Here is a 42,652-nt window from a genome sequence, read left to right as displayed (position 1 = left end):
AGCACCGGATAGCCTGGACGACCGGGGCTCCCTTCATCCCGCAAATGACCGATCAGCTTCTCGAACCGGTACCACTTGACCAGGCCAGCCAACCGATCCAGCGCCGCATTGGCGCCGGCGCCCTTCGGCATCAGCGCTTCCACAAAGCTCGGCTGTCCTGTCCGCTTCACCGCCATCGATACCTCCAAGGCTTTGCCCTAGGGAATCACAACTGGCGAATTACGCAACAGGCCCCTTGTGGGAGAGGGTGGATCAATCGCGCTCCGCGCGATTGAGACGGGTGAGGGGTCTGCCTCCGCGAGCTGATCTCTCACGGCTGAATTTGCAGAGGCAGACCCCTCATCCGGCGCTTCGCGCCACCTTCTCCCACAAAGGGAGAAGGAAGAAGCTACTTCCGCATCCTCGCTTTGGCGCCGCCGACGATCTGCATGGCGACGCCGGCGATCCAGCCGAGCAGAGCGAGCCAGGTCCAGACCAGATGCGGATCGAGGCGGAGCACGATGACGGCGACGGAGGCGAGCGCGGTGAGCGTGGCGCAGAGCGTGCCGGCGGCGCTGAGGAATTCGGCGGCGTCGATCTCGCTATGCGCCTCGTCGAACGGCAATTGCGGCGTGTCGATGCCGAGATAGAAGCCGACGAAGCCCAGCACCATCATCACCAGCAGAAAGCCCTGCGTGGTGAGCGCTGATATCGCCGATCCCACATAGGCGCCGACGAACAGCCCGCACGCCGCGCCGGCCATCGCAAGCCCGACACGCTCGAACACATGAGCCGTATTGCGAACACGAAACCGCATGGCAGGCCTCCGCGAGGAGTTGGGTCGCGCAAGGTTAGGCCAGTTTTGCGGGAGGTGGAAGCTGGGGGGATTTACGGATGCGGGAGGTGAGGGGCGTGCGGGGGATGCCGTTGCGTGAGAGACGCGAAAGGCACGCCACATTCTCCGCTGTCGTCCCTGCCTAGTGCGCAATTGCGCACGGGAGCAGGGACCCATAACCACAGGACGTGGTTTGACGAAGACTCTTAGTTAAGTTGTCAACGTGCACCGCGGGTCATCGCGAGATCACGCGGTATGGGTCCCTGCGTGCGCAGGGACGACGGCTGATTATTGCGGCACCGCCATCGTGCCACACACGCACTGGGGCGCCACACCAGCAGCGCGCCTTCACCGCGCCCCGAACGTGGTCTTGCCGAACAGCGCCTTCTGCGTCGAGGGTTGCGAGCGCCAGTATTGCGGCGGGGCTTCGACCTCGCCGCCGACATCGGCGGCGGCGTGCCAGGCCCAGCGCGGGTCGTAGAGCATGCCGCGGGCGAGCGCGATCATGTCGGCCTTGCCGGATGCGACGATCTCTTCGGCCTGCTTGCCCTCGGTGATCAGGCCGACGGCGATGGTCGGCAATCCGGTCTCGCGCTTGATGGCCTCCGCAAACTGCACCTGGTAGCCGGGGCCGAGCGGGATCTTCTGCAGCGGCGAGACGCCGCCGGAGGAGGCGTCAATCCAGTCGACGCCGCGCGCCTTCAGCGCGTTAGCGAACTCGATCGTCTGCGCCAGATCCCAGCCGCCCTCGACCCAGTCGGTCGACGACACCCGCATGCCCACGGGCTTGTCGTGCGGAAACACCGCGCGCACGGCATCGTAAATTTCGAGCGGGAAGCGCATGCGGTTCTGCAAAGACCCGCCATATTCGTCGGTGCGCTTGTTGGAGATCGGCGACAGGAACTGATGCAGGAGATAGCCGTGCGCGCCGTGCAGCTCGATGGCGTCGATGCCGATGCGCTCGGCGCGCTTGGCGCTGTCGACGAAGGCCTCGCGGATGCGCTTGAGGCCCGCTGCATCCAGCGCCAGCGGCGCCGCCTCGCCCTCCTTGTGCGGCAGCGCCGATGGGGCCACCGTCTGCCAGCCGCCCTGCTCCACCGGAATCAGCTGGCCGCCGTCCCAGGGCCGCGCGCTCGACGCTTTCCGGCCCGCATGGGCGAGCTGCATCGCGATCGCGGTCGTGGAATGCTTGCGCACCGAGGTCAGCACCTGTTTCAGCGCGGCTTCGGCGGCATCGCTGTAGAGTCCGAGACAGCCCGGCGTGATGCGGCCGATCGCCTCGACATGGGTGGCCTCGATGCAGAACATCGCCGCGCCCGACAGGCTGAGATTGTTGATGTGGGTGAAGTGCCAGTCATTGGCGACGCCGTCGTCGGCCGAATATTGGCACATCGGCGACACCACGATGCGGTTCTTCAACGTCAGGCCGCGCAGCTTGATCGGGGAAAACAGGACGCTCATGCGGGGGAGTTCCGGGGATGAGAGGGGCAGTTGAGAGAGTGTAGTGGGCGGGCGGCGGATTGCCAGTTGCGCGCCGGGAATGGCGGGTAGTGGCGGCACGCATTGCGACCGCGGCTTGACGCGAGACCGCGCCACACATTCTGCCGTCGTCCGGACAAGCGTCAGCGCAGATCCGGGACGACAGTGGAGATTGGGGGCGCCCCGGGACGACGGCGGAGAACTACTCCGCCAGCGTGAATTGCAGCAGCAAGGTCCGCTGCAGCATCGAGAAATTATCGTCGGAGATCAGCGTCAGCACGGTCTCGCCGTCAGCCGTGACGTGGGCGTCGATGCCTTCCATGTTGTCGATCTCGTGGCCGAGATCGGCGGCGAACAGCGCGGGGCCGTCGACCAGCGCGCCGGGCGCGATGGATTTCAGGGGGATCGACCGGATGCGGATGTTGACGCCGGTGAACCAGGAGAATTTGCGTTCGAGGATCAGAAGCTCGCCGCTCGCCAGCAGCACGGCGTCGCTGATGTCGTATTTCTCGGTACGGCGCACGCTGAACTGGCCGGGCGAGGGCCCGCCGATCAGGAAGGCTGTGAGGTTGCCGTCATGGTCCAGCCCGCGCTCCGAGAAGGCGATCAGGGTGCCCGCCAGCGGCATGTTCTGGTCTTTGCCTTTGGGCACGACGACCAGCGCCTCCAGCCCCTTGTTGGAGGGCAGCTTGCGGATTCCCGCCGGCACCGGCACCACCTCGCCGCGCGCGCGCGTGCCGCCCTTGGAGAAATCGTAGCGCAGGATCTGGTTGACGCGCTCGAGCCCGACATAGACGAAATTGCCGTCGCGCGAGATCGATTCCGAATCCCACCACAGCCGCTTTTCCGTGATCGGCCGCCCTTCGGCGCCGAGCAGCGGCGCGGCCTCGACGTCGTCGAGGCCGGTCATCTTGCCGCCGGAATAGCGGATGCGACCCGTGAACCAGCCGCCCTGGTCGGACACCGCGAGGAAGCCTTCGCCCTTGGCGTCGAGCCGGATGCCGGACAGGCCGCCAAAGCCGCGATAGCGCGAGGTCAGCACCAGGCCGCTGCGATATTCCAGCGAGCCGAAGCGCGTCCGCGTGCGGTCACGCGGCTCGAAATTGGGAATGACGCGCGCGTTGACCTCGACGCTGACGGGCTCGACGACGGCGTTCTCGACCTGAAGCGCGCGCGGCGGCGGCTCGGCCACCCCTTGCGCAAGCGCGGAGCGGGAGAGTGCGAGAGTGGAGAATCCCGCCGCAGCGTGCCTGAGGAAGCTGCGGCGGGATGGATGCGTGCTCACGAATGCAATTTGCGTCGCGGGCGACCGGCCGGCTGGGTGGGTGCGGTGTTGGTCTCGCTGAAGAGTTCGGCGAGCTTCTCGGTGATGGCGCCGCCGAGCTCTTCGGCATCCACGATCGTCACCGCGCGGCGGTAATAGCGCGTCACGTCGTGGCCGATGCCGATCGCGATCAGCTCGACCGGCGAGCGGGTCTCGATCTCCTCGATGATGTGGCGCAGGTGCCGCTCGAGATAGTTGCCGGGATTGACCGACAGCGTGGAATCGTCGACCGGCGCGCCGTCCGAGATCATCATCAGGATCTTGCGCTGCTCGGGCCGGCCGAGGAGGCGCTTGTGCGCCCAGTCCAGCGCCTCGCCGTCGATGTTCTCTTTCAGCAGGCCCTCGCGCATCATCAGGCCGAGGTTCTTTCGCGCACGACGCCAGGGGGCGTCGGCGGACTTGTAGATAATGTGGCGGAGATCGTTGAGGCGGCCGGGATTGGCCGGCTTGCCGGCGGCCAGCCACGCTTCGCGTGATTGCCCACCCTTCCAGGCGCGCGTGGTGAAGCCCAAAATCTCGACCTTGACGCCGCAGCGCTCCAGCGTGCGCGCGAGGATGTCGGCGCAGGTCGCGGCGACCGTAATGGGTCGTCCGCGCATTGAGCCGGAATTGTCGAGCAGCAGCGTCACCACGGTGTCGCGGAACGTCGCCTCCTTCTCGTGCATGAAGGACAGCGGATGATAGGGATCGGTGACGACGCGCGACAGGCGTGCGGGGTCCAGAATGCCCTCTTCGAGATCGAACTCCCAGGCGCGGTTCTGCTGCGCCATCAGGCGGCGCTGCAGGCGGTTGGCGAGGCGGGCGACGATGCCCTGCAGATGCGCGAGCTGCTTGTCGAGATAGGCGCGCAGGCGCTCCAGCTCGTCATGGTCGCAGAGATCCTCGGCCGCGATGATCTCGTCGAACTTGGGCGCGAAGGCGTGGTATTCCGGCCCGCGCGGCTCGTTCTTGCCGTGCTGGTTCGGACGCGTCGCCTCGCCCGGGGTCTCGTCGTCGCCGAGCTCGCCGTCGTCGAAGGTGTCGGAGGTCGAGGCCTGCGCGCTTTCCATCGCGCTCTCGCTCATCTCCTCGCTCGACGCCTGCGCCTGGTCGGCACTCATCTCCTGCGCAGCGTCGGAATCGGGCGAGCCCTCGGCGCCGGACTGGTCGTTGTCGCCGTCCTGGTTCTCGTCGTTCTCGTCATCGTCCTCGCTGTCGGCGTTGCGCTCGTCGCCGATATCGAGCGCCGTCAGGAGATCGTGCACGGCGTCGCCGAACCGGGTCTGGTCCTCGACCAGGGTGTCGAGCCGGTCGAGCCGCTTGCCGATCTTGTCTTCGAGGATGGGACGCCAGAGATCGACCATCTTCTTCGCCGCGGTCGGCGGCGCCATGCCGGTCAGGCGCTCGCGCACCAGCATCGCCAGCGCGTCGGCCAGCGGCGCGTCGGCACGGTCGGTGATCTCGTCGAACTTGCCGCGGTGAAAATGGTCGTCGAGCATCGCGGTGAGATTCTTCGCAACGCCCGCCATGCGACGCGCGCCGATCGCCTCCACCCGCGCCTGCTCCACCGCCTCGAACACGCCGCGCGCCTGCGGATTGCCGGGCATCAGCTTGCGATGCAGCTTGGCATCGTGACAGGCGATCTTCAGCGCGATGGAATCGGCGTGACCGCGCACGATCGCCGCATCACGCTTGGTCATTTTGCGCGCGGGCTCGGGCAGCCGCGCCTTGCCGGGCGCAAGGCCCGGCCGCTCGGCCGCGAAGGAGACGTCGAGCTCCGGCGTCTTGGCGATCGCCTTCAGGCAGGACGCCACCGAGCGCTTGAACGGCTCGGTCGGCGCTTCCTTGGTGTTACGGAATTTGGAGTTGGAGGTGGTCATCTGACCCTATCTGTCGTCCCGGCGAAGGCCGGGACCCATAACCACCGGCCGCTCTGTGTCAGGAAACTATCAGCGTCGTTCTATTGAGACATCACGCGGTATGGGTCCCGGCGTTCGCCGGGACGACACACCGAGAGAAATCAGCTCAGTGCCACGTTGACCGCCGATTCCGGCAGCTCCGCGTTGAAGCAGCGCTGGTAGAACTCGGCGACCAGGGAACGCTCGAGTTCGTCGCACTTGTTGAGGAAGGTGACGCGGAACGCAAAGCCGATATCGCCGAAGATGTCGGCGTTTTCGGCCCAGGTGATCACCGTACGCGGGCTCATCACCGTCGACAGATCGCCGTTGGCGAAAGCGTTGCGGGTGAGATCGGCCAGGCGCACCATCTTGTTGACGATGTCGCGGCCTTCCTGCGTGCGATAGTGCTTGGCCTTCGCCAGCACGATCTCCACTTCCTCGTCATGGCTGAGATAGTTCAGCGTGGTGACGATCGACCAGCGGTCCATCTGGCCCTGGTTGATCTGCTGGGTGCCGTGATAGAGGCCCGAGGTGTCGCCGAGGCCGACGGTGTTGGCGGTCGCGAACAGACGGAAGGCCGGATGCGGCTTGATCACCTTGTTCTGGTCGAGCAGCGTCAGGCGTCCGGAGACTTCGAGCACGCGCTGGATCACGAACATCACGTCGGGGCGGCCGGCGTCGTATTCGTCGAACACCAGCGCGACGTTGTTCTGCAGCGCCCAGGGCAGGATGCCGTCGCGGAATTCGGTGACCTGCTTGCCGTCGCGGACCACGATCGAGTCCTTGCCGACGAGGTCGATACGGCTGATGTGGCTGTCGAGGTTGACGCGGACGCAGGGCCAGTTCAGGCGGGCGGCGACCTGCTCGATATGGGTGGATTTGCCGGTGCCGTGATAGCCGGTCACCATCACGCGGCGGTTGCGCGCGAAGCCGGCGAGAATGGCGAGCGTGGTGGCGCGGTCGAAGCGGTAGTCGGAATCGACTTCGGGCACGTGAGGATCGACTTCGGAATAGGCGGGGACTTCGAGATCGCTGTCGATCCCGAACACCTGCCGCACCGACACCTTCATGTCGGGCTGACCGGAAACTTCCTCAACTTTGGACAGAGCGGCGGTCGTCATCAATCCTCCGAGGTCCCGGGCGGTCCCGAAACCGGTTATTCGCACGTTGGCTGCGGCTGGGTGCTGAAAATCAACCTATCAGAGACAACGTGCCGGCAGAAGCCCGGCCACCAATCAAAGTTCCGTTGTCTTTTCATTTAGATAGGCAAGGAACGCAGATTTTGGAGGGCTGCCTTGCGAATCACGCCCAAATTCGGGCGCGTCACGCCCGTTCCGTGCGAATGGCACTTTGGCCGTATGCGGCTACTTATGTAGGGTCCAAAGCTCCGAGCTCCAGCCCCTCAAGAGACGACGTGACGTCCTTCCTTGATCCCCTCATATCCTTCGTTTCCGCCCATCCGTGGCTGGCCTATCTGACCCTATTCCTGGCGGCCCTGCTCGAAGCGGTCCCGGTGGTGGGATCGGTCATCCCCGGCTCGACTATCATCCTGGCGCTGAGCGCCCTGGTTCCGGGCGGTGAGCTGAAGCTGCCATGGGTGCTGCTTGCCGCCGCCACGGGCGCCGTGCTGGGAGACGGCTCGGCCTACTGGATCGGGCACCGGCAGCAGCGCGAGATCCTCAACACCTGGCCGCTGACCAACTATCCGCGCGTGGTCGCCGAGAGCGAAAGCTTCTTCCACCGCTTCGGCACCTGGGCGGTATTCTTCGCCCGTTTCGTGCCGCCGATCCGCGCCTTCGTGCCTGTGACCGCCGGCGCGCTCGGCATGGCGCCGGCAAGGTTCTACGCCGTGAACATCCCGGCGATCCTGGTCTGGGCTCCCGCCCATGTGCTGCCGGGCGTGCTGGCGGTATCGGCCCTGCACGAATATGCCGGACTGCATCACCACGGCCATGTCGGCAAGCATATCTGGGTGTTGACGGTGGTTGGGGTTGCGATCGTGGGCGGCGTTGGCGTGTGGATCTATCGGCGGCGGAATGGCGTCGCGACGGCCAAGCCGCGGGCGTAGGCCGCACCACACCACAGGTGTCGTCCCTGCGAACGCAGGGACCCATACCGCGTGATCTATCGATTGGGACCGGCGGGAGTACCGAACGAACAGTCGTCGCCAAACTGCTCCCTGGGGTTATGGGTCCCTGCTTTCGCAGGGACGACAGCAGAGAGATATTCTAACTAACCCCCACCCTTCTCCCCGGCGCCGGTCCCACATACCTCGCCCTTGGCCTGATCAATTTCCCGAACTGCAACTGCTCGCTGGCGTGCGCGATCCAGCCGACGCTGCGGGCCATGGCGAACAGAGCGAGCTCGCTGCCGGCGGGGAGGCGCAGCGCGTGCACCAGCACCGCGAGGGCATAGTCGATGTTGACGAATTCGCCGGTCGCCTCTGCGATCCGCTCCGGCACCTCGCGCGTGAATTTTCGCGGCGCGCCGGCGCGGGAGAGCGCATTCAGCAGCGATTGCGCGCGGGGATCGCCGCGCTTGTAGACGCCATGCCCAAAGCCGGCAAAACGTTCGCCGAGCGCGACGCGCTCACGCACCATCGGGGCGACGTCGCGATCGATCAGGGTCTTGACGAGCTGCGAGGCTAGCACGCTCGCGCCGCCATGTTTGGGCCCCTTCAATGCGGTGAGACCGGCGATCACGGCATCGTAGAGATTGAGGCCGGTCGAGGCGGCGCAGCGCGCGGTGAAGGTCGAGGCGTTCAGCTCGTGATCGGCCAGCAGTACCAGCGCGCGGCGAATCAGATCGGGCGCGTGCTTGTTGTCCGCCGCCCAGGCTGTTGCGATCTGCTGATGCAGCGGCTCGGCCGAGGGTTCGGCATTGAGCATGGTCGCGACCAGCAGCCGGACGATGCGGCCACCGACCATGGCGCGGCCGTCGGGCGCGCGGGTGAAGGCACGGGGATCGACGCTCGCGGCCAGCGCGAGCACGGCGATGGCGCGGTCGATCGGCGCGGCCCGGCGTGCGGCTTGCCCGATCGTGCGCATTTCTTCGGAGAGCGCGGGCTGATTGTCCGGGGCGAATGGATCGACCTCGGAGACATCCCAGAGCAGCGTCGCCGTGTGCTCCAGCGTGTCGTTCTCGGCGAGATCGACGCAATTGACGCCGCGATAGATCGCCCCCTCTTCGGTGATGGTGGAGATCTCCGTGTCCATCACCGGCAGGTCGGCGTCGAAGCTGCGCAGGCCGCGCGGCTCTGGCGACGGCACCCGGCGCTCCTTCAGCGCGCGGACGTCCTCGGCACGGTAGCGATTTTTGCGCGAATCCGGCGTCGGCTCGGAGCGGATCAGGCCGCGGCTGACATAGGCGTAGAGCGTGGCCGGCGAGATCGCGAGCTCGGCGGCGGCTTCCCGGGCGGAGAGGTAAAGCCCCTCGGAATTTTTCATATTGATTTATGTAATCAAGATTGATCAATCTGTCGAGAGGACCGAATTTTCCCTGGTGCAACGCAAAGGGAGATTTGGGCCATGAACATCCACCTCACCAAAAGCCAGATCGGGCTGGACGGCGTTCCCGCGGCCGAGACCGTGCTGAGCCATGTCGACGGCGAGCGCGGCGAGCTGATCATCGCCGGCGAGCATGTCGGTCGCCTCGCCGCTCTCTCGAGCTTTGAGGGCGTCACCGCCCGGCTCTGGAACGGCGCCAGCAAGACCACCCTCAGCGAGGCCAATGTGCGGGCGAGCCTGGGCGCGGCGCGCGAACGCGCCTTCGCGCGGCTGCCGGACCTGCTGCCGGCAACGCGCGGCATGGGCGTCATCGACGGATTTCGCGCGGCGGTCGCGGGGCTGCGCGCGGAGAACGGGCTGGAGCACGAGGCGACGATCGTCGGCGCGTTTCCGGTGATCGCAGGCGCGCTGGTCCGGCGAGCCAAGGGGCTCGAGCCGGTCGCGCCGGATCCCAATGTCAGCCATGCTGCCGATACGCTTCGGATGTTGCATGGGCGCGCACCGGCCCCACGCGAAGTCACCGCGCTCGATGCCTATCTCGTCACAGCCAGCGACCACGGCATGAACGCCTCGACCTTCACCGCGCGCGTGGTGGCTTCGACGCAGGCCGATCTGTTTGCCGCGGTGACCGCGGGCTATTGCGCCCTCACCGGTCCGCTGCATGGCGGCGCGCCGGAGCCGGTGCTGGAAATGCTGGACGCGATCGGCTCGCGCGAGCGCATCCAGCCCTGGGTGGATGCGGCGCTGGCCCGCGGCGAGCGGATGATGGGCTTTGGCCATCGCGTCTACCGCGTGCGCGATCCGCGCGCCGATGTGCTCAAGACCGCAGTCGAGGCGCTGGCGTCCAACGGCACCGATTTGCCCTTCGCCGGCGAGGTCGAGGCCTACATCCGCACCGCCTTGCGCAAGAAGAATCCGGAGCGCCCGCTGGAGACCAATGTCGAATTCTTCACCGCGATCCTGCTCGATGCGCTGGCGATCCCGCGGCAGGCGTTCACGCCGATCTTCGCAGTCGCGCGCGCCGCAGGCTGGACCGCGCATGCGCGCGAGCAGCAGCGGACCGGGCGATTGATCAGGCCGAGCTCGTCGTATGTGGGGGCGATGCCGGAAGTTTGAGAGCGGATGTTTCCGCGAGCCCGGAAATCGTAGGGTGGGCTAAGGCGCACTTGCGCCGTGCCCACCATCAATCCGAAATCGCAACAGGCGCGTGGGCACGCTTCGCTTTGCCCACCCTACGATACTAGCGCAAGAGGAGACGGCGTAGCCAATCACTCCGCCGTCGTCCCTGCGAAAGCAGGGACCCATACCGCGTGATTTATCGATAAGAGGCAGGTGAGAGTACCGCCGCGAGACTCTTCAGCTACGAATCTTCGCCAAACGTCTCCCTGGGGTGGGTCCCGGATCTACGCTCCGCTTCCCTGCGTTCGCAGGGACGACACCGAGGGTGTGGCGCCGGGGTGCCTGGCACCTACACAGCGCGCGCAAAGGCCCTACGCCTCGCGCACCACCGTCTTCAGATAATTATAGGCCTTGATGATCTCGATCAGGCGATCTTCCGTCGAGCGGTCGCCGCCGTTGGCGTCGGGGTGGTGCTGCTTGACCAGCGCCTTGTACTTGGTCTTGACGTCGGCGAGCGTGGAATCGGGGCCGAGGCCCATGACCTGGAGCGCCTTGCGCTCGGCGTTCATCACCTTGCGCGTCTCGGCCTTGGGCTGAGCATCCGGGCCCTTCCGCCAGCCCGCGCGGCCGTTGATCTCGCTGAACATGCTGAACGGGTCGGCCGCCATGTCGATCTCGGCTTCCGCACCCTTCTTGCCGCCATTGGCGCCCATCTTCCAGGTCGGGCGGTGACCGGTCAGCGCATCCTTCTGATAGCGCGCGACGGCATCGGCGTTCATGCCGGAGAAGAAATTGTAGTTCTGGTTGTACTCGCGCACGTGGTTCAGGCAGAAGTGCCAGTACTCGCGCTGGTTCTCACGGCCCTTCGGCGCGCGATGCGCGCCCTTGTTCTGGCATCCGGCCCATTCGCAACCGACCGCGGTGTCGCGCGGCTTCACTTCCGGCTGCTTGCCCCGCGGCTTGACGCGGATGGAGTCGAAGAACTTTGATGAATCGATCGGCATGGCTGACTTTGACTACGCAATGCAAAAACCTTCAAGTCTTGACATTGCAATTCGCTGCAAACCCGGCAAATAACGGGTGTGATCTCTGCACCCGAATGGCACAACATGGCTATGCGCGACACTATCAGCAACAAGTTGCAGGAAGCTTTCACGCCGGAAAGCCTGCAAGTCGTCGACGAGTCACATTTGCACGAAGGCCATGCCGGCCATCGGCCCGGCGGTGAGACGCACTTCCGCGTTTATATTGTATCTGATGGCTTCAAAGGGAAGAGCCGGGTCGAGCGCCACCGCATGATAAATTTGGCGCTGGCCGCGGAACTCTCCGGCAGCGTGCACGCGCTGGCGATCCAGGCAAAGGCGCCGGGGGAAGGCTGACTTCGCTTACCCTCCCCTGGAGGGGGAGGGTAAGAGAAATCAAAACGACGTCCCTGCCCGTCTCGGCTTGGCTTCTTCCAGCTCCGCCTCGCGCGCTACCGGTGAAATACGGAGCGCGGTGATGCGGTTGCGCTCGCGGCGCAGGACGCGGAAGCGGAAGCCGTGGAACGTAAAACTCTGGCCGCGGTCGGGGATCGAGCGCGCCTCGTGAATGACGAGGCCCGCCACCGTCGTTGCCTCTTCGTCGGGCAGATGCCAGTCCAGCGCACGGTTGAGATCGCGGATCGGCACCGAGCCGTCGACCACGACGGAGCCGTCGGGCTGGCGCCTTACGCCGGCGACCACCACGTCGTGCTCGTCGGAGATGTCGCCGACGATCTCCTCCAGAATGTCTTCCAGCGTCACGAGGCCTTCAACCTCGCCATACTCGTCGACGACGAGCGCGAAATGGGTCTTGCGGCGACGGAACGCCTTGAGCTGCTGGGATATTGGCCGCATTTCCGGCACGAACCAGGGCGGCAGCATGATGGTGGTGACGTCGATGCGCGAGGTATCACCTTCCGAGACGCGGATGGCCCGCAACAGATCCTTGGCGTGCAGGATGCCGATGATGTTCTCCGACTTGTCGCGCCACAGCGGAATGCGGGTGTATTCGGTGGCCAGCACCTCCCGCACCAGCTCTTCCGGCGGCAGGTCGGCATTGATCATCACCATGGCGGTGCGGTGAACCATCACGTCGGACACGGTGAGCTCGCCGAGGCGGAAGACGTTGTGAATGTATTCGGCCTCGCCGCTCTCGATCTTGCCGTGCACCGCGGATTCCTCGACCAGGCCCTCGATCTCGGAATCCGTCAGGATCTCGTGCTGCGAAAACTCCTGGACGCCGATCAGACGCAGGATCGCGCCTGACGCCGTGTTGAGACACCAGCTCAGCGGATAGAACACGAGGTAGGAGGCATAAAGCGGATAGGCGATCCACTGCGACACCGGCATCGGCTCCCTGATTGCAAGCGTCTTCGGCACCTGCTCGCCGATGATGATGTGCAGGGAGGAGAAAACCAGGAACCCCGCCACGAACGAGGTGAAGTGCAGCGTGGCCTCCGATAGTCCGAGCGGCTGGAGGATCGGGCTCAGCAGCGCTGACACGGTCGGCTCGCCGATCCAGCCAAGACCGAGCGAGGCCATGGTGATGCCGAGCTGGCAGCAGGCCAGATAGGATTCGATGTTTCCCATCATGGTCTGCAACAGGCGCGCGCCGAAGCGGTTCTGCTCCACCATGGCCTTGACGCGGAAGCCGCGGCTCTTCACGAGCGCAAATTCGGCTGCCACGTAAAACGCGTTGGCGGCGAGCAGGAGAACCGCAAGCAGCAGATTGATCGAGATCGAACTCATGTTTGCCTCGCGACCGCCTTGATCATCCGCGCCTCATGGCGGGCGGCCGATCCAGACGACGCCGCCATCACTGCGATAATTTCGACTTCAGGAAGTCCCGCACCGGGGCCGGCTCGACATCCTTCGCGATCACCGCGCGCCCGACGGCCTCCAGCAGGATGAAGGTGAGCTTGCCGCGCGTGACCTTCTTGTCCTGCGCCATCAGCGCCATCAGCGCGTCGGCATCGGCAAGCCCCTCCTGCGCAAAGCCCGCGATGTCCTGCAGGCGCGTCGGCAGGCCGGCTTCGATCAGATGCCGCTCGACGCGCGCCGCGTCCTGCTCGCCGATCATGCCGAGCTTGGCCGAGAGCTGCGCCGCCAGCGTCATGCCGATGGCAACGCCTTCGCCGTGGAACAGGCGGTCGGAGAAGCCGGTCGCAGCTTCCAGCGCGTGGCCAAAGGTGTGGCCGAGATTGAGCAGAGCGCGCTCGCCGGTCTCGCGCTCGTCGCGCGAGACGACGCCCGCCTTGGCGCGGCAGGAGGTCGCGATCGCGTGCTCGCGCGCCGAGCCGCCCTTGAAGATGTCGGAATGGTTCTTCTCCAGCCAGGTGAAGAAGGCCTCGTCACCGAGCACGCCGTATTTGGCGACCTCGGCATAGCCGGCGCGGAACTGCCGCGGCGACAGCGTATCGAGCACGGCGGTGTCGGCGACCACCAGCACCGGCTGGTGGAACGCGCCGAGCAAATTCTTGCCCTGCGGCGAGTTGATGCCGGTCTTGCCGCCGACGCTGGAATCGACCTGCGCCAGCAGCGAGGTCGGCACCTGCACGAAATCGACACCGCGGCGCAGGATCGCCGCGGCAAAGCCGGCGAGATCGCCGACCACGCCGCCGCCGAGCGCGATGACGAGATCGTTGCGCTCGATCTTCGCGGCGATCAGGGCTTCGCTGACCTTTTCGAGGCCGGCATAGGTCTTGGAGATCTCGCCTTCCTCGACAACAACGCGCGAGGTCGGGATGCCGCTGGCGGCGAGCGAGGCCTCGGTGGGCTCGAGCCAGTGCTTGGCCACCGTGCGATCCGTCACGATCGCGGTACGCACGCCGGGACGCAAGGCGGCAACCCGTTCGCCGAGCGAGGACAGCACCCCGCGGCCGATGACGATGTCATAGGCGCGATTCCCCAGCGCGACCTCGACGTTAACAGGGTCGGAATGTTTCAACGGCGCAGTCATCGTATGGCACTCGCAACGTCGGCAGGTGGTTGGGTGGCTTGCTCACCACAGAGATGCGCGCGCAGCGCCTCGATGGTCTCCTCGACGATCTTGTCGTGCGGCACGTCGCGCGAGGCGATGGTGAGATCGGCATGGCTGTAGACCGGCTCGCGCTCGGTGAGGAGGCGCGTCACGGTTCCCTCGGGGTCGGCGGTCCGGAGCAGCGGGCGGTCGGCACGGCGCCGCACCCGGCGCATGATGACGTCGTGGTCCGCCTTGAGCCAGATCGAAACCGCCTTCGCCGCGATGCGCGCGCGGGTCTCCTCGCGCATGAAGGCGCCGCCGCCGGTCGCCAGCACCACCGGACCGCTGTCGAGCAGCCGCGCGATCACCCGCGCCTCGCCGTCACGGAAATACGGCTCGCCGTGGCGCTCGAAGATCTCCGGGATGCTCATCTGGGCCGAGGTCTCGATCTCGGTGTCGGCATCGACGAAGGGCAGCTTGAGCCTGCTCGCCATGCGGCGGCCGATGGTGGATTTGCCCACTCCCATCATACCGACGAGCACGATCGAGCGCGCCCCGAGCGCCGACAGGATGTCGGCTTCGGGCGAAGCTGGTATCGGCAACGCGGCGTCGGACATGTCTTGCTCGATTGGATCTCGCTCGATCTGCCGCCCAAGGCGGCATGCTTTGGCCACCTATACGACCCCATGGGGGCCCTCGCCAGAGGACTCTTGCCACGAAACGGCGAACATGTTGGATGATTTCATTGGTTAATTTGCCCGCCGAGACCCTAACCAAGTCCCCGACAGAGACCCCAGAACGATGCCCAGCCTGTTCCGCTTCCTGACGGTCGTCGCCGTGATCGCCGGCATCGTCTATGGCGTGGTCTTCGCACTGGCCAATTTCGTCAGTCCCAAGTCGCGGGAAATGACGGTGACGATCCCGCCGGACAAGTTTCTCAAGAAATAGGAGCTAGCCTCCCGGGCATGCGCAACCCGCCCTCAGATGCCAAGCTCACCGGCCTGTTCCTCGACATGCTCGCGGCGGAACAGGGCGCCGGGCCCAATACGCTCGACGCCTATCGCCGAGACCTCACCGATTTCTCGGAATTTTTGGGCCGCGTCGGCCACAGCTTTGCCGACGCCGAGACGCAAAATTTGCGCGACTACCTCGCCGATCTCGATGCCCGCGGCTTCAAATCCACCAGCGTCGCGCGCCGGCTGTCAGCGATGCGGCATCTCTATCGCTTCCTGCTGAACGAACGCATCCGAGCTGAGGATCCCGCCGCGATCCTGTCCGGTCCCAAGCGCGGCCGCGGCCTGCCGAAGGTGCTGTCGATCTCCGATGTCGACCGCATGCTCCGCCGCGCCAAGGAATTGAGCGAGGCGCAGGATGCCTCGCCGTCGAAGCGGCTGCGCGCCTTGCGGCTGTATTGCCTGCTCGAGGTGCTCTACGCCACCGGCCTGCGCGTCTCCGAGCTGGTGGCGCTGCCGCGCTCGGCGGCCAAGCGCGATGCCCGCATGATCGTGGTGCGCGGCAAGGGCAACAAGGAGCGCCTGGTGCCGCTCAACGAGGCCTCCCGCCAGGCGATGGCGGATTATCTCGCCGCGACGGAAGCTGCGAAGACGGAGAAGAAGAAAGACAGCCTCGCCGCCTCCAAGTGGCTGTTCCCCTCGTTTGGCGAGAGCGGACATCTGACGCGCCAGCATTTTGCCCGCGACCTCAAGGAGCTCGCGGTCGCCTCGGGCCTTCAGGCGCGGCTGGTCTCCCCGCACGTGCTGCGCCATGCCTTTGCCAGCCACCTCCTGCACAATGGTGCCGATCTGCGCATCGTGCAGACCCTGCTCGGCCACACCGACATCTCGACGACGCAGATCTACACCCATGTGGTGGAGGAGCGGCTGAAGAGCCTGGTGCGCGACCTGCACCCGCTGGCGGAGAAGTAATTGTCGCCGTAGCCCGGATGGAGCGCAGCGAAATCCGGGGNTCTCGCCCCGCGGACAGACCTTCCCGGATTGCGCTTCGCTCCATCCGGGCTACGGGCACCCCATGAAACCGCCTTGACTTCGGCCACATCTCCGCAGAAAGAGCCGGTGCCTTCGCATGATTTGACGGGCCCGCTCGCAACGCACAGGTCAACTCATTGAAGAAGCTACACTTCTTATCCTTGGTCTAAATCCGCTTCGCCGCCTCGCCCCGTCCTCCCTATATTGAGTTGATGCAAGACCAGATGCGCAGCTATCTCGACTTCGAAAAGCCGGTCGCCGAGCTCGACTCCAAGGTCGACGAGCTCAGGACGCTGGCGGCCTCCGGTACCGACATCTCCGATGAGATCGGGCGGATCGAGGACAAGGCGGCGCAGGCGCTGGCCGACCTCTATCAGAACCTGACGCCGTGGCAGAAGACGCTGGTCGCGCGGCATCCGCAGCGGCCGCATTTCAACGATTTCATCAAGGGTCTGATCACCGAATTCACCCCGCTCGCCGGTGACCGCAAGTTCGGCGAGGACGAGGCGCTGGTCGCCGGCTTCGGCCGTTTCCGCGGCGAAGCGATTTGCGTGATGGGCCAGGAAAAGGGCGATTCCACCGAAAGCCGCATCAAGCACAATTTCGGCATGGCGCGCCCCGAAGGCTATCGCAAATGCGTGCGGCTGATGGAGATGGCCGAGCGGTTCGGCCTGCCGGTGCTGTCGCTCGCCGATTCCGCCGGCGCCTATCCCGGCATCGGCGCCGAGGAGCGGGGACAAGCCGAAGCGATCGCGCGCTCGACCGATGCCTGCATGGCGCTGACGGTACCGAACGTCGCCATCATCACTGGCGAGGGCATGTCGGGCGGCGCGATTGCGATTACCACCGCCAACAAGGTGCTGATGCTGGAGCACGCGATCTACAGCGTGATCTCGCCGGAAGCGGCGTCCTCGATCCTCTGGCGCGACGGCACCAAGGCCCAGGAAGCCGCCAACAACATGAAGATCACCGCCCAGGACATGCTCCGCTTCGGGGTGATCGACAGCATCCTGAAGGAGCCGGTCGGCGGCGCCCACCGCGACCCCGCCGCCATGATCGCCACCACCGGCGATGCCATCGCCAAGGCCTTCGACGAGCTCCGGGGCCTCGATGGGGACGCCATCCGCAAGCAGCGCCGGCAGAAATTCCTCGATATCGGCCGGAAACTGGGCTGATTCGGCGGGATTCGGTGCCGTAGGGGCGGTACGCTCCCTCTCCCGCTTGCGGGGGAGGGTTGGGGTGGGGGTATCTCCACGGGCGACACTCCCAATGCGGCGCGAGCCCCCTCCCGGCCTCCCCCGCAAGCGGGGGAGGTGAAGACCCCCCGGTAACCGCCCGTTAACCCTTTTTTTGCCCAAATCAGCGATCTGAGTCCAAGTCGGGCCGATAAGCCCAAGTTCCGTCCAAAGTAAGGCCCAAAGTCGCGTCCATTCAGTCTTCGTTGACCATGCCGATGGGCCAACGGGCTCGTGATCCCCGCTCGGGTTGCGACCACATGACCCAGAGGTTAGAATTTTAATCAATGGCTTCAGGGCATAAGCGCTGGGGCGTGAGCTGAAAAAGCCCGTCACGACGGGTCCGGTTCTCCGGTCGGATCATGCTCCATCAGAATTGGGGTTCGCGCTCTCTGCCCGGCACGGTGTGGGGTCCATCTTGATTTCTCGTTCGCTTGCTCGCGCGCTCTTGGCTTCGGTTGCGCTGATGACGGCCAGTGTTCTGCTGGCCGGCTGCGATACCGACCAGGTCTCGCTCGCGACCAATGCCAAGGCCAATCAGCCGGTGCCACCGAAGCTGCTCGCCGCGATGGTCGAGAAGGACATGGACCTGCAATCGCCGATCCTGGTCCGCCTGTTCAAGCAGGAGGCCGAGCTCGAGGTCTGGAAGCAGGCCCGCAACGGCCAGTTCGCGCTGCTCAAGACCTATCCGATCTGCCGCTGGTCGGGCGACTTAGGTCCGAAGGTGCGCGAAGGCGACCGCCAGGCGCCGGAGGGATTCTACTCGATCAACCCGAGCCAGATGAATCCGCAATCGGCCTATTACCTCTCGTTCAACACCGGCTATCCGAACGCGTTCGACAAGGCGCTGGGCCGCACCGGCTCGCAGCTGATGGTGCATGGCGACTGTTCTTCGCGCGGCTGTTACGCGATGACCGACGAGCAGATCGCAGAGATCTATTCGCTCGGCCGCGAATCCTTCTTCGGCGGCCAGAAGGCGTTCCAGCTGCAGGCCTATCCGTTCAAGATGACGCCGGTGAACATGGCCAAGCACCGGAACAATCCGAACATGCCGTTCTGGAAGATGATCAAGGAAGGCTATGATCATTTCGAGGTGACGCGGCAGGAGCCGAAGGTCGATTTCTGCGAGAAGAAGTACGTCTTCGACGCGGCGAAGCCCGCGGACGCAAAGCGCGATCCGGTGTTCGACGCCTCGGCAAAGTGCCCGGCCTATGTGATTCCCGAGGACGTCGTCGCCGCCGTGCGGGGCAAGCAAGCCAAGGACGAGGCGGAATACGCGAGGCTAGTCGCCAAGGGCACGCCGGTGGCGCGCATGAACACCGGCATCGACGGCGGCATGAACAAGATCTTTGCCGCAAAAATTCCGGAAGGCTCGACCGGCCTGTCCGAGGGTGCCGAAGGCACCACGCTGCAAATGCTGGCGATGGCCAAGGCGCCGGGCACCATCCCCGGCCACGTCAATCCACCCAAGCCGAACCTCGACAGCGTGGCGTCCGCGCCTGCACCGCAGGAAGAGCCGGTCGTCGCCGTCAGCGCACCCGCGACCAGTGCCCGCGTCGCCACGGCCGCGCCGGCTGAAAAGTCCGGCGGCTTCTTCTCCAACCTCGGCCGCAAGATGGGCATGGGCTCATCCGACACCACGGCCACCACCCCGCCGCCGCAAGCCACGGCGTCCGTGGCCCCGGCCACCACGACCACGACGCCGCCGACCGCAGCGTCGCGGCTCAAGGCCGCAGTGACCCGCTTCGTGCCGGGACACGACAAGTCCAAGGATGCAGCGAAGGATGCGCCGAAGCCGGCTGCGACCGTGGCCGCCAAGCCCGCCGAGCCGGCAAAGCAGCCCGACACCCGCCTCGCCGCAACGCGCCCGGCGCTGAAGCCGTCGGTGGCGGATGGTACGAGTGAAGCGACCCAGATCATGGGCGCCGCGCCGGTGATCTCGTCGAACTCGTTCGACAGCCGCTTTGGGGCGATGAAGTAGGCGGCGGCAGGAGCCGCGCTTTCTTCGATATAGCCGAGCTCGTGAGTGTTATTGTCTGCGCAAGCGGAGAATGCTCATCGCTGCCGGGTGAAAATGCGCTCTTCATGAGCCAACCATGTACTCTGCGGAGCCAAACTAGCGTTCGCCCGATATTTTTGGATCATGTCCCCTGAGGTGGTGTAGCTCGCGGCTGGTCACTGCGTTCGCCGGCGAGAACCGGGCTGGTCAGCTGACGATAGCCAGAAGGCTGACGGTGGGATCATCGCTCAATGATCCGATCGTTTCCAGCGTCATATAGCGGGCACGCTGGAAGGCCCATTCGTCGTTCTGCTCGAGCAGGATCGCTCCGATGAGGCGTGGTTTGCGCAACCAAGAGGGAAACAATGGACGCTGCAGAACCCCAGCTTAGCCGCGAAGAAATATTCGAGCAGGCGCATGTCAAGATGGCAGAGCGCATTGAACAGTACCAAGAGCGCGTCCTTGAGGTATTGAGAGGCCATCTTGGTGCCGAGCAGGCTCTAAACGAGCTACTAAGGGTCGCTCGCAGACGGCGCAAACGGCGCACGTTCGCCGGAAAGATGGACGTGGCCAAAGGCCTGTTCGTCAAGGAAATGACGGAAGAGCTTTGGGCTCTCCTCAAGGTTGGTAACGAGTTGCGGAACGCCCTCGCCCATGGTCACAAGCAAGGGACCGTCGAAAACAAGATTGTCGAACTCCGCAAAGCGTTCATCGCAGCGAGCACGACCGAGCAAAAGAAGTACATCGAGGGAATGACTGAGCGGCAGATGATCACGATGGCATTCAGCCACTGCGCTTGCCACCTGATCGCGGCCGCTGACCGACTGGAGAGACAGGGCTAGGCAGTGGCGTAAGCTTAGGTTTGCGATGCGCAATGTACGTGGCGGTGCATTCCCCCACAACGAGGGCCAAAACGGCGCAGAACGTCAGAACGTCGTGAACATTGTAGATGATTGCGGCCCAACCAAGTGTTTTCATTACAGCGATTCCCCAGCCCCGAAGAGCTGTCTTTCATTTCGGGAATCGCCTTGCCCGGTCTTGGCCCGCCGGGCAGCGCCAGTCACGGCGCCGGAGATTATGTCGCCATTTAACGTCTGGCGGGACGGGGCATCACCCCAGAGGTATGATCTTAGACACCGTCCCCTAATCGGCCGCGTGGGCTCGTGCCGCAGGACTATCCTCACAATAGGGGACGCAAACACGATTTCAAGCCCTCAAAAGGACGATTGCTTCCGGGCTTTCCGCGCCTCAGCGGCTGAAAACCGATACCCGGTCATGAACTGGTGGCCATCAGCGTGCTCCAGGCCGATTAACGCGAGCTGGACATACCTGGGCAGACGCTTTTCCGATTTCTCCCAGCTGATAATGGTCTGGCGCGACCCCACCTCTAAGGCGAGGCGCAGCATTTCCTGGGTCATGTCGTGCTTCTTTCGCCATGCCTTGAGATCAGCACCGGTAATGCCGGGAGAACCCATAAATGTCGGTTCGTGCATGTCCAGATTCACACCATTTTCGTTCGGTTCGGTCATTGAGGCCTAAAAAAGCTGTTTCTTTACGGATGCTGGCATCGTGAACATACGGCTCAATTCCTAAAGAAATCCTAAACGCTATTGCCGGCGCCTCATGGAAGCTAACGCGACGGCGGAGCGTAGCGGAAACCTTCGTTAGTGTTTTTGAGGCGTGTGGGTTGAGCGAGCAGACAGCCGCGACATCTTATGATCGCTGGAATTGTCCTCCCTGTCAGAACGAGAAAAGGACATGGTCAGCGCGAGGAGGCGCGAGCAGCACGGGATATAGAAGGGAAGACAGAAGAGAGAGAGAAATGAGCGATGGATAGGCGGTTGTAGTGCACAATGTATATTGAGAACTACGAATTGGAGATTGAAATGGCATTGAGTGATTCGTGCTTCAACTTTCTCAATGACGTCGCACAGGCCGCAGATCGGCTCGCCAATGACGCACACCATTATTCATCGCCCAATTATCCGATCCAGTATGGACCGGAAATCGATGCGTTGCGGCGAACGGCAGCTATGGTCCGAGACCATCCATACGACGCTGAGGCGGGTGCGCGTCTTCTCAAATTGGCTTCGACCGTTGGGCGTGCGTTGGACACAGCTCCCGGGTCGCCGGAATTGGAAGCCAAACAGAAATCCGTCGATGATTTGATCCGTAGTCTCTTGAATGAGGTAACGGGAGATGATGCCGCCGCTCTGCCAACCATCGTTGACAACGTCACGAAGGATACGCCTTACACAGAAAAAGCCGCCGGGAGACTCAAGGGCATTTTGTCAAAGGTCGGCAAATCAACATACGACACTGCGGTCAAAGTTATCGCGGATGTTGGAACGGCTGCGGCAAAGAAGTGGATGGGCCTCTAGGAGAGCAGCAAGGCCGAGCGGATCCATCGCTAGCTCGGGACGAGCTGAGGGGTGCCGCTGTAGTCCTAGTATTGCATCGCGTGCTGATGATTTTTGTAACTGTCGTGCCCGTGAGACGGGGCCATAGCCTGTGGCCAGTCCCCCAGTGGATTTCAACTTCGAGGCGAATAATTTATGTCGCGAGCCCCCGGCCCATTGGCCAACGCACCCCATTCTCCAGTTCTTCGGGTAACACAAAATTTCTCTTTACCCGAACCGCGACACACCCTATACTTCCTCGCCATCTCATCCTGCCGGAAGGGGCGGGTCGCGATCGTCACGGTTCGTGGGGTGAGTTGCGGTGGACGCGGGCGGTGTTGGCGCCAGATGCGGTCGCAGGGCGGGGTCTCCCCGTGAGCGATCAGCGGGCGCGGTACGACAGGCCGGCCGCGTACGGCAAAATCGTGTGGTCCTGGCGCCCGCAGGCTGGCGTCAAGTCTCCGCGGTGGTGTGCGTGCCCGACCGGGTTGCGCACATCAGCGATCTGCGAGGCGACGGGGGCAATAGTGCATCGCTCCCCGAGGAGAGCGCGACATAAGCCGTAAACCCACTGCGCAGGGAAGGCCGGTTATCGGGCTGCACCTGTGTCTCCCCTGTGAGCGTCTATCCACGCATCATTGCACAGGGGCTCTCGGGTGCCAGCCGGTACCCGGCCTTCCCTGCGCCCTTCCGATTCCGAAGGGTGTAAGAGCGAAGCAAAACTCGGGCGCTGGAGCGCTGCGGGATCGCGATGTCATGTGGGCTGTTTGACAGTTGAAGATGATAAGACCGTGACCAGGCTTCTGGCTGACGTCGGCGAATTGCGGTGAAGTCGAGCCCACGCGACCATATCTCACCGTCACCCTGAGGTGGCCGCTTCTTCAGCGGCCCTCGAAGGGCGACGGCCCGGCTGGCCGCGCGGCCGTTCATCCTTCGAGGCTCGCTACGCGGTGCTCGTGCACCGCGCTGCTCGCACCTCAGGATGACGGGGCAGCCAGAGTGCTCGCTGCAGAACGGGCGGTGTCAAGCAGCGTCGCCTACGGCGCCAGATACCGCATCAGCTCCGGATTGCCCCGCACCGCGCCCGCCTCTCCCTGCAGCGCGACGCGGCCGCGGTCGAGCACGTAGGCGTAGTCGGCGACGCGCAAGGCGAGGTCGAGGTGCTGCTCGACGATGATGACGGCGATGCTTTTCGCGAGCTCGATCAGGCGCTCGGTGATCTCCTCGATCACGCCGATCCAGACGCCTTCGGTCGGCTCGTCCAGCAGCAGCAGTTTGGGATCGCCCAGCATCGCGCGGCCGATCGCCAGCATCTTGCGTTCGCCGCCGGACAGCGTTCCGGCGGGCTGGTCGAGGCGCTGGCCGAGCTTCGGGAAGATCGTCAGCACCTGGTCGACGGCGTCCGCCTTCTTGCTCGCGAGCGAGCCGACGGCGAGATTGTCGCGCACCGACAGGCGCGCGAACACCGAATGCTCCTGCGGCACGTAGCCGATGCCGGCGCGGACGCGCTCCTGCGTGGCGCGGCGACTGATGTCGCGGCCGTCGAAGGCGACCTCGCCCTTCCACGCCGGCAATTCGCCGACGATGGTCTTCATCAGCGTGGTCTTGCCGGCGCCGTTGCGGCCGAGCACGGCGACGCCGCCGCGCCAGGGAATGCCGAGGGTGACGTCGAACAGCACCTGGCTGCGACCATAGCCGGCGTCGAGATGTCTGATGTCCAAAAATTCAGGCACGGCGCAGATAAATCTCCTGGACGGCTTTGTTGGCCTGGATCTCGGACACCGTGCCGGACGCCAGCACCTTGCCCTGGTCGAGCACGGTGAGGCGATCGCAGATGTCGCGGATGAAATCGAGGTCGTGCTCGACGATGACGAGCGAGCAGTGTTGCTTGATCGGCTGCAGCAGTTCGCCGGTGACGCGGCGTTCCTCCAGGCTCATGCCGCCGGTCGGCTCGTCGAGCAACAGCAGTTTCGGCTTGCCGGCGAGCGCCATCGCGATCTCCAGCCATTGCTGCTGGCCGTGCGACAGGGCCGCTGCGGCCTCGAAGGCGCGATTCGCGAGGCGGAACTGCGTCAGCATCGTCATGACCTGATCGTGCAGCGCGCCTCTCGTGCGCGAGAACACGAGGTCGAACAGCGAGCAATGGGCCTGCAGCGCGAGCAGGATGTTGTCGTAGAGCGTCAGCGAGGGCAGCACGGATGTGATCTGGAATTTCAGGCTCATGCCCGCCCGGGCGCGCTCGGTCGGCGTGAACGCAGTGATGTCGGTATTGACGAACGACACCTTGCCCTGCGTCGGCACCTCGGCGCCGGCGATGCACTTCATCAGCGTGCTCTTGCCGGAGCCGTTCGGGCCGATCAGGCCGTGGAATTCGTTGGCACCGACGGTGAGCGCGGCGCCGTCGAGCGCAGTGAGCTTGCCGAAGATTTTCGTGATGCCGGCGGCTTCAAGGAGCATCGCGATTCTCCTTGACGTTTTCTTTGGACTTGGAACCGAAGCTGCCGACCCGCTCGCGCTCGCCCAGCACGAAACTGATCAGGCCGAGCGGCCGGAACAGGATGACGAGCAGCAGCAGCATGCCCAGAATGATCGGCCAGATATCGCGATAATTGTCCGAGAGCCAGAAGCTGACGCCCTCGACGATGACGGCCCCGATGACGGCGCCGATCAGGGTGCCGGAGCCACCGAACAGCACATAGAGCACCACTTGCGTCGAGACGACGACGCCGACCATGTTGGGCCAGACGAAGCCTTCGTGGAAGGCGTAGAGGCTGCCGGCGAGCCCGGCAACGCCGCCGCCGATGGTGAAGATAATCGCCTTCAGATGCTGCGCCTTGTAGCCGAAGAAGGCGATGCGCTGCTCGTTCTCGCGCAGACCTGCGAGCGCAAGGCCGAACTGCGAGCGCACCAGGAAGCGGCAGAGCAGATAGACCATTACGAGGATGCCGAGTACGAGATAATAGAAGGCCGGCCCTTCCGTGAACTCGTAAGTCCCGAGCGACATCGGCGCAATCGAGGGGATGCCGTTCTGGCCGCCGAGATAATACCAGCCGCGCGCCAGGCGATCGGCGGCGTAGGAGCCGGTCAGCGTGCCGAGCGAAACGAAGATCACGCTGGAAGGATGCCGTCCGAGCAGCAGGAAGCCGCCGAGCAGCAGCGCGAAGGTGAGGCCGATGATGGTGCCCGCCGGCAGCACCAGGAAGATGTTGGTGATGTCGAGGTCGCGCGCGAGCAGCGCCACGCCGTAACCGGCCGAGCCGAAGAACAGGGCCTGGCCGAAGCTCATGATGCCGGCATAGCCCCAGACCAGATCGAACGACAGCGCGAACAGCGCGAGAATGATCACGCGCGTCGCGAACACCGTGAGATAGTCCTGCAGCACCAGCGGCGCGAGCAGCGCCGCGACCAGCACGACGCCCTCGACGATCGGCAGCACTTTTCGCACCGACGATCGTTCCGTCGTCCCGCCGCTATCCATGGCGACGTCCGCCTCCCCGCCGATCTCGGCGGGGATCGCCTGTTTCACTGCGCCCATCGACTTCAGCATTCCAAATCAGCATTCCTTGGGATCGACAAGGCCATTGCTGCGCCCGACGATCTCGTAGTTTCCGCCCTTGGCGACCGCGGTGTACATCTTCATCTTGCAGTGCCGCTTGCCCGGCACCATCTCGGCAGGCCCGCCCGGACCTTCGGCGATCTTGGCGTGGTCGAGCGCCGCCGCGACCGACTCACGATCGATCTTGCCGGCTTCCTTGACCGCGGCTTCCCACAGCTTCAGGCCGCGATAGGTGCCGGTGGCGGCGCTGCCGGCGGCGAACAGGAAGTTGCCCGGAAAATCCTTCTCGTAGGCCGCCTGGATTTTGGCGTCGAACGGGTTCTCCTTGGTCAGCACCTTGAAATAGTCGAGGCAGCTGGCGAGCCCCTCGATCTCCGCGGCCTGATTGATGTTGAGCGTGTTCTCGTCATAGTAGACGCAGGCGAGCCGCCCGCCGTTCTTGAGGAAGCCCGCTTCATAGAGCTGCTTGAAGAACGGGCCGACGCCAGGCGGAATGACGGTGTTGAAGACCACGTCGACCTTGTTGGAGATGATGCGGTTGACGGTCGCGGAGAAATCGACCTGGTCGAGCGGGTAGTATTCCTCGAACACGACCTCGCCGCCGTTCGCTTCGATCACCTTGCGGGCATAGACGTTGAGTGTGTGCGGCCAGACATAATTGGCGCTGGGCAACGCGAACTTCTTGCCGCCGTTCTTGATCAACCAGGGGATGAATTCGTCGCATTGCTGCGCCGGCGTCGGCCCGGTGCAGAACAGATAGGGCGTGCACTCCTTGCCCTCGTAGAGCTGCGGATAGATGTAGAGCGTCTTGCCGCGCGCCACGATCGGGTCCTTGATCGCGTTGCGCATCGAGGAGGTGATGCCGCCGAGCACCATGTCGACCTTGTCGCGCTGGATCAGCTTGCGGACATTGCCGACGGCGACGGATTCGTTGGAGGCGGTGTCCTCGATGTAGAGCTCGAGCGGACGGCCGAGCAGGCCGCCGGCGGCGTTGATCTCCTTGATCACCATTTTCGCGACGTTGGCGTCGGCGTTGCCGGCATAGGCGATCGGGCCGGTGAGATCGGTCGCGATGCCGACCTTGATCGGAGCTTCGGCGGCATTGGCCCAGGGCGCGGGGATCACCCAGCTGCCGACCCCGGTTGCGACCGCGCCGGAGGCGAAGGCGAGATTGGAGAGGAAGCGGCGGCGTGAGAGCTGAGTGCGATCGAACATGACTAAACCCCTTTTCCAGCGATGAGGCCCTGCGGGCGGAATTTGATGAAGACGATGGCAAGGACGAAGACGAGCACGTCGGCGACGACGGGCGCCATCACCCAGGGCAGCGCAGCGCTGAGCGTGCCGATGACACCCGCGCCCGCGACCGGTCCGATGAAGGAGCCGACGCCCCCGACCATCACCGCGACGAAGCCCTGGATCAGGAAACGCAGGCCCAAATCAGCGTAGAGGCTAAACACGGGAACGATCAGCGCGCCGGCGAGACCGGCGAGCCCGGAGCCGAACGCGAAGGTGGCGCCGTACATCAGCGGCGTGGAAATGCCCGAGGCTCGCGCCAGCGATGGATTCTCCAGCGTGGCGCGCATCCGCAGACCAAAGTTGGTGCGTGACAGCAGCAGATAGCAGCCGGCCATCACCAGCAGCGTGATGACGATGATGGTGAAGCGCCAGGCCGAGATGTGCATGGCGCCGATGTCGATCGAGCCGCCGATCGGCTCGGGCACGGTGAGATAAAAGCCGCCGATCAGCCCGCGCACGGATTCGCGGATGATCAGGCCGAGCGCGTAGGTGCCGAGCATGGCGACGATCGGCGCGGCGTAGAATCTTCGGATGATCAGCGCCTCCAGCACGAAGCCGAGCGCGCCGACGACGAAGGGCGCCGCGACCATGCCGGCCCAGATCGGCAGGCCCTTGGCGTAGGCGAGATAGGTGATGTAGGCCCCGAGCAGGACGAACTCGCCCTGCGCGAAGTTGAAGATGCCCATCATGCTGGCGATGATCCCGAGCCCCAGCACGATCAGGACGATGATCGCGCCGAAGCTCAGGATCTCGAACGCCGCGACGAACGCGTTAGCCATAGGGTGGTCTTCCGTCCGTCTGCATCAATACCCGCTCACATCTTCTTCCAGTCGCCGATCTGCTCGAAGGCGTGGGCGGCGCGGTAGATGGTGGATTCCTCGAACATCCGGCCGACCAGCATCAGACCGACGGGCAGGCCGTCGACCATGCCGCATGGCAGCGACATCGCGGGATGATGGGTGATGTCGAACGGCGCGGTGTTGGAGATCATCTCGAGCGCGCGGGCAACGTATTCCTCGCGGCTGGCATTGGGCTCCGGCAGCTTGGTCGCCTTCATCGGCGTGGTCGGCATCAGCAGCAGATCGTAATCGCCGAACGCCTTGTCGTAGGCCGCGGTCAGCCGGCGCGAGATGTTGAGCGCCTTGCCGTAGAAGCGTGGACCGAAATTGTTGTTGATGTAGGTGCCGAGCATCATGAACAATTTCGTGGTCTCGGACAGCGAATCGGCCTGCCGGCGCCAGCCGCGATGGAAATCCATCAGCGAGGTCGAATAGAGATCGCCGCGGGACAGGCCATAGCCGTCGCCGAACATCATGGTCTGGGTCAGGCCTTCGGTGCCGATCGGGGTCCAGATCGCGCCGCCCAGCAGATGCATCGGGATCGACACCGTCTCGACGGTGGCGCCGAGATCCTTGAAGCGTTTCGCCGCCTCGCGCACGCTTTCATTCACCGCGGCCTCGGCCGTCGGCTGTTCAAAGCCTTCCTTGACGATGCCGATTCTCATGCCCTTGACGCCCTGGCCGAGCGCCTTGGTGTATTCCTCGACCTTCGGCGACTTGATGCGCGGATCGTAGCCGTCGTCGCCGGCGAGCACTTCGAGCAGCAGCGCATTGTCGGCGACCGTCGCCGTCATCGGCCCGGTATGGTCGACATAGATCTCGATCGGCATGATCCCGGTGTAGGGCACGAGGCCCCAGGTCGGCTTCATGCCGTAGATGCCGCAGAACGAGGACGGCATGCGGATCGAGCCGCCCTGATCGCCGCCGATCGCCATGTCGACCTCGCCGAGCGCGACCACGACGCCCGAGCCCGACGACGACCCGCCGGCCGAGTAGCCCATCTTGTGCGGATTATGCACCGGCCCGTAGGAACCGGTGTGGCTGCCGCCGGACAGGCAGAAGTGCTCGCAATGCACCTTGCCGGCGATCTCGGCGCCGGCATCCAGCATGCGCGTGACGATGGTGGCGTCGAAATCGGGCACATAGCCTTCCAGCGTCGACGAGCCGTTCGTCATGGGAACGCCGGCCAGCATGATGTTGTCTTTCAGCGCGATGGTCTTGCCCTTGAGCTTGCCGCTGGCGGCGCCCTTCACGGTCGACTTGCGATACCAGGCGTTGCGCGGGTTCTCTTCAGCCGAGGGGCGATAGCCCGGGGTGCGCGGATATTTCACCTCGGGCAGTTCGTCCGGCATCGCGGCGACGAGATTGTAGGCCTCGATCGAGCCCTGCATCAGGCCACGGAACGAGGTGACGTCGTCATCGGTGAGCGAAAGGCCGCATTGCTCGGCGACACTGCGAAGTTGGGCGGGGGTGGGAAGGACAACTGTCACGGCGCTCTCCTCTGAGGCTTCTTGATCCCTGGCTTTTGGACGGACGCCTCGCGGTCGCGCCTGCACAAGCGCGGCCCGTTCGGCTTCGCGTCGATATTACAGACGGAAATATTTTCCTTTTCAAGTATTATTTCGCACAACCGCTGCGACGTATCAACAGCCGCCCTTCAAAGCGTCTTGATGATCTTGAAGTCGAGACCGTCGGCTTCAGCGAGGTACATCGGCATCTCGGCGCGCCCGTCGCGAAGAACCACGGGACCGCGGCCCGCCGAGTAAACTGTGTTGCGTGCGGCCTTCAGCAGCGGACGAAAGGCCAGCGAGCCGGCACGGTTGGCCACCGACTCCAGGAACCGCAGCCCTTCATAGTTCGACTGGCCGACCGAGCCGACCGGCGGCGCGTGCGGGCCGAACATGGCCTGGTAGCCGCTGAGGAACTCGTCATTGGCACGCGAGGCCATGCAGTTGAAATAGCCGGAGGCGCAGAACAAATTCTCGGTGTTGTCGGCACCGATGCCGAGCAGCACGGTCTCGTCCATCGCGCCGGCGAGCCGCAGCGTCGACGTCGCAAGGCCGGCTTCCGCGAAAGCGCGGTTGAAAGTGATGCTGTCGGTGCCGATCAGCGAGATCAGCACGACATCGGGCTTGGCTGCGCGGATGCGCGCCAGATGCGGCTCGTGATTGTCCTCGCCGACCGGGACGAACTCCTCGCCGACGACCTGGCCGCCGGCCTCCTTGATGTAGCGCTTCACCGCCCGATGCGACTGCCAGGGCCAGACATAGTCGCTGCCGATCAGGTACCAGCGCGCCGCCTTCTTGACGTCGGCGAGCCAGTGGATCGAGGGGCGGCTCTGCCAGCGCGGCGTCTCGCCGATCGCCATCACGCCCGGCGTGCGCTCGCCGCCTTCATAGACGGGAGTGTAGATGTAGGGGATGCGGTTGCCGGTGACCTTGCGCAGGGCAACACGGACGGCGCTGATATGCGAGCCCATGATCAGGTCGACCTCGTCGAAGGCGATCGCCTGCTCGGCGCGCCGCACGACGTCTTCGATCGGGCCACCGGAATCGTAGATCGAGAGCTCGAGCTCGCGCCCCAATATGCCGCCGCGCTTGTTGATCTCGGCGACCGCCAGCATGGCGCTGTTGGTGGAAGTCGGGCCCCAGATTCCGGGCGAGCCGGTGAAGGTGAGGAAATTGCCGATTCGCAGCTTGTTGCGGGCGCCGCGGCGTTTCATGACGTGGATGTCAAATGGCGACAGGTCGAAATCCGCTGCCGCGGACGACAGATTCCTGAACAGCAAAGACGGTGGCAACGCCGGACCGCCATGAGCCGGGAAGTTTACCGTCGCGCGCACGCCAACTCCTGTCTGGCACCAGACCTGAAAGCACATTGAGCAGGCGGCCGCGGCTTCCGCCCTTTTGTTGTGCAATGATCCTATTTTGAAAATATTGAATATTCAAGAATTGAAGTGCATATAGATGCAGCATTGATTGCAAGACATTCACTCAATTGGGTCAAGACGAAGTCTTAGCCGTGGCAAAACCGTCGAAAGAAAACACCCCGATCACCGAACACCTCGCTTACCTGCTCGCGCAAGCCAACCGGGAGATCAACCGGCAGCTCGAACTGCGGTTGAGCAAGGAAGGCGTGCCGGTCGAGCAGTGGCGCATCCTCAAGGTGCTGTCGGATGGCAACGGCCATTCGATGGGCGAGCTTGCGGGCGCCGTGCTGCTCAACCATCCGACGCTGACCAAGATGATCGACCGCATGGTCTCCGACACGCTGGTCTATCGCGTGCAGGACCCGGGCGACCGCCGCAAGGTGCTGATGTTCATCTCCGACCGCGGCAAGGTGCTGTGCAAGAAGCTCAACTCGCTCGCGGTCGACCAGGAGGAGCACATCCTCGAGAGCTACGGCGACAAATCGACGAGCGAATTGAAGCGGCTGCTGGAGAGCTTGATCGATAGTTCGAATTAGACCTCGTGAATTGGAGCGTGGGCGCCTTGCGGAGCCGACACACTCGTCTGCCATTCAATGGATGGAGAGAGGACCTCCATGAAAGCACGCGCGCTGGTCACGCCGGCTTGGTGGCGCTCACAGAGCGCACCCGGGCCTTATCCAATTCTCAAGGCTCGCCCTTGAGTCCAGGCGGAATGAGCAGGCGCCGCATGATTGCATCATCGCCAGCACGAGAGGCGATAGCGTTGGCCGTTCCATGTCGTCCAGCCCACGGACTTGTTGCTGACCGGTTTGGCTAGATACCATTTATTGCCATCGGCATGGTTGAAGTATACGCCGCCCTGCGTTCCGCTGCGTGGATTTGTTAACTTCACCCATCGCGAGCCATTATCTGAGAAGTTGCCTGCCCAGCGTGCTCCCGAGCTGCTGGTGCAAGTGCCGCCGCTGCAGCTTGTCTGACTGTCATCAACGGCGGCCCATTTCATCCGGGCCGGCCGGCCGTCTATGTTGCACGACCATGTTCCGCCCCACCATCCGCCCACTTGGCTCGCAGGGGCGGAACCGCAAGCGTAGAAACTCAGGGCAAGAACGCAAAAGGTGGTTGGCAGCGCGCGTTTGGACATTGTCTGGCTCCCAATTTTCGGGCCGCGTATTGTGATTCAATCAAAACACGGATCGAGCTCGGTAGAGGTGATCCAGATCACAATGAGCAGCGGCAAAAGATTGGATGATCTACCCGCAGGTGTTCTCCGAGACACGATGCCGCGCTTTGACCATCGGCTTTCGGGCTTCAGCTGCGCGGCCGGGGGAGCGAGTGGCCGCCGACAATCTGCAGCAACAGCACTCGGAAGTGATCACAGGAACAGGCGCCGCAGGCCACGCGCATGCAACCGAGCGATGCTTCTCGCCTGTTCGCTCAGCATCGGGGCCGGTTGCCAGGTGGCCAAAGCATGCTCAGCCGCGCGTGACGGATGCCAGACCGCCTGACAAATGTAAGCCAGCCATCCTCAATGGCGTGCGCCTACCATTCGTGATGCACCTAAAGATCAGCAGGCACCATATGGATCGGAAGCATTTCAACCCCTCGCGAACTCGTAGGCCAATACAGCACCGCGAGTTCGCTGGGTATTGATCATCGATCAAGCATACCGCCCGTGGCAGTGCTTGTACTTCTTGCCTGAGCCGCAGGGGCAGTCCTCGTTGCGGCCGACCTTGCCCCAGCTTGCCGGGTTCTTCGGATCGCGCAGCGCGGCGTCGGAGGTCTGGGCGCCGAGCGTGACGCTGGCGAGCGCCATTTCGTCCTCGCCGGTGTTCGGGTCGAACTTGTGCGCCTCCATCGGCGGCAGCACGGGCGCTTCCTGCTCGGGCGGGACGATCTCGACCCGCATCAGCTGCGCGGTGACGGCCTCGCGCAGATGCGCACTCATCTCCTGGAAGAGATTGAAGGCTTCGGTCTTGTACTCCTGCAAGGGATCGCGCTGGCCGTAACCGCGCAGGCCGATGACCTGGCGCAGATGGTCGAGCATGATCAGATGCTCGCGCCAGAGATGGTCGAGCGTCTGCAGCAGGATGGTCTTCTCGACGTAACGCATCACGTCGGGACCCCATTGCGCCACCTTGGCTGCCATGTGCTCGTCGGCCTTGGTCTCGATGCGCGTCAGCAGCTCCTCGTCGGCGATGCCCTCTTCCTTGGCCCAGTCGTCGACCGGCAGGTCGAGATCGAGCACGCGCTTCAATTCGTCCTTCAGGCCGGCGACGTCCCACTGCTCGGCATAGGCATGCTCGGGCACATGCTTGGCGACGAGGTCGTCGATGAAGGCGTGGCGCATGTCGGTGACGGTCTCGGCGACGCTCTCGTCCTTCATCAGGTCGACGCGCTGGTCGAAGATCACCTTGCGCTGGTCGTTCTGGACGTTGTCGAACTTCAAGAGGTTCTTGCGGATGTCGAAGTTGCGCGCCTCGACCTTCTGCTGCGCCTTCTCCAGAGCCTTGTTGATCCAGGGATGGATGATGGCCTCGCCCTCTTGGAGGCCGAGACGCTGGAGCATGCTGTCGAGGCGATCCGAGCCGAAGATGCGCATCAGATCGTCTTCCAGCGACAGGAAGAATTTCGAGCGGCCGGGATCGCCCTGACGGCCGGAACGGCCGCGCAGCTGATTGTCGATACGGCGGGATTCGTGGCGCTCGGAGCCCATGATGTAGAGGCCGCCGGGCTTGGTCACGGTCTTGGCGGGCTTGTTGCCCTTCGCCGGTTCGATCTCGACGGTCTCTTCCGCCTTCAGCACGATGTCGCGGAAGCGCTCGACGTCGGCCTTGATCTGCTCGATCTTCCTGGCCTTCTCGGCCTCGTCCTCGATGCCCGCGGTCTCCTTCGGGATGCGCATCTCGAGCGAGCCACCGAGCTTGATGTCGGTACCGCGGCCGGCCATGTTGGTCGCGATCGTGATCGCGCCGGGCACGCCGGCTTCCGCGACGATATAGGCTTCCTGCTCGTGGAAGCGCGCATTCAGCACCGCGAACAGTTTCGCCGGCTTGCCGGCGCGCGCGGCAGCGTAAAGCTTGTCGAGCGCGTTCTCCTTGCCGAAATCGATCTGCTTGTAGCCGTTCTGCTTCAGAAATTCGGCCAGCACTTCCGACTTTTCGATCGACGCCGTGCCGACCAGCACCGGCTGGAGCCGCGAATTGGCCCGCTCGATCTCGGCGAGAATGGCCGCGTATTTTTCCTTGTGGGTGCGATAAACCTCGTCGTCCTCGTCGAGGCGGCCGATCGGCACGTTGGTCGGGATCTCCACGACTTCAAGCTTGTAGATGTCGAAGAGCTCGTCGGCTTCGGTCAACGCCGTGCCGGTCATGCCGGCGAGCTTCTCGTACATCCGGAAATAGTTCTGGAACGTGATCGAGGCCAGGGTCTGGTTTTCCGGCTGAACCTGCACGTGCTCCTTGGCTTCCAGCGCCTGGTGCAGACCCTCGGAATAGCGGCGGCCCTGCATCATGCGTCCGGTGAACTCGTCGATGATGACGACCTCGTCGTCGCGCACGATGTAGTCCTTGTCGCGCGTGAACAGCGTGTGCGCGCGCAGCGCCTGGTTGATGTGGTGCACGACGGAGACGTTCTCGACGTCGTAGAGCGACTCGCCCTTGAGCTGGCCGGCATCGCGCAGCAGGGTCTCGATCTTCTCCATGCCGGCTTCGGTCAGCGTCACCGTGCGCTGCTTCTCGTCGACCTCGTAGTCGGTCTTGTCGAGCTTGGGCAGGAAGCCGTCGATGGTGTTGTAGAAATCGGAGCGGTCGTCGAGCGGACCGGAGATGATCAGCGGCGTGCGCGCTTCGTCGATCAGGATGGAATCGACCTCGTCGACGATGGCGAAGAAGTGCGGGCGCTGGACCATGTCCTCGAGCCGGTACTTCATGTTGTCGCGCAGATAGTCGAAGCCGTATTCGTTGTTGGTGCCGTAGGTGATGTCGCAGGCATAGGCCGCCTTGCGCTCGGCATCGTCGAGGCCGTGCACGATCACGCCGGTCGTCATGCCCAGGAAGCCGTAGATCTGGCCCATCCAGCCGGAGTCGCGGCGGGCGAGGTAGTCGTTGACGGTGACGACGTGGACGCCTTTGCCGGCGAGCGCATTGAGGTAGACCGCGAGGGTCGCGACCAGCGTCTTGCCTTCGCCGGTCTTCATCTCGGCGATGTCGCCCTCATGCAGCACCATGCCGCCGATCAGCTGGACATCGAAATGGCGCTGGCCGAGCGTGCGCTTGGCGGCCTCGCGCACGGTGGCGAAGGCGGGGACCAGCAGGTCGTCCAGCGTCTTGCCCTCGGCGAGCTGTTTCTTGAAGTCGGCGGTGCGGGCCTTGAGCGCCTCGTCGGAGAGCTTCGAGACTTCTCCTTCCAGCGCGTTGATCGCGTTGACGCGGGACTGATATCCCTTCACCCGCCGGTCGTTGGCGGAGCCGAAAAACTTGCGGGCGAGCGCGCCGATCATGCCTGGTTCCTGTGTTCGCGATTCAACCGCGTTGGCCTAAGAAGTTGTCACCCGCCTGCCTATCAACTCACCGTGACGCTTCGCGGCGTCAGAGCCCGGACTGCGGGGGTCATCCGCCATATGGGTGGGAATTGGGCAAGTCTGGGTTCAACGGCCAAAAACGCAGCAAAATAAACGCCATCGCCATGGTCGCGACCGGGCAGAGATATGGCCCGGTCAGGGGCTTGTCAACGGCGGGCGCATTGCGGCTAATTCATCATTTTGACAGACTTTTCGCGTTGCCAAGCCCCCCTGTATTGGGCGAGTGTCCGCCCCGCTCGAGCAGCCCCCTGCTTCAACATAAGGATTTTCCATGACCACCTCGTTCCCGGTAACCACCGGCCAGCGTTTCCGCAGTGCGTCCGCCCTGGCTGGCAGCCTCGCTCTGGCGCTGTCCCTGGCGTTCGCAGGCCCGCTCCGGGCCGCCGACGATCCGGTGCTGGCGAAGGTCAATGGCGCGGAAATCAAGAAGAGCGACGTCGCCATGGCCGAGGAGGAGCTCGGGCCGAGCCTCGCCCAGATGGACCCGGCGACCAAGGACGAGAACGTCCTGTCCTTCCTGATCGACATGAAAATCGTCAGCAAGGCTGCCGAGGACAAGAAGGTTGCCGATAGCGAGGAATTCAAGAAGCGCCTGGCATTCGCCCGCAACCGGCTTCTGATGGACAGCCTGCTCGCAGGCGAGGGCAAGGCCGCCACCACCCCCGACGCCATGAAGAAGGTCTATGAAGAGGCCTCCAAGCAGATCACCGGCGAGCAGGAAGTGCGCGCCCGCCATATCCTGGTCGAGACCGAGGACGAGGCCAAGGCGGTGAAGGCCGAGCTCGACAAGGGCGCCGATTTCGCCGAGCTGGCCAAGAAGAAGTCCAAGGATCCGGGCTCGGCCGACGGCGGCGATCTCGGCTTCTTCACCAAGGAGCAGATGGTGCCGGAATTCTCGGCGATCGCCTTCGCGCTCGAGCCCGGCAAGATCTCCGACCCCGTCAAGTCGCAGTTCGGCTGGCACGTCATCAAGGTCGAGGAAAAGCGCAACCGCAAGGCGCCGGACTTCGAGCAGGTCAAGGCCCAGATCGAGCAGTACGTCACCCGCAAGGCTCAGGCCGATTACGTCGCCAAGCTGCGCACCGAAGCCAAGGTCGAGCGGCTGGACCAGCCGGCGGCGGACGCCAAGCCGGCGGATGCGGCGAAGCCCTCCGACAGCAAGATGGCGCCCCCTGCGAAGAAGTAAGAATTCGCTGTCACTTCGGTGACGTGAAGAGTATCTAAGCCTTTGTGATGCCCGGCCCCAAGCGCGAAGCGCGTCTTCGCACAGAGGGGCCGGGCATCTGCATATTCAGATCCCACCAAGGCGCCCCGCGATGTCCTCCTCCGTCTCCCCGCTCGCCCCGAAAACAGTTCCCGACATGCCCACCATTGCGGGCATCCGTCTCGCGACGGCCGAAGCCGGCATCCGCTACAAGAACCGGACCGACGTGTTGCTGGCGGTGATGGACAAGGGCACCGCGGTCGCCGGCGTCTTCACCAAGTCGAAATGCCCCTCCGCGCCGGTGGAATGGTGCCGCGGCAAGCTGAAGGGCGGCAAGGCACGGGCGCTGGTCGTCAATTCCGGCAACGCCAATGCCTTCACCGGCAAGACCGGCCGGGCCTCCACGACGCTGACCGCCAAGATCGCGGCCAAGGCGGTCGGATGCAGCGAGGGCGAAATCTTCCTGGCCTCGACCGGCGTGATCGGCGAGCCGCTGGACGCGACCAAGTTCGACGGCGTGCTGGGCCGACTGGCTGAAGCCGCCGAGCCCGGCGACTACCTCGCTGCGGCCAAGGCGATCATGACCACCGACACCTTCCCGAAGGTCGCGACCGCGACCGTCAAGCTCGGCAAGGCCAAGGTCACCATCAACGGCATGGCCAAGGGCGCCGGCATGATCGCGCCCGACATGGCGACGATGCTGTCCTTCATCTTCACCGACGCACCGATCGCGCCCGCGGCCTTGCAGGCGATGCTCAAGAGCGGCGTCGAGGACACCTTCAACGCGGTGACGATCGACGGCGACACCTCGACCTCGGACACACTGCTGGCCTTCGCCACCGGCGCTGCCGCCGGGCACGGCGCACCGAAGATCAGCCGCGCCAGCGATCCGCGCCTGAAGGCCTTCGTCAAGGCGTTCAACCAGGTGCTCGCCAACCTCGCCGAGCAGGTCGCCCGCGACGGCGAAGGCGCGCGCAAGCTGGTCGAGATCACCGTCGAGGGCGCCAAGACCAAGGCCTCCGCGCGCAAGATCGCGATGTCGATCGCCAACTCGCCGCTGGTCAAGACCGCGATCGCCGGCGAGGACGCCAATTGGGGCCGCGTCGTGATGGCAGTCGGCAAGGCCGGCGAGCCGGCCGATCGCGACAAGCTCTCGATTTCCTTCAACGGCATCCGCGTCGCCAAGAGCGGCGCGCGCGATCCTGACTATGACGAGGCACAGGTCTCGGAAGCGATGAAGGCGCCGGAGATCGCGATCAAGGTCTCGCTCGGCCTCGGCAAGGGCCGCGACCGGGTGCTGACCTGCGATCTCACGAAGGAATATGTCGCGATCAACGGCGATTACAGGTCGTAGGGCTCACGACACCTTCTTCGTCATCCTGAGGTGCGAGGGATGGGGCGCGGAGCGCCCCATCGGGAGCCTCGAAGGATGCAGGGCCACCGCTACAGCCGCGTGGAGAGAGCCGGGCCGTCGCCCTTCGAGGGCCGCTGAAGGAGCGGCCACCTCAGGGTGACGGTAAGAGAGCGCGAGAGCCGTGCTTCAAATCACCCTGAAATCCGCGCGTCCGCGACAGCTTTCTTGAACAGCGCGTTCATGGCGTCCGAGATGCCTTGCGTCGGGCTCACCTCGAAATAGAGCCCGGACGACGCGCAGCTCTGCATGTTCTGCGCGATCTCGCTGTTCGGCGACGGCCCGTAGGGGCCGGTATTGAACGGAGCGATCCATTTCATGTACCAGCTGTTGGTGGGCAGCGCGAGGTACGTTGTGTACAGCACGGCAATCTTGACGCCCCGGTCCTTCATCGTCTTGCAGAGCGCAGCATTGAGCGGCGATTGGCACCGCGTGGTGCCGGAGAGCGGTTTCAGACATCCGGTATTGCTCTCGTCAGCGACCCCGTCGGAGACGAAGAACAGATATTTGAGCGGGCTGGACGGCGTGCCGGTTCCGGGGGAGCTGATCTCGCCGTTGATCGCAGGGAATATCGCGGTGAATGCCGTGTCCTGGTCGTTATTCTCGTTCTGACCGTTCACCGACATCAGGTCGATATTACCCGCCGCCGTCTTGGCGCTGGAGAGAGAGGCCGACAACGAAAACAGATTGCGCAGGCCGAGCGTGCTTGCGGAGCCGCCGAAATCATAGATCGCCATTCTGAACTGGTTTGAATAGGTCTGGGTCACACTCGCCGTATCCATCAACGACTGCGTCGCGGTCCGAAGCACGTCGATCCGGGTGGTCACGCCAAGCTTCTTGGCAAGGTCGTAGTAATTGTTCTTGTCCTTGAGGTCGTGGCAGGCGAAAGCGCACTTGTCCGATGTGTTGTTGACCATCGTCTGCACGTCGGTCGGCGTCGCGCCGACACCCATCGACGGCGAATTGTCCAGCAGCAGGTAGAAATCGATATAGAGCGGCATGCTGGCCGTCGCTTTCGACGTACCGGACAGCGTCAGCGCGGACTTGCCGATCAGGCCGAGAAACATGGTGTTCATGGTGGCGTTGAACGCAACGGTCGAGGTGACGGTCGATCCGGTTTTGACCACGGTCGGCGTGACGCTGTTGAGAGTGTAGCCGGTCTGATTGGCGCGATTGGCGTCGAAGATGTTCTGGGCGTCGGTGACGCCGACGGAAATCGACCCATCCGACGTCATGGTACCGGCGGCCTTGAAGGCCGGAGAGGCCTTGGCGATCGAGCCGACGCTGGCGGCATCGGCCGCAGCCTGAAGCTTGGCCCGGGTCTGCGTCGCGCGCGAGTAGTCGACCGCGCAGCCGACCGCAGTGATCAGGGGGACGCAGGCGAGCGCGAAGATCACCGCGATATTGCCGCGCCGGTCGTTGACGAACCGGCGGATGATGGTGGAAAGCGCAGCGCGCATGATTGGGGCCCGGAGTGGTTTAAGCGTTCCCACTCTAGGAACCGTCGATTAAATATGACTTATGGGAACCTCGGAAACACGGGCCGCAACAGGGTTAATAAACCGTTGCGGATGATCTTCAGCGAGCGACATCACGTATGGCCGATCTGAAACTGACCCTGGTTGTGGCTTGCGCGCTGATCGACGCCGACAAGCGCGTCCTGATCGCGCAGCGCCCCGCGGGCAAGACGCTGGCCGGACTCTGGGAGTTTCCCGGCGGCAAGCTCGAGGTGGGCGAGCGGCCGGAGCAGAGCCTGATCCGCGAGTTGCACGAGGAGCTCGGCATCACCGTCGCCGAGCCATGCCTGGCCCCGCTGACCTTCGCGAGCTACGGCTACGAGACCTTCCACCTCCTGATGCCGCTCTATATCTGCCGGCGTTGGGAGGGACAGGTGACGCCGCGCGAAGGCCAGACCCTGGCCTGGGTCCGTGCCAACAAGCTGCGCGACTACCCGATGCCCCCGGCGGACATTCCGCTGATCCCGCATTTGATTGATCTGCTGATGTGAGACCCCTGTCATTCCGGGGCGGTCCGCAGGACCGAACCCGGAATCTCGAGATTCCGGGTTCTCGCTGCGCGAGCCCCGGAATGACGGTGCTAGTGGCCTAAGTCTTCCCCGCCTTCTTCACCGCCTCCGCCAGACTCGCTTTCGCCGATCCCGGCTTCAGCGGCTGCTGCTGGCTCGCATGCGGGGCCCAGCCGGAGAGCCAGATGATGTCGAAGGTGGCACGGATGCGGCCGTCGGCATCGGCAAAGCGCTCAGTGTAGATCTCGGCCATCCGCAGCAGCGTCGCGCGCCGGCTCGGTGTTCGCCGCCGCTCGATCAGCACATTGGCGGCGCCCATGCGCCGGAGATCCTGCATCAGCGCGAATGCGTTGGAATAGCGCACCACGACGCGGTCGACATCGGTCACCGGCAGCGCAAAGCCCGCCCGCTGCAGCAGCGCGCCGATGTCGCGCAGATCCGCGAACGGCGCGACGCGCGGCGACACGCCGCCCTCGCATTCGGCTTCCGCGGCGGCAAAGGCCTGGCGGAGCTCGGTCAGGCTGTCGCCGCCGATCATCGCGGCGAGCAGCAGGCCATCCGGCTTGAGCGCGCGGCGGATTTGCGCGAACACGCCCGGCAGATCGTTGACGAATTGCAGCGCCAGCGCGGAGACGACGAGATCAAGGCTTTCGGGCGCGAAGGGCAGCACCTCTGAACCCGCAGCATCAAGCGCGATCCGCTGGAGGGAAGGCAGCCGCGCACGCAATTCCGCCAGCCCTTCACCGGGTGTCCAGAGATCGGCCGGGGCGTGAAACTCCCGCATCACCGCAGCCAACCGGTCGGACATGTCCTCGGCAACACGATCGAGCAGGAAGGTGACCTCGCCCTGCGGCTGCACACGCCGCTGCCGTGCATGCAGCAAAGCGCGATCGAACAACGCGGGCGGGGTTTGCGGGGTCTGGGCCATGCCGCTGGTTACGCCGATCATGCAGGTCATTGCAATCTCCCCTCTCATGTCCCGGACGCGCCGCAGCGCCCCTGGCGATGCTTCGCATCGCCGGCGTGGCGATGCGTCCGGGGCACGAGATTGAGTCACTTGAGCGCCGCCAAGCAGAACGCTAGCCTTCCCGCATGGACGCCAACGCCGCCCCCACCCGTTCCCTCGCCGCCCCCTTCCGGGCGGCATGGACGGCCGGCCGCCACGCGCTGTCGCGCGCGGCACGGCTCGCGCTCGACATCGCGCTGCCGACGCAGTGCGTATCCTGCCGCGAACCGGTCGAGGGCGAGGGCGTTTGCGCTTCGTGCTGGGCGCGGCTGTCATTCATCGAGCGGCCCTATTGCCCGCGGCTCGGCATTCCCTTCGTCTATGATCCCGGCCCCGACATGCTGTCGATGGAGGCGATCGCGAGCCCGCCGGCCTACCAGCGCGCCCGCGCAGCGGTGCGCTATGACGACGTCGCGCGCACGCTGGTGCATGCGCTGAAATACCAGGACCGCACCGATCTGGCGCCCGCCATGGGCCGGTGGATGGCGCGCGCGGGCGGCGAGCTGCTGGCGGGGGCCGACATGCTGGTGCCGGTGCCCCTGCATTGGCGTCGGGCCTGGCGCCGCCGCTACAACCAGTCCGGGGCCCTGGCGCAGATCATCGAGCGGCAGAGCGGGGTCAAGGCGAGGGCTGAGGTGCTGCGCCGGGTGCGCGCCACCGAGCAGCAGATCGGCCTGTCGCGGGTCCAGCGCGCCACCAATGTGCAGGGCGCGTTCCAGGTATCCCCCGACCGTCAGGCCGAAATCCAGGGCCGCCGCATTGTCCTGATCGACGACGTCCTGACGTCGGGGGCGACGCTGGATGCCTGCGCGCGGGTCCTGCTCCGGGCCAAGGCCGCCCAGGTCGACGTGCTGGTCTTCGCCCGGGTTGTCGAGAGCGGCCCCCGTCCCATATAATTCAATGACTTCATGACATGAGAGCGTCGGACGCCATGACTTCTGCTGTCGAGATCTACACCAGGCCGGGCTGCGGCTATTGTTCCGCGGCGAGGTCCCTGTTGACCCGCAAGAAGGCAATCTTTACCGAATTTGACGTCGCCAAGAACCCCTCCTGGCGGGAGGAGATGTACGACCGCGCCGGCGAGGGCTCGACCTTCCCGCAGATCTGGATCGGTGGAACTCATGTCGGCGGCTGCGACGATCTCTACGCACTCGACCGCGAAGGCAAGCTTGACGGCATGCTGGAAGGTGTGAAGGCCAACTCATGAGCGAGAACCGCACATTTACGGCCGCCATGGTGCAGATGCGCACGGGTCTGATGCCCGGGCCAAGCCTCGAACAGGCCACGAAGCTGATCCGGCAGGCGGCGGCCAACGGCGCCGACTACGTGCAGACGCCTGAAGTCAGCAACATGATGCAGCTGAACCGCAAGGCGCTGTTCGAGCATCTGCAGAGCGAAGAGGACGACACTTCGCTGAAGGCCTACCGGGCGCTCGCGGCGGAACTGAAGATCCATCTCCATGTCGGCTCGCTGGCGCTGCGCTTCTCGGCCGAAAAGGCGGTCAACCGCTCCTTCCTGATCGGGCCCGAGGGCAATGTGCTCGCGAGCTACGACAAGATCCACATGTTCGACATCGAGCTGCCGGACGGCGAGAGCTATCGCGAATCCGCCAACTACCAGCCGGGCGAAACCGCGGTGATCTCCGATCTGCCCTGGGGCCGCGTGGGCTTGACGATCTGCTACGACGTGCGCTTCCCCGCGCTCTACCGCGCCCTCGCCGAGAGTGGCGCTTACTTCATCACCGTCCCGTCCGCCTTCACCCGCAAGACCGGCGAAGCGCACTGGCATGTGCTGCTGCGCTCGCGCGCGATCGAGACCGGCTGCTTCATTTTCGCAGCTGCCCAGGCAGGCACCCACGAGAACAAGCGCGAGACCTATGGCCATTCGCTGATCATCGATCCCTGGGGCGAGATCCTCGCCGAAGGCGACGTCGAGCCCGGCATCATCATGGCCCAGATCGACCCCGCCAAGGTCGAGACCGCACGCCGCGCGATCCCCTCGCTCCAGCACGGCCGCCGCTTCGGCGTGTCCGATCCCAAGGCCGGGCCGGATCATTTGCACCTCGTGCGGGGATCAGCATGATCC

General features: G+C 64.4%; 39 protein-coding genes and 1 pseudogene (1 of these 40 running past the window's edge). 17 read left to right on the top strand and 23 right to left on the bottom strand.

The features are described from left to right. Window positions 1-388 precede the first annotated feature (388 nt). From A3AS_RS0126610 to cobS, 5 genes are all read right to left on the bottom strand, one after another. Window positions 389-796 carry a hypothetical protein gene (locus A3AS_RS0126610; protein ID WP_018320584.1) on the bottom strand — a complete coding sequence of 136 codons (408 nt, stop codon included), beginning with the start codon at window positions 794-796 and terminating at the stop codon, window positions 389-391. Window positions 797-1,162: 366 nt separating this feature from the next. Then, window positions 1,163-2,275 (bottom strand): NADH:flavin oxidoreductase/NADH oxidase, encoded by a 1,113-nt coding sequence (locus tag A3AS_RS0126605; protein WP_018320583.1) that lies wholly within the window; start codon window positions 2,273-2,275, stop codon window positions 1,163-1,165. 220 nt (window positions 2,276-2,495) lie between these two features. Beyond that, window positions 2,496-3,578 carry an esterase-like activity of phytase family protein gene (locus A3AS_RS0126600; protein ID WP_018320582.1) on the bottom strand — a complete coding sequence of 361 codons (1,083 nt, stop codon included), beginning with the start codon at window positions 3,576-3,578 and terminating at the stop codon, window positions 2,496-2,498. Then, window positions 3,575-5,476: a cobaltochelatase subunit CobT gene (gene cobT / locus A3AS_RS0126595; protein ID WP_018320581.1), complete on the bottom strand. Its 1,902-nt coding sequence runs from the start codon at window positions 5,474-5,476 to the stop codon at window positions 3,575-3,577. Before cobT ends, A3AS_RS0126600 begins: the two co-directional genes overlap by 4 nt. A gap of 140 nt (window positions 5,477-5,616) precedes the next feature. Beyond that, the gene (gene cobS, locus A3AS_RS0126590; RefSeq protein ID WP_018320580.1) at window positions 5,617-6,615 is read right to left on the bottom strand and encodes a cobaltochelatase subunit CobS; all 999 of its coding nucleotides are present in this window, start codon (window positions 6,613-6,615) and stop codon (window positions 5,617-5,619) included. A 293-nt stretch (window positions 6,616-6,908) separates the two neighbouring features. Between cobS and A3AS_RS0126585 the strand changes: the two genes are divergently transcribed. Next, complete coding sequence (locus tag A3AS_RS0126585; RefSeq protein WP_018320579.1) at window positions 6,909-7,562, top strand: DedA family protein; 654 nt, start codon at window positions 6,909-6,911, stop codon at window positions 7,560-7,562. 160 nt (window positions 7,563-7,722) lie between these two features. Here the strand turns inward: A3AS_RS0126585 and A3AS_RS0126580 are convergent, their stop codons facing one another. Further along, window positions 7,723-8,940 carry a citrate synthase family protein gene (locus A3AS_RS0126580; RefSeq protein WP_018320578.1) on the bottom strand — a complete coding sequence of 406 codons (1,218 nt, stop codon included), beginning with the start codon at window positions 8,938-8,940 and terminating at the stop codon, window positions 7,723-7,725. Between the two features lie 81 nt (window positions 8,941-9,021). Between A3AS_RS0126580 and A3AS_RS0126575 the strand changes: the two genes are divergently transcribed. After that, a complete protein-coding gene (locus A3AS_RS0126575) occupies window positions 9,022-10,116 on the top strand; it encodes a citrate synthase/methylcitrate synthase (RefSeq protein ID WP_018320577.1) in 1,095 nt (364 codons plus the stop codon). 374 nt (window positions 10,117-10,490) lie between these two features. On the opposite strand, the gene A3AS_RS0126570 is transcribed toward A3AS_RS0126575, so the two are convergent. Further along, entirely contained in the window at window positions 10,491-11,123 is a 633-nt protein-coding gene (locus tag A3AS_RS0126570) for a J domain-containing protein (protein WP_018320576.1), read from the bottom strand. A gap of 105 nt (window positions 11,124-11,228) precedes the next feature. On the opposite strand from A3AS_RS0126570, the gene A3AS_RS0126565 reads away from it, so the two are divergent. Beyond that, window positions 11,229-11,498 (top strand): BolA family transcriptional regulator, encoded by a 270-nt coding sequence (locus tag A3AS_RS0126565; RefSeq protein WP_026202382.1) that lies wholly within the window; start codon window positions 11,229-11,231, stop codon window positions 11,496-11,498. A gap of 39 nt (window positions 11,499-11,537) precedes the next feature. On the opposite strand, the gene A3AS_RS0126560 is transcribed toward A3AS_RS0126565, so the two are convergent. The 3 genes from A3AS_RS0126560 to A3AS_RS0126550 form a co-directional block, all read right to left on the bottom strand. Next, window positions 11,538-12,890, bottom strand: a complete 1,353-nt coding sequence (locus A3AS_RS0126560; RefSeq protein WP_018320574.1) for a hemolysin family protein — start codon at window positions 12,888-12,890, stop codon at window positions 11,538-11,540. Window positions 12,891-12,957: 67 nt separating this feature from the next. Beyond that, window positions 12,958-14,100, bottom strand: coding sequence for a 3-dehydroquinate synthase (gene aroB, locus A3AS_RS0126555; RefSeq protein WP_018320573.1), 1,143 nt, complete (start codon window positions 14,098-14,100; stop codon window positions 12,958-12,960). Then, on the bottom strand, window positions 14,097-14,720 hold the full coding sequence (locus A3AS_RS0126550) for a shikimate kinase (RefSeq protein ID WP_018320572.1): 624 nt from the start codon (window positions 14,718-14,720) through the stop codon (window positions 14,097-14,099). The genes aroB and A3AS_RS0126550 overlap by 4 nt, the downstream gene beginning before the upstream one ends. Window positions 14,721-14,904: 184 nt before the next feature. Between A3AS_RS0126550 and A3AS_RS43845 the strand changes: the two genes are divergently transcribed. The 4 genes from A3AS_RS43845 (at window position 14,905) to A3AS_RS0126530 (ending at window position 19,304) form a co-directional block, all read left to right on the top strand. Further along, a complete protein-coding gene (locus tag A3AS_RS43845) occupies window positions 14,905-15,051 on the top strand; it encodes a hypothetical protein (RefSeq protein ID WP_014439243.1) in 147 nt (48 codons plus the stop codon). Window positions 15,052-15,068: 17 nt separating this feature from the next. Then, entirely contained in the window at window positions 15,069-16,028 is a 960-nt protein-coding gene (gene xerD, locus A3AS_RS0126540; protein WP_018320571.1) for a site-specific tyrosine recombinase XerD, read from the top strand. 272 nt (window positions 16,029-16,300) lie between these two features. Continuing rightward, entirely contained in the window at window positions 16,301-17,263 is a 963-nt protein-coding gene (locus tag A3AS_RS0126535) for an acetyl-CoA carboxylase carboxyltransferase subunit alpha (protein WP_018320570.1), read from the top strand. A 526-nt stretch (window positions 17,264-17,789) separates the two neighbouring features. Next, window positions 17,790-19,304 carry a murein L,D-transpeptidase family protein gene (locus A3AS_RS0126530; RefSeq protein WP_049814994.1) on the top strand — a complete coding sequence of 505 codons (1,515 nt, stop codon included), beginning with the start codon at window positions 17,790-17,792 and terminating at the stop codon, window positions 19,302-19,304. Between the two features lie 225 nt (window positions 19,305-19,529). On the opposite strand, the pseudogene A3AS_RS47625 reads toward A3AS_RS0126530, so the two are convergent. After that, a pseudogene (locus A3AS_RS47625) lies at window positions 19,530-19,661 on the bottom strand (IS256 family transposase); the annotation flags it as partial. A gap of 26 nt (window positions 19,662-19,687) precedes the next feature. On the opposite strand from A3AS_RS47625, the gene A3AS_RS0126520 reads away from it, so the two are divergent. Further along, on the top strand, window positions 19,688-20,164 hold the full coding sequence (locus A3AS_RS0126520) for a hypothetical protein (protein ID WP_018320567.1): 477 nt from the start codon (window positions 19,688-19,690) through the stop codon (window positions 20,162-20,164). Window positions 20,165-20,536: 372 nt separating this feature from the next. Here the strand turns inward: A3AS_RS0126520 and A3AS_RS0126515 are convergent, their stop codons facing one another. Then, window positions 20,537-20,851: a helix-turn-helix transcriptional regulator gene (locus A3AS_RS0126515; RefSeq protein WP_018320566.1), complete on the bottom strand. Its 315-nt coding sequence runs from the start codon at window positions 20,849-20,851 to the stop codon at window positions 20,537-20,539. A gap of 324 nt (window positions 20,852-21,175) precedes the next feature. Between A3AS_RS0126515 and A3AS_RS0126510 the strand changes: the two genes are divergently transcribed. Further along, a complete protein-coding gene (locus A3AS_RS0126510) occupies window positions 21,176-21,703 on the top strand; it encodes a DUF2321 domain-containing protein (protein WP_018320565.1) in 528 nt (175 codons plus the stop codon). A 1,055-nt stretch (window positions 21,704-22,758) separates the two neighbouring features. Here the strand turns inward: A3AS_RS0126510 and A3AS_RS0126505 are convergent. The 7 genes from A3AS_RS0126505 to A3AS_RS0126475 form a co-directional block, all read right to left on the bottom strand. After that, window positions 22,759-23,454: an ABC transporter ATP-binding protein gene (locus tag A3AS_RS0126505; protein WP_018320564.1), complete on the bottom strand. Its 696-nt coding sequence runs from the start codon at window positions 23,452-23,454 to the stop codon at window positions 22,759-22,761. Further along, window positions 23,447-24,178, bottom strand: a complete 732-nt coding sequence (locus A3AS_RS0126500) for an ABC transporter ATP-binding protein (RefSeq protein WP_018320563.1) — start codon at window positions 24,176-24,178, stop codon at window positions 23,447-23,449. The genes A3AS_RS0126505 and A3AS_RS0126500 overlap by 8 nt, the downstream gene beginning before the upstream one ends. Next, the gene (locus tag A3AS_RS0126495; RefSeq protein ID WP_018320562.1) at window positions 24,168-25,268 is read right to left on the bottom strand and encodes a branched-chain amino acid ABC transporter permease; all 1,101 of its coding nucleotides are present in this window, start codon (window positions 25,266-25,268) and stop codon (window positions 24,168-24,170) included. The genes A3AS_RS0126500 and A3AS_RS0126495 overlap by 11 nt, the downstream gene beginning before the upstream one ends. 6 nt (window positions 25,269-25,274) lie before the next feature. Then, on the bottom strand, window positions 25,275-26,492 hold the full coding sequence (locus tag A3AS_RS0126490; protein ID WP_018320561.1) for a substrate-binding protein: 1,218 nt from the start codon (window positions 26,490-26,492) through the stop codon (window positions 25,275-25,277). A 2-nt stretch (window positions 26,493-26,494) separates the two neighbouring features. Next, a complete protein-coding gene (locus tag A3AS_RS0126485) occupies window positions 26,495-27,352 on the bottom strand; it encodes a branched-chain amino acid ABC transporter permease (protein ID WP_018320560.1) in 858 nt (285 codons plus the stop codon). Window positions 27,353-27,387: 35 nt separating this feature from the next. Further along, a complete protein-coding gene (locus tag A3AS_RS0126480) occupies window positions 27,388-28,902 on the bottom strand; it encodes an amidase (RefSeq protein ID WP_018320559.1) in 1,515 nt (504 codons plus the stop codon). Window positions 28,903-29,069: 167 nt separating this feature from the next. Beyond that, window positions 29,070-30,254, bottom strand: coding sequence for a substrate-binding domain-containing protein (locus A3AS_RS0126475; RefSeq protein ID WP_026202380.1), 1,185 nt, complete (start codon window positions 30,252-30,254; stop codon window positions 29,070-29,072). 179 nt (window positions 30,255-30,433) lie between these two features. Here A3AS_RS0126475 and A3AS_RS0126470 point away from each other — a divergent pair, with 179 nt between their 5' ends. Beyond that, window positions 30,434-30,877, top strand: a complete 444-nt coding sequence (locus A3AS_RS0126470; protein ID WP_018320557.1) for a MarR family winged helix-turn-helix transcriptional regulator — start codon at window positions 30,434-30,436, stop codon at window positions 30,875-30,877. 200 nt (window positions 30,878-31,077) lie between these two features. On the opposite strand, the gene A3AS_RS50135 is transcribed toward A3AS_RS0126470, so the two are convergent. Both A3AS_RS50135 and secA read right to left on the bottom strand, forming a co-directional pair. Then, on the bottom strand, window positions 31,078-31,482 hold the full coding sequence (locus tag A3AS_RS50135; protein ID WP_084674919.1) for a DUF6006 family protein: 405 nt from the start codon (window positions 31,480-31,482) through the stop codon (window positions 31,078-31,080). A 516-nt stretch (window positions 31,483-31,998) separates the two neighbouring features. Beyond that, a complete protein-coding gene (gene secA / locus A3AS_RS0126465; protein WP_018320556.1) occupies window positions 31,999-34,839 on the bottom strand; it encodes a preprotein translocase subunit SecA in 2,841 nt (946 codons plus the stop codon). A gap of 352 nt (window positions 34,840-35,191) precedes the next feature. On the opposite strand from secA, the gene A3AS_RS0126460 reads away from it, so the two are divergent. Both A3AS_RS0126460 and argJ read left to right on the top strand, forming a co-directional pair. Next, the gene (locus A3AS_RS0126460) at window positions 35,192-36,106 is read left to right on the top strand and encodes a peptidylprolyl isomerase (protein ID WP_018320555.1); all 915 of its coding nucleotides are present in this window, start codon (window positions 35,192-35,194) and stop codon (window positions 36,104-36,106) included. A gap of 130 nt (window positions 36,107-36,236) precedes the next feature. Continuing rightward, window positions 36,237-37,478 carry a bifunctional glutamate N-acetyltransferase/amino-acid acetyltransferase ArgJ gene (gene argJ / locus A3AS_RS0126455; protein ID WP_018320554.1) on the top strand — a complete coding sequence of 414 codons (1,242 nt, stop codon included), beginning with the start codon at window positions 36,237-36,239 and terminating at the stop codon, window positions 37,476-37,478. A gap of 191 nt (window positions 37,479-37,669) precedes the next feature. On the opposite strand, the gene A3AS_RS0126450 is transcribed toward argJ, so the two are convergent. Further along, on the bottom strand, window positions 37,670-38,995 hold the full coding sequence (locus tag A3AS_RS0126450) for a TadE/TadG family type IV pilus assembly protein (RefSeq protein ID WP_018320553.1): 1,326 nt from the start codon (window positions 38,993-38,995) through the stop codon (window positions 37,670-37,672). 137 nt (window positions 38,996-39,132) lie between these two features. On the opposite strand from A3AS_RS0126450, the gene mutT reads away from it, so the two are divergent. Further along, a complete protein-coding gene (gene mutT / locus A3AS_RS0126445; protein ID WP_018320552.1) occupies window positions 39,133-39,543 on the top strand; it encodes an 8-oxo-dGTP diphosphatase MutT in 411 nt (136 codons plus the stop codon). Window positions 39,544-39,640: 97 nt separating this feature from the next. Here the strand turns inward: mutT and A3AS_RS0126440 are convergent, their stop codons facing one another. After that, on the bottom strand, window positions 39,641-40,510 hold the full coding sequence (locus A3AS_RS0126440; RefSeq protein ID WP_198293729.1) for a methyltransferase domain-containing protein: 870 nt from the start codon (window positions 40,508-40,510) through the stop codon (window positions 39,641-39,643). A gap of 143 nt (window positions 40,511-40,653) precedes the next feature. Between A3AS_RS0126440 and A3AS_RS0126435 the strand changes: the two genes are divergently transcribed. The 4 genes in view from A3AS_RS0126435 to A3AS_RS0126420 are tightly spaced (at most 35 nt apart) and all read left to right on the top strand, a layout consistent with a single transcriptional unit that may run on beyond the window. Beyond that, entirely contained in the window at window positions 40,654-41,463 is an 810-nt protein-coding gene (locus tag A3AS_RS0126435; protein ID WP_018320550.1) for a ComF family protein, read from the top strand. A gap of 35 nt (window positions 41,464-41,498) precedes the next feature. Next, window positions 41,499-41,774 carry a glutaredoxin 3 gene (gene grxC, locus A3AS_RS0126430; RefSeq protein WP_018320549.1) on the top strand — a complete coding sequence of 92 codons (276 nt, stop codon included), beginning with the start codon at window positions 41,499-41,501 and terminating at the stop codon, window positions 41,772-41,774. Beyond that, entirely contained in the window at window positions 41,771-42,649 is an 879-nt protein-coding gene (locus tag A3AS_RS0126425) for a carbon-nitrogen hydrolase family protein (RefSeq protein WP_018320548.1), read from the top strand. Before grxC ends, A3AS_RS0126425 begins: the two co-directional genes overlap by 4 nt. Beyond that, on the top strand, window positions 42,646-42,652 hold the 5' portion of the coding sequence (locus A3AS_RS0126420) for a DUF1178 family protein (RefSeq protein ID WP_018320547.1). Its footprint extends 476 nt past the window's final position; only the first 7 of its 483 coding nucleotides appear in the window; the start codon lies at window positions 42,646-42,648; the stop codon falls past the right edge of the window. The genes A3AS_RS0126425 and A3AS_RS0126420 overlap by 4 nt, the downstream gene beginning before the upstream one ends.

Source organism: Bradyrhizobium sp. WSM2793, from assembly GCF_000379585.1.
Lineage (GTDB): Bacteria > Pseudomonadota > Alphaproteobacteria > Rhizobiales > Xanthobacteraceae > Bradyrhizobium.
This window is presented reverse-complemented; position numbering and strand designations above follow the sequence as displayed.

Bases quoted from the DNA above. Each gene is read 5' to 3' on its own strand.
- A3AS_RS0126610 (WP_018320584.1), bottom strand. From the start codon at position 796: ATGCGGTTTCGTGTTCGCAATACGGCTCATGTGTTCGAGCGTGTCGGG.
- A3AS_RS0126605 (WP_018320583.1), bottom strand. From the start codon at position 2,275: ATGAGCGTCCTGTTTTCCCCGATCAAGCTGCGCGGCCTGACGTTGAAG.
- cobT (WP_018320581.1), bottom strand. From the start codon at position 5,476: ATGACCACCTCCAACTCCAAATTCCGTAACACCAAGGAAGCGCCGACC.
- cobS (WP_018320580.1), bottom strand. From the start codon at position 6,615: ATGACGACCGCCGCTCTGTCCAAAGTTGAGGAAGTTTCCGGTCAGCCC.
- A3AS_RS0126580 (WP_018320578.1), bottom strand. From the start codon at position 8,940: ATGAAAAATTCCGAGGGGCTTTACCTCTCCGCCCGGGAAGCCGCCGCC.
- A3AS_RS0126575 (WP_018320577.1), top strand. From the start codon at position 9,022: ATGAACATCCACCTCACCAAAAGCCAGATCGGGCTGGACGGCGTTCCC.
- A3AS_RS0126570 (WP_018320576.1), bottom strand. From the start codon at position 11,123: ATGCCGATCGATTCATCAAAGTTCTTCGACTCCATCCGCGTCAAGCCG.
- A3AS_RS0126565 (WP_026202382.1), top strand. From the start codon at position 11,229: ATGGCTATGCGCGACACTATCAGCAACAAGTTGCAGGAAGCTTTCACG.
- A3AS_RS0126560 (WP_018320574.1), bottom strand. From the start codon at position 12,890: ATGAGTTCGATCTCGATCAATCTGCTGCTTGCGGTTCTCCTGCTCGCC.
- aroB (WP_018320573.1), bottom strand. From the start codon at position 14,100: ATGACTGCGCCGTTGAAACATTCCGACCCTGTTAACGTCGAGGTCGCG.
- A3AS_RS0126550 (WP_018320572.1), bottom strand. From the start codon at position 14,720: ATGTCCGACGCCGCGTTGCCGATACCAGCTTCGCCCGAAGCCGACATC.
- A3AS_RS43845 (WP_014439243.1), top strand. From the start codon at position 14,905: ATGCCCAGCCTGTTCCGCTTCCTGACGGTCGTCGCCGTGATCGCCGGC.
- xerD (WP_018320571.1), top strand. From the start codon at position 15,069: ATGCGCAACCCGCCCTCAGATGCCAAGCTCACCGGCCTGTTCCTCGAC.
- A3AS_RS0126535 (WP_018320570.1), top strand. From the start codon at position 16,301: ATGCAAGACCAGATGCGCAGCTATCTCGACTTCGAAAAGCCGGTCGCC.
- A3AS_RS0126530 (WP_049814994.1), top strand. From the start codon at position 17,790: ATGACGGCCAGTGTTCTGCTGGCCGGCTGCGATACCGACCAGGTCTCG.
- A3AS_RS0126520 (WP_018320567.1), top strand. From the start codon at position 19,688: ATGGACGCTGCAGAACCCCAGCTTAGCCGCGAAGAAATATTCGAGCAG.
- A3AS_RS0126515 (WP_018320566.1), bottom strand. From the start codon at position 20,851: ATGACCGAACCGAACGAAAATGGTGTGAATCTGGACATGCACGAACCG.
- A3AS_RS0126510 (WP_018320565.1), top strand. From the start codon at position 21,176: ATGTATATTGAGAACTACGAATTGGAGATTGAAATGGCATTGAGTGAT.
- A3AS_RS0126500 (WP_018320563.1), bottom strand. From the start codon at position 24,178: ATGCTCCTTGAAGCCGCCGGCATCACGAAAATCTTCGGCAAGCTCACT.
- A3AS_RS0126495 (WP_018320562.1), bottom strand. From the start codon at position 25,268: ATGCTGAAGTCGATGGGCGCAGTGAAACAGGCGATCCCCGCCGAGATC.
- A3AS_RS0126490 (WP_018320561.1), bottom strand. From the start codon at position 26,492: ATGTTCGATCGCACTCAGCTCTCACGCCGCCGCTTCCTCTCCAATCTC.
- A3AS_RS0126485 (WP_018320560.1), bottom strand. From the start codon at position 27,352: ATGGCTAACGCGTTCGTCGCGGCGTTCGAGATCCTGAGCTTCGGCGCG.
- A3AS_RS50135 (WP_084674919.1), bottom strand. From the start codon at position 31,482: ATGTCCAAACGCGCGCTGCCAACCACCTTTTGCGTTCTTGCCCTGAGT.
- secA (WP_018320556.1), bottom strand. From the start codon at position 34,839: ATGATCGGCGCGCTCGCCCGCAAGTTTTTCGGCTCCGCCAACGACCGG.
- A3AS_RS0126460 (WP_018320555.1), top strand. From the start codon at position 35,192: ATGACCACCTCGTTCCCGGTAACCACCGGCCAGCGTTTCCGCAGTGCG.
- argJ (WP_018320554.1), top strand. From the start codon at position 36,237: ATGTCCTCCTCCGTCTCCCCGCTCGCCCCGAAAACAGTTCCCGACATG.
- A3AS_RS0126450 (WP_018320553.1), bottom strand. From the start codon at position 38,995: ATGCGCGCTGCGCTTTCCACCATCATCCGCCGGTTCGTCAACGACCGG.
- mutT (WP_018320552.1), top strand. From the start codon at position 39,133: ATGGCCGATCTGAAACTGACCCTGGTTGTGGCTTGCGCGCTGATCGAC.
- A3AS_RS0126440 (WP_198293729.1), bottom strand. From the start codon at position 40,510: ATGATCGGCGTAACCAGCGGCATGGCCCAGACCCCGCAAACCCCGCCC.
- A3AS_RS0126435 (WP_018320550.1), top strand. From the start codon at position 40,654: ATGGACGCCAACGCCGCCCCCACCCGTTCCCTCGCCGCCCCCTTCCGG.
- grxC (WP_018320549.1), top strand. From the start codon at position 41,499: ATGACTTCTGCTGTCGAGATCTACACCAGGCCGGGCTGCGGCTATTGT.
- A3AS_RS0126425 (WP_018320548.1), top strand. From the start codon at position 41,771: ATGAGCGAGAACCGCACATTTACGGCCGCCATGGTGCAGATGCGCACG.